We start from the raw sequence: 56,283 nt of genomic DNA on the forward strand, positions 1-56,283 counted from the left end.
CGCGTGGTCTTTTCGACTGCCGAGGTGTTCTGCTTCTACTGGGCGGTCTATTTCCTGCCTCTGGCCGATGTGATGACCTATTGGCTGGCCGCTCCGATCTATGTCGCCGCATTGTCGCCGTTCCTTCTGGGCGAGAAGGTCGGGCGGATCCGCTGGGCGGCCATTGCGCTTGGCTTCATCGGCGTGCTGATCGCGCTGGCTCCTTCGGGCGAGGTGAACCCGCTGGCGATCCTTTTCGCCATCATCGGCACATTGGCATTCGCCGTGATGATCATCACCGGGCGCAGCCTGCGCGGAACGCCTGACACAACGCTGGTTCTGTTCCAGATTCTGGGTGCGCTGCTGGCCGGGATCGTGCTTGCGCCCTTTGGTTGGGTGACGCCGACCCTGCCGGATTTCCTGCTGTTGGGAGCGCTGGGCGTGGTCGCCATGCTGGCCCATATCTGCGTCAACCGCGCCGTGAAACTGGCCGATGCGGCAACAGTCGCACCCTTGCAATACACGCTGCTGCCCTGGGCGATCTTTCTCGGCTGGTTGTGCTTCGATGACCTGCCCCGCCCGCTGACCCTGATCGGAGCGGCGATCATCATTGCCTCGGGCTTTGTCATCTACTGGCGGGAAAACCGCGTGAAATCCCTTGCCGGGATGGGAGAAATATCGTGAAGAAACTGCGGTCACGGGCCTGGTTCGACAATCCCGACAATATCGACATGACGGCGCTTTACCTCGAACGCCACATGAATCACGGCATCACCCGGGAAGAGCTGCAATCCGGCAAGCCGATCATCGGCATCGCGCAATCCGGCTCCGACCTGAACCCCTGCAACCGTCACCATATCATTCTGGCGCAGCGTATCCGCGAAGGTATCCGCGAGGCTGGCGGCATCGCCTTCGAATTCCCGGTTCATCCGATTCACGAGAATTCGAAACGCCCGACAGCAGGGCTGGACCGCAACCTTGCCTATCTGGGTCTGGTCGAGATTCTGTATGGCTATCCGCTGGATGGTGTCGTGCTGACCATCGGTTGCGACAAGACCACGCCCGCCATGCTGATGGCGGCGGCGACGGTGAATATCCCGGCCATCGCCTTCTCGGTCGGGCCGATGCTGAACGGCTGGTTCAAGGGCAAGCGCACCGGTTCGGGCACGATCCTGTGGAAAGCGCGCGAGATGCTGGCGGCGGGTGAAATCAAGAATGAGGAATTCATCGAACTGGTCGCCTCATCCGCGCCTTCGGTCGGCTATTGCAACACGATGGGCACCGCCACGACGATGAATTCGCTGGCCGAGGCGATCGGAATGCAGCTGCCCGGCTCTGCCGCCATTCCCGCGCCGCACAAGGACCGCGCGGCGATGGCCTGGCGCACGGGTAAGCGGATCGTGGACATGGCGCATGAGGATCTGAAGCCGTCGGACATCCTGACGCGCGAGAATTTCCTGAACGCCATCGTGGTCAATTCGGCCATCGGCGGATCAAGCAACGCCCCGATCCACATCAACGCGCTGGCCCGTCATATGGGGGTGGAATTGTCGATTGACGATTGGCAGACCCACGGCCATCACATCCCGCTGCTGGTCAATCTTCAGCCAGCCGGGGAATATCTGGGCGAGGATTACCACCGAGCGGGCGGCGTTCCTGCCGTCGTGAACGAATTGATGAAGAAGGGTCTGATTCACGAAGACGCGCCGACGGTCAACGGCCGGACGCTGGGCCAGAACTGCCGCGAGACGCCGATCCTTGATCATGACGTGATCCGGCCTTTCGATCTGCCGCTGCAATCCGAGGCGGGCTTCCTGATCCTGCGCGGCAATCTGTTCGACAATGCGGTGATGAAAACCTCCGTCATCTCGCAGGAATTCCGCGGCCGCTACCTGAGCAACCCCGATGATCCCGACGCGTTCGAGGGCCGCGCCGTGGTTTTCGACGGCCCCGAGGATTATCATACCCGCATAGACGATCCGGCCCTGGGGATCGACGAATACACCCTGCTGTTCATGCGCGGCGCCGGCCCTATCGGCTTTCCCGGCGCGGCTGAGGTCGTGAACATGCGCCCGCCCGATTACCTGATCAAGCGCGGCATCCACGCCCTGCCCTGTATCGGTGACGGGCGGCAATCGGGCACGTCGGGCTCTCCGTCGATCCTGAACGCCTCGCCCGAGGCGGCGGCGGGCGGCAATCTGGCGATCCTGCAGACCGGCGACCGGGTACGGATCGATCTGAAGGCGGGAACCGTGGATATGCTGGTATCCGACGATGAAATCGGGCGCCGTCGCGCCGGGTTGGAAGCCGCAGGAGGCTATCCTTACCCGGACCATCAGACGCCGTGGCAGGAAATTCAGCGTGGCATGGTCAGCCAGCTTGGCGATGGCGCGGTGCTGAAGCCTGCCGTCAAATATCAGCGCATTGCCCAGACCAGGGGCCTGCCACGCGACAATCACTAAGGCTTTCACGGCCCGGCTTCAAACGTCCGGTTTTCAGGCGGCAGAGCAGTGTTTGCGGTGGCGGGACCGCAGGGCTATCCGGGGGTCCTTGCAGATAGCGATCAAGTGATATCGCGGTCAGACGCCACGTTTGTTGCCCCAGATCAGGACATGCAGCTGTGGCAGGACATGTGCCGCAAACCACCGCTCTGCGATCACCCGATCGATCAGCCAGCCCATGCGACCAAGAATGCCTTCGGTGTCGATGCAGGCATCCATATCCTCTGGCCCCGGCGGGGTGTGATTGCCCGGTTGCAGATAGACCGGCAGATATGGAAACCGGGCGGCCACCTCGCGGGCATAGGCGAAATCCGCCTCATCGAAGATCACGAATTTAAGCGCGATGCGCGGCTTCGATGCGGCGGCCTTGACGCAATCCCCCAAAGCATCCCAATCGGTCGTCATTGCGCTAGAAGGCGGTTTCGGGCTTAGAACCAGCATATCCAGATCGGAAAACCAGTCCCGGCTGACCGAGCCTTGCGTCTCCAGCGCGAACCGATAACCCTTGGCCTGCCCCTGCCGGATCAGTGGCCCAAGGGGCTGGATGGCAGGGTTTCCGCCCGAAAGCGAGACCATCAGGGGGGCGTCCCCGGAAAGCGCGCGCACTCTGGCCAGAATCTCGGCAGTGGTCATTGGCCGCCAGTCCGCGCGAAAACGGGAATCGACGGCATGCAGGCTGTCGCACCAGGAACAGCGGTAATCGCAGCCGCCTGTGCGCACGAATACCGTGGGCTGGCCGATCAGCGCGCCTTCACCCTGAATGGTCGGCCCGAAGATCTCGCTTACGCGGATCGTTTCGGAAGCGGATGCGCTCATGGCCGGTACTCGGCCCAGGTCTTGGGCGTCTCGCTAACCCTGACCGCAACGGTTTCGGGCAGGCGCGACTTGCACCAGTCGTAGAAATGCCGGGCCAGACATTCGGCGGTGACCGCATCATGGCCAAGCACCTCGTTCAGGTGGCGATGATCGAAATTCTCGTCGAGATATCGCTTGAAAGGGGCCAACTCGTGATAATCGCGCACGAAACCGAAACTGTTCAGCTTTGCCGCGGCAAGCTCGACCACCACGATATAGTTATGGCCGTGCAGCCGCGCGCATTGATGATCGGGCGGCAATTGGCAAAGCTGGTGCGAGGCGGAAAAGTGGAATTCCTTGGAGATCCGGAACATCAGCGCACACCGCCCTTCACGGCGTGGCGCCAGAAATCGGCATCTTCATAGGCAGTGGGATCGGCAATGCCGGCAAGATCGAAAGCCTCGCGGCGCTCGACACAGGTGCCGCATCTGCCGCAATGGATATCACCGCCCTTGTAGCAGGACCAGGTTTGCCCGAAGGGCGTGCCGTGGCGGGCGCCGTCGGTCACGATGGCCGATTTCGGCGCATTGACGTAAGGCGCGAACAAGGTGACATCCGCATATCCCTCCAGCGCATGGCGCTGCATGGTCCGGAAGGCATCGATAAAGCCGGGGCGGCAATCGGGATAAATGAAATGATCGCCTCCATGCACAGCGGTCGCCACCGCATCCGCGCCCCGGGCGGCGGCAAGGCCGAAGGCGATGGCAAGCATGATGGCGTTGCGATTGGGCACCACGGTGATACGCATGGTTTCTTCCGCATAATGCCCGTCGGGTACAGCAACATCGTCCGTCAGAGCCGAACCGGACAGGCTGCGGCCAATGTCGCGAATATCGATGGTCTGGTGCGGCACCCTCAGGCGGACGGCACAGGCGGCGGCGAAGGCGATTTCCTTGCGATGTCTCTGACCATAATCGAACGACACGAGCCCAAGCAATTCATGCTCGGCCGCGACCCTGTGGGCAAGAGAAACGGAATCCAATCCGCCAGAGCAGATCACGATGGTTTTCATTCGGCTATCCTTGTTTTGACCGGGTAGGCTGCGACCGGTAGTCTGCGGGCAGCGATACACTGCGACGACAGGGTATGTGAAGGCGAAATTTGCAGCGATAGCTTCAAAAACAGAGCATCAGTTCTCACTGAATTGAGATACGCGACCCATTGCGCCGGCTCAAAGCGCCTCTCGTTTCAGCAGCGCCTCCAGCCAATCGGCAAAAACCTGAAGCCGGCGGGAAAGATGCTGGCGATGGGGATAGAGCAGCGTCATGGGCAGGGGCTCGGCGCGGTGGCCGGGCATCACCTCGATGAGCTCGCCCGCTTCGAGATGGCGTCTGACGTCATAGGCGGGAATCTGGATAAGACCGAGGCCCGCCAGACAAGAGGCGATATAGGCTTCCGCGCTGTTGACGGTGACACGGCCTCGCATCGGCATGGATCGCACCGCGCCATCCTCGCCCCATTCCCACGCCTCGACACGCCCGGTCGACGGCGAGGCGTAGTTGACCGCCAGATGATCATGCAGATCGTCCGGCGATTCGGGGATGCCATGACGTTCCAGATAGGCGGGGCTTGCGACATTGATCAGCGGCAGGTCGCCGATCGACCGCGCGATCAGGCCGGAATCGGTGAGCGGTCCAACCCGCAGGACACAATCGACGCTTTCCTCGACAAGGTTGACGGCACGGTCGGTGACACCGAAATCAATGTCGATCTCGGGATAAGCGTCAAGAAAGGCCGGCAATGCCGGTGTGATGAGCAGGCGCCCGATGCGGCCCGGAACGTCGATACGCAGCCTGCCCGAGGGCATTGCCGATTGCCGGAAGATGTTTTCGGTTTCTTCAACATCCGCGATCAGCCGCAAGCAGCGTTCATAGAAGGTCGAACCGTCCTGTGTCGGGGAAACGACCCTGGTGGTTCGGTGCAGAAGCCTCGCGCCGACACGGGCTTCCAGCTCTTGCACCGCCGCCGACACCGAAGAGCGTGGCATGCTTAGCCTGTCTGCCGCGCGGGTGAAGCTCGAACATTCGACGACCCGGGCAAAAATGCGGAAAAGATCAATACGGTCCAAGCGGGAACGGCCCCCATTGTCCAGAAATTGCGACAAGTGATGTCAGAATGATCACCTTTATAGGGAAATGATAGACGATATCCTGTGTCCTCGGAAGCGGCTGCATGGCGTGGCCGTATATTTTGAAAGGAAGCTGACGTCATGACCGACCACAGTATCAAGGGTAAGACCGTCATCATTGCCGGCGGCGCAAAGAATCTCGGCCAGCTGATCGCGCGCGACCTTGCCGGGCACGGCGCAAAGGCAATCGCGATCCACTATAACAGCGCCGCCACGAAGGCGGATGCCGATGCGACGATAGCGGCAATCAAAGCCGCCGGAGCCGAAGCGGTCGCCTTTCAGGCGGATCTTACGACCGCTGGCGCGATGGAAAAGCTGTTCGCCGATGTCGTGGCCGCTGTCGGCAGGCCGGATATCGCCATAAACACCGTCGGCAAGGTGTTGAAGAAACCCATGCTCGACATCTCGGAAGCCGAATATGACGAGATGAGCGCGGTCAATGCGAAATCTGCCTTCTTCTTCCTTAAAGAGGCCGGCAAACATGTCAACGACAACGGCAAAATCTGCACATTGGTGACCTCGCTGCTTGGGGCTTTCACACCCTTTTACGCTGCCTATGCAGGCACCAAGGCGCCGGTGGAACATTTCACCCGCGCGGCCTCCAAGGAGTTTGGCGAGCGCGGCATCTCGGTAACGGCGATCGGCCCCGGGCCAATGGACACGCCGTTCTTCTATCCTGCCGAGGGTGAGGACGCAGTCGCTTATCACAAGACGGCGGCCGCGCTGTCGCAATTCTCGAAAACCGGCTTGACCGATATCGAGGATATCGTCCCCTATATCCGCTTCATGGTGTCAGAAGGCTGGTGGATGACCGGCCAGACCATCCTCGTCAATGGCGGCTATACGACGAAATAGAGGATCGCCCTACCTCCCGCCGGGTTGCCGGTGCGGTTGCGACATCAATCGCCGCCGCGCCTGCCGCTTAGCGGGAGACATTCCCGGATTATCGCGCTATGGGCGTCAGGCCCGCGGTAAATTCTGCAAGCGCGGCCTCGCCCGGCGCGCATGCCTGTGCAAGTTCGTCACGCTCGACAGAACCAAGCGACGCCAATCGCGAAGGGCGGCGTTCCGGCAACCGCGCTGCCCGGTCGAGCCAGACGGAAGGGGCATCGCATCCCAGATGGGCGGCCAGTGCCCTGATCCACGGAACAGGGTCGCGGCACAGATCCTCGTATCGCAGGATCATCGGCTGCGCACCGCCAAGACCCGCCAGCCCGCGAATGGTGATTGCCGACCAGAAGGCCCCGGTCTGTGCCAGCGTCGGGCGGTGCGAGATGATGCGGCGCACCCCGGACGAACCAGCCAGGGCGGCGATCAGGGGCCACAGGGCGCCGCGACCGAAATGGCGGTCGGGGTGCAAGAGGTCGATACCCAGAAACCCCAGCCTGCGCCAGCACCAGATGGCAAGGCGCGCCGCCGGATAGTCGCGCATGGACAGCGCCGTCTCGGATCCGTTGCGGGTCAGCAGGACCAGCGCCGCGTCAGGAAACATGCCGCGCAGCGTCTTTGCGGCAACCAGTGAACCGCCCGAACGCTCGACCCAGATCTCGCGGCCTCCCAATTGCCGGGCAAGGTCATTGAACAGCGCCCGGTAATGGTCGGCAAGCGTCGCGCACGGCGCAGCGGCGATACGTGCCGCCAGCATATCGAACAGGGCATCGGGATCATCGCAAAGATGCGGAAGGGTGACAGCCAGGATCGGCGGGCAGTGCCAGGGATCATGCGCCGGGCCCTCCCTGCGCCCATACAGAAACTCGCCCGGGGCGGCATCCGGATTGGCCACCTGCGACATGGCGGCAGAGGGCGTGGCGAGATGCGACCAGAAACGCGCCCCGTTCAGAACGGCGGGGCGGAAGGCGTTGTGCCCGGCAGAGGCGAACAGTTCGGACACCGACAGGACCGCCGGATGCTCCCGCAGGATATTCGAGACCAGCGTCGAGCCGCAACGGGCCGAGCCGAGCATCAGCGCAGCCCGCATCGCAGGAGCCGCCTCGCCAGTCAGCGAGCTCATTCGGCGCCAGCTTGGATAGAGGCGATCATACGCTCGACCGCCGCATGGGCCAGATCCATCGGCTTCTGCCGGGTGATCAGATCCAGCCGCTCGATGGCGGCCAGCGCGACGATGCCATGCACGGACAGCAAAAGCTGTTCGGCCAGCAGGCGCGGGTCGCCCTTCGGTTCAAGCGCCGTGATCGGCTGGGCGATACGGTCGATCAGACCGTCGATCTGCGCCAGATACCAGTCGGGAAAGACGCCCGTTATCCGTGGTCCCTCGAAAAAGGCGCGCCAGACCGCGCGGCGGTCCAGCATGAAGCCGACATAGACCTCGGCCAGCGCAAGCAACCGGACCCGCGGCTCGCTGTCGCCGACGCCATCCACCAATCGCGCCAGATCGACCAGCGCCTGCCGGTTCACCTCTTGCAGCACCCCGCTCATGCCATCGAACAGGTTGTAGATGGTGCCGGGCGTCGTTTTGACCGATTTCGCCAGCGCACGCGCGGTCAGCGCAGCCGGACCGCCTTCCTCCAACAGCAGCTTGGCAGCCTTGATGACCTGAATTCGCAGGGTATCGTGATTGTATTGTCTGGGTCGGGCCATGGTGTTCCTGAACAGTGTTCAAAAATATTCTTGACAGATCGGGGTAGCTTTGTCAACGTTAGTGAACGTTGTTCAATAATGGTACCGAAAGATGTCATTCAGCAACCTTACAATCACCGGGACCGGCAGCTATCTGCCGCGCCGGGTCCTGCACTCGACCGAAATCGACAGCCAGATGGGCTGGCTCCCGGGCAGTTGCGAAAAGCGTTACGGCATCGCCGCCCGCCATGTCGCGGATGAAGGGGAAACCACCTCGTTCATGGCGGCGCAAGCGGCCCTGCAGGCAATGGAGATGGCGGGCTGCGCGCCCGGAGATCTGGACATGCTCCTTGGCGCCTGTGGCGTCATGGAACAGCCTATTCCCTCGACGGCGGCGCTGGTGCAGGACCGGCTGGGGCTGGGCCGTTCGGGGATCGCGGCCTTCGATGTGAACGCCACCTGCCTGAGCTTCCTGCAAGCGCTGGATCTGGCGGCAATGCAGATCACGCTTGGCCGGGCGCGGCGCGTGCTGGTATTTTCATCGGACATCGCCTCGGTCGGACTGGATTGGAACCATCCCGAAGCGGCGGCCATCTTCGGCGATGGCGCGGCGGCGGCGGTGATCGAGGCAGGGGGCGACGGCGCGGTGCTGGCCCATGATTTCCGCACCTATGCGCATGGCCGCGATGCCTGCGTGTTGGCGGCGGGAGGAACCCGGGTCAATCCAGCACGCGGCATCGGTCCGGGCGAGGACCGCTTTCATATGGATGGCAACAAGGCCTTCAGGATCGCCTCGCGCTATCTGCCCCGCTTCATGCAAAGATTGTTGCAGGCGGCCGGGGTCGAGCTTGACGCGGTCGGTTGCATCGTGCCGCATCAGGCCAGCGCGCAGGCCCTGCAGCATGCGGTCCGCAACCTGTGGCTTCGCCCCGAACGGGTCATCGACATCTTTGCCCGGATCGGTAACCAGATCGCCGCCTCGATCCCGACGGCTCTGGATCATGCGGTCCGCTCGGGGCGGCTGCAGCGGGGCGATACGGCCCTGCTGGTCGGGACCTCGGCAGGGATCTCGATCGGCGGCATGATGGTGCGGTTCTGATGCGGGCGCTGGTGACAGGGGCCAGCGGCTGCCTTGGCCGGGCATTGGTCGAGCAGTTGGAAACGCATGGCTGGAAGATCGCGACCACCGCCCGGCGACCCGCAGACCTGCCCGGCTTTCACGCCGCCGATCTGATCACGGCCGATCTGGCGCCGCTGGTTGACGGCAGCGACGTGGTCTTCCACTGCGCGGCGCTGAGTTCGGCATGGGGCAGCAGGGCGCAGTTTCATGCCGCCAATGTGCAGGCGACCGGGCGTCTGATCGCTGCCGCCGAACGGGCCGGGGTCAAACGCTTCGTATTCGCCTCTTCGCCCAGCATCTATGCCGACGGAAGCGACCGGCTGAACTTGCCCGAGGACGCGCCGCTGCCGCTGCGGCCGCTGTCCTTCTATGCCGAAAGCAAGCTCTTGGCCGAGCAGATGGTGCTGGCCCATCGCGGAAACATGCGCTGCACGGCGATCCGGCCACGCGCCATCTATGGCCGCCATGACCGGGCGCTGCTGCCGCGCGTGATCGACGCCCTGCGGCATGGCCGCGTGCCGATGATCCGTGGCGGCCGGGCGCTGATCGACCTGACTCATCGCCATGACGCGGCGCGGGCAATGATGCTGGCCGCCTCCGGTCCGCATGGCGGGGTCTGGAACATCACATCGGGGGAAACCTTCCAGTTCCGCGAACTGGTCACGATGATCGCCGAGCGTGGCGGGTTGCCCCTGCGCACCCTGCCGCTGCCGCATGGGCTGGCCCGCGGGCTTGCGGCCCTTTCGGAACGCGTTGCCCGGGCACGGAACGGACCCGAGCCGCGGCTGACCTTGCAGGCGGTCGCCTCGCTGGGCAGCAGTCTGACACTGGACATCTCGGCCGCCCGCCGGGATCTGGGATATCGACCACGAGTCGGTTTTGTGGAAGGAGCAGCAGAATGCTTCGCCTGAGGACGCTGCAGATCGGTGAATGCCACGCACCCGCCTGGGCGGCGGGCCTTCCCGGCCTGCGCGGCACGACCTTCCCCGCGCTTGCGACATTGATCGAGACGGACAGCGCCTGCGTTCTGGTGGATACCGGCTATGGCCCGGCCTTCTTCACCGCGACCCGGGGCTTTCCGGCGCGGTTCTATCGCTGGCTGACGCCGGTGCATCTGCCCCGGTCCCGGCATCTGCCGGACCAGTTGCCGCGATTGCCGGATCTGATCTTCCTGACTCATATGCATGCCGATCACAGCGCAGGGCTGATCGACCTGCCCAAGAATATTCCCGTCATCGCTTCCGCCGAGGCAATCGCGGATCTGCGGGCCCGTGGCGATCTGTCCAGTCTCGGCGCCGCCTGCCCGCCAAGGCTGCGCGACGCAATACTGACCCGCAACCCGCAACCGCTCGAGAGAGGGCCGCAGATTGCAACCGGGCTGGAGGAATTTCCGCTGGGTCACGACCTGCTTGGTGACAAGCGTCTGATCGCCATTCCCCTGCCCGGCCACGGCACCGGCCAGACCGGCATCTGGATTCCCGAGATCGCGCGCTTCCTGATCGCCGATGCCGCCTTCGGCCGCCGCTCACTGCGCGAGAACCGCCTGCCGCCCGGCGTCGTGCTGTCACGGCTGGGCGATGCGGCCCGCTATCGGCAGACCTTCGCCCGGCTGCGCGCGCTGCTGCAGCGCCGCCCGGATATCACCGTGGATCCCTCGCATTGCCCGGAGGTGGCCGGATGAGCCTGTCCGCTTTCCTGCGCAGCCGCTATGGCCGCGGCTTCGCCTCGCGTGCCGAGATCGAGGCACATCACGATGCGGCCTTTCGGCGGTTCCGGGCAAAGGTCATGCCCCGTTCTCCCTTCTACCGCGACATGACCGGGCTGCCGCTGGCGCAACTGCCGCGCATGAACAAGGCCCGGCTGATGGAGGAATTTTCGGCCATCAATACCTGCGGCATAGATCGCGATCAGGCCATTCAGATCGCCCTGAGCGCCGAAACCAGCCGGGATTTCAGCCCGCTGATCGGCGACATCTCGGTTGGTCTGTCCACCGGCACATCCGGCCAGCGGGGTCTGTTCCTCGCGACATCCGGCGAAAGGCGGCTATGGGCGGCAATCATGCTGGGCCGCTACTGGCCGCAATTGTGGCGGCGTCAACGCGTGGCCTTCTTCATGCGCGCCGACAATGCGCTGTATCGCAGCATGTCGAACCTTCTGGTCCGGTTCGAATTCTTCGATCTGCTCGCACCGTTCGACGAACACCTGCCACGTCTCGCTGCGCTCGATCCGACCGTCCTTGTCGCGCCCGCACAGGTTCTGGCGGTTCTTGCGCGCGAGCATATCGCCGGCCGGATCGCGCTGTCGCCGCGGCGGATCATCTCGGTCGCCGAAACGCTGTCGCCCGACGATGCCGCACTGATCCGCCATGCCTTCGGCATCGGCGCCGATCAGGTCTATCAGGCGACCGAAGGCGTGCTGGCCATGACCTGCTCCCGGGGTCAACTGCATCTGAACGAACGCTGGCTGCGCATCGACCGCGATGTGATCGATCCGGCGACCGGCGCATTCTGCCCGATCATCCACGACTTCACGCGCAAGAGCCTGCCGATCCTGAATTACCGGCTGGACGACGTTCTGATCCCCGATCCCACCCCTTGCGCCTGCGGCTGCGCCAGCCAGCACATCGCCCGGATCGAGGGCCGCGAAGATGATATCCTGTGGTGGGAGTCTGCGCAGGGTCCCCGCCTGATCACCTCCGAGGCAATCCGCACCACCATCGCCTGCTTGCCGCAGAAACTGCGTGACTACGGGATCGTTCAACGCGGCAAGGCGCTGCATATCTGGCTGGACGGCGCCGAGACGGGCGCCGAAAACGCGTTGCGCGAGCAATTATTGAATCTGGGGAGCCGTTTGAAGTGTCGCCCGCCGGAATTCGTCTTCCATACCGGCTCGCCACCCGAGATCGGCGCGAAAAGGCGCCGAATCAGGGTCGAGAAAGGCCCGCATATTGATGAGTTTCGGGCCTAGAACGAAATATCCGCCTTAAAAACCAAAACCCGCCGGTTTTGTTGCACAGATCGGCTGATGATTCACCTGTAATGATGGGGTCGTTGCGGAAAGGAAATTATCCCTTCCCGCAGCCGTTCCCCCTTACGCTGTCTTGCAGATCAGACGAACTGATCGCGGATAGGCAGCGCGCGGATGCGCTTGCCGGTCGCGGCAAAAATCGCGTTGGTGATCGCTGGAGCGACCGGAGGCAAACCGGGTTCCCCGACCCCACCCAGAGGCGAGTCATAATCAAGCGACGGGACCAGATGCGTGTGGATCTCAACCGGCGATGCGTCGATACGGGTCAGTTCGAAACCATCGAAATTCGACTGCTCGGGCACGCCGTCCTTGAACGAGATCTCGCCAAGTGTGGCAAGGCTCACTCCCTGAACAACAGCCCCTTCCAGCTGCGCGCGCACACGATCCGGCGAGATAATCGCCCCGCAATCGAACGCGATATCGACCCGCGGGAAGATCAGGCCCCCATCCTTGACCTCGACCTCGACGACAACGGCGGTATAGCTGACGAAACTGTGATGCGCCGCCAGCCCCAATCCCCTGCCTTCGGGCAGATCGCGGCCCCATCCGGCGGCTTCGGTCGCGGCTTCGATGACCTTGCGCAGCCGGGCCGTGTCATAGGGATAAAGTTCCGGGTCCTCGCCATATACCGATGTGTCGTTCATCGCGGCACGGCTGATCTCGCGGTCCGGTCCCAGCAGCTCCAGAAGATACTCCTTGTGATCCCGGCCCGCAGCCGCCGCAAGCTCCGCCGCGAAGCTCTGCACCGCGAAGGCATGCGGGATATTGTAGACCGATCTGAACCACCCGATGCGGGTATGGGCCGCGGCTTCCGGGTTCTCGACACGCAGATTCGGGATATCGAACGGGTTGTCCACCGCCCCCATCCCCAACTCGCCCGCCGACTGATGGACGACATCCGGCTCGAATGTCGAGCCGATACTCGGTGCCACCGTCCGATGAAGCCATGCCACAGTCTTGCCGTTTTCATCCAGCCCGCCCTCAAGGCGCTCTACCGAAACCGTGTGGAAGAAATCATGCTGGATGTCGTCTTCGCGCATGAAGGTCAGCTTCACCGGACGACCATCAAGCGCCTTCGAGATGATCGCCGCCTCGCTGGCATAGTCCGGCTTGGATTTGCGCCCGAAGCCGCCACCCAGCAGCATGGAATGGACGACCGCGTTTTCCGGCGCAAGCTCGAACCGCTTCATCAGGTCGGTACGCAGCGCCTCGGGGGCCTGAACGCTGGTCCAGACCTCGCATTTTCCATCGGCGAAACGGGCCGTCGCGGAAGGCGGCTCCATCGACGCATGGGCAAGATGGGGCAGATAATAGGATGCCGAAATCCGCTCTGCCGCATCGGCCAAAGCGGCATCCACATCGCCATCGTTCCGCATGACCTCGCCCGGTTGTTCCGAGGCGGCTTCAAGCGTTTTCCGGTACTCGGCGGAATCGTAGCTTTGATTGTCGCCGGCATCCCATTCGATTTCCAGAAGCAGACGCGCCTTGTTCGCAGCGAAAGTATTTTCCGCGACCACGGCAATGCCGCCAAGCGGCAGGAAGGCCGAAGGAATGTCGGGTGAATCGATCTCGAGAATCTCGATCACGCCCGGGACCTTGCGCGCTTCGGTATCATCATAGCTTTTGACCTTGCCGCCATAAACAGGCGGACGGGCGATCACGGCATAGACCAGCCCGTCAAGCTGCTTGTCGATCCCGTAGATCGGACTGCCGGTGGTGATGTCCAGATTATCGACATTATTGACGTCCTTGCCGATATGCTGGAAATCTTCGGGCGCCTTGAACACAAGATCTTCGGCCGCCGGAACATCGCGCTCCGCCGCCGCGCGCGCCAGTTCTCCGAAACCGAAACTGCGGTCGCTATTGGCATGCGTCACCTGATGCCCGCTTGCCCGCACCTCATCCGCCGGCACGTCCCAGCGTGACGCCGCCTCTTGTTCCAGCATCGTCCGGGCAGCGGCGCCGATCCGGCGCAATGCCTGGAAATGATGGCGCATGCTGCGCGAGCCATCGGTGTTCTGATTGCCATAAAGCGCCTGATTTCCCGGCGCCTGCTCTACCCTGATCCGCGTCAGGTCGGCCTCCAGCTCGTCGGCGATGACCGTGGCCCAGCCGGTGCGGACACCCTGCCCCATCTCGGCGCGGTTGCACAGCAGACGGACTGTGCCATCCTCTTCAATCGTCAGGAAGATCCGGGGATCGTCCTTGACACCGCCGGGCATTCCCGCCCCGCCATAAAGCTTTTCCTCTTCCGCCGACGCGCGCCGCGGCAATTGAACGGAAAGCGCGAATGTCCCGGCCGCAAGGCCAAGCAACACATTACGGCGACTGACATTCGTGACTTTCGCCCGCGTGAAATTCCGCCAGGTGACGTTGGTATTCATTGTCCCGCCCTTTCCGCTGCAAGTTTGATCGCCGCGCGAATCCGCGGATAGGTGCCACAACGGCAAATATTGCCACTCATGGAGGCGTTTATATCCTCGTCGCTGGGATCGGGCGTTTCGGACAGAAGCGAGGCGGCCTGCATGATCTGCCCCGGCTGACAATAGCCGCATTGCGCCACGTTCAACTCGCGCCACGCGACCTGAACGGGATGGTTTCCATCTTCCGACAAACCCTCGATCGTCGTGACTTCCACCCCATCGAGATCGCTGACCCATGTCTGACAAGAGCGCGTGGCGACGCCATCCAGATGCACGGTGCAAGCACCGCAAAGCCCAAGGCCGCAACCGAATTTGGTTCCGGGCATCCCTGCCAGATCGCGTAGATACCACAGTAAGGGTGTCTCGGGATCGCCGTCAAAGCTGTGTTTCGTCCCATTGACGCTGAATTCCACCATTCTTCCAACTCCTGATGCGGTGCCTGCCAAAGCCGGGACACAGGTAATCTGCGTCACCGGCGGTTTAGGTGGGTAACAGGCATGCCGGTTCCGTCCAACATGCCGCCGCTTCACCCGTCACGGGGATCAGCCTGCCTTCGCGAATCCGGAATGTCCAGTTCCCGAGTTCCCGTGCTGGCCTTCAGATAGCTTCGCACATCGCCTGCACGAAGCCTCGGCATCCCGTTGCGTAGGTTTCGGCGGCTGTATCGGTTGGACATACGAGAATTGCATCTTGTCGCCCCCCGATCACGGTGAAAGGCCAGCGCGGATCCAGATCATATGACAGGTGGTCACGGCATATCGATCTTGGGCGGCAGAGGAAATCGCGTCACGAAATCCTTGGCCAGCCTTAGGCTCCCGTCCAAGCGCAGATCGCCAGAAGCTTCCGCCTCACCGATCGGACGGCCGCCATAGACGACCGAGGCGATCGCCACAGGGGTTCCGCTGAATGTCAAATCGACATCCTCCGGCTCGTCCCGGCGAATGGCGATATCGTCGTCGGTAGCGCGCGCGATGAACCCCTCTTCCCCCAGCCGAAAACCGATCGCCGCTTCGATCCCGCCCGCATACATCGTCCGGAAGGATAGCATCAACGACGACGCCGACAGGGGCAGTGCCGGGTCATGTGCGGGCGATCTGGTCGCCCATCGGCCAAGCGCCTTAATCGCTTCTTCGCTTTCATAGCCCCAGGAGGTCAGTTCGTAGACCTGCACCGACGCAGGCGGCGGCAGTTTGCGCCGGAACACGATCCCGGCCTGCTCCAGCCCCGCGAGCCTCTGGGTCAGCACATTGGCGCTGATCCCGTTGAGACTGGCCCGAATATCGCCAAAGCGGCGCGGGCCGAACATGAGTTCACGCATCACCAGCAGCGCCCAACGTTCCCCGATCAGTTCCATCGCGAATGCAGCGCCACAGGCGTCGTCATACCAGCGTTTCATTGCCGATTCACTCTTATTGGTTATCTTTATTAACTTTAGTATTGCTTTTTTTAACCTATTGGGGAATCGTCGTCAAATATCGAATCTCGAAATTCAGGGAGGCACCGAAATGCCCAGAATGATCTTTGTAAACCTGCCCGTCGCCGATGTCGAAAAATCCGCCGCCTTCTATCAGGCAATCGGCGCCACCAGGGATGAACGCTTCTGCCAGGAGGCCACGACAGCGATGATGACCTTCTCGGATACGATTACATTCATGCTGCTGAGCCATGAGCGTTTTGCCGATTTCACATCGAAGCAGATCATCGACGCCAATACCCAGGTCGAAGCGCTGTTCTGCCTTAGCGAAAACAGCCGCGAGGCTGTCGATGCAACTTTGGCAAAGGCGCTCGCGGCGGGGGGCAAGGCCGATCCGACACCGCGTCAGGAGATGGGCGATTTCATGTATGGCCGCAGCTTCGAGGATCTCGACGGTCATATCTTCGAAGTGATGTGGATGGATGTCGACAAGGCGATGGCGACGTGGAGCGAAGGCGCGGCGGCGCAATGACGCCCTGATGCCACGCCCGCACATGTCAGCGAAACGGCATGGCAAAAGACACGAAAATTCACCAACAGACCGGCGTCGTCGGGCGCCAACAGGATCGCACGACGGCCGGTCAGGGAAGGAGACAGAATGATGGCCGGGACCGGAAATCTCGTATCCGCAACACAGCTTGCCCGATTGAACGAAACCAGCTTCCCCAATGAATCCTCCGAATATCGCAAGGCGCGAAATGCATTGCTTGCCGAAGAAATCGAGTTGCGCCGCCATATCTGGCGCGTCGGAGAGATGCGGCGCGCGCTTCCGCCGGGTGGTGAGGTCACTGCGGATTACCGCTTCGTCGGCACGGAGGGCGAGGTCGGCCTCGACGCGCTGTTCGGCAAGCATGACACGCTCGTCATCTACAGCATGATGTATGGCCCGGGGCGCAAGCAGGGCTGCCCGATGTGTACCGCGCAGCTCAGCTCATGGGATCCGGAAGTTCCGCATCTGGAACGGCGGATCGCGCTCGCGGTCGTCGCGCGATCTCCTTACGAACGGATCGCCGCCTATGGGCGCGAACGCGGCTGGAGACATCTCAGGCTCTATTCCGATCCAGGCGGCGATTTCACCGAGGATTTCGTCGGCGGCCGCGATTCCGACATGCCTGCCTACACGGTCTTTCAACGCCAGGACGGCAGGATCCGTCATTTCTACAGCGCCGAGGGCAATTCGAAAATGGCCGATCCCGGTCAGGATCCGCATAATGCGCCCGATATGAATCCGCTATGGATCCTGCTTGACACCACGCCCGAAGGCCGGGGCACAGACTGGTATCCGAAGCTGGCATATGACGACTGAACATCTGCGCCCGCGCAAGATCCGGGGATTGCTACGGGGTCTTTTGTGACGTCTTCATCAGGACCCACGGAATAACGACGCGATGCCCCGTCAGGCCCGGAACGCACCCCGGCTTCCCGGTCCCATCAGCGGTATTTCTCGATGAAGGCGTCGATGGGCAGGGCGCGTATATCGGACAGCGCGCTGGCCAGTTCCTGATGCGGCCAGTCCCACCAGGCGATCTGTTGCAGTGCCTCGGCCTGCATTTCTGTAAAACGGCGGCGGATCGGGCGGGCAGGCACGCCGCCGACGATGGTATAGGGGGCAACGTCCTTCGACACCACCGCGCCCGCGCCGATCACCGCGCCATTGCCGACGCTGACGCCCGCCAGCACCGTCGCCCCGTGGCCGATCCAGACGTCATGGCCGATGCTCACCCAATGGTCGCGGCGCCAGCGGAAAAATTCGTCCTCGTCCTCGCCCAGCCCGAACTGCGCCGCGCGATAGGTGAAATGATGCTGAGAGGCGCGCCATATCGGATGATTGCCCGGATTGATCCGCGCATCCTCGGCGATCGAGCAGAACTTGCCGATGGTGGACCAGATCACGTTACTGCCCGAGACAATATAGGAATAATCGCCAAGGCTGCTTTCGCGCATCGTCACATTGGCCTGCACCTCGGTCCAGCGGCCCAGTTGGCAATCCATCACCCGTGCAGTGGCATGGACATTCGGCGCCTCGTTCAGTTTCTTCATCTTTGCAGTTTTCCATTTGTGGATAATTCAACGGCCGATCCGGCCGTGCGGCATCGGGTGCCGCAAATTCGACGGAACGAAGCCGGGCGGGGTCTCATGCCGAAGAGGGCCGGATCAGCCGCCTGCGGATCCATCCGGACAGCCCGTCGATCAGATAGACCATGATGATAATCAGAATGATGATCGACCAGGTTTCGTCCCAGCGATAGGCGCCCATCCGGTCGGCCAGCAGAAAGCCGATCCCGCCTGCGCCCACGATCCCCAGAATAGTGCCCGACCGGACATTGGATTCGAAATTGTACAGCGTGATCGACATCAGGACCGGCATCACCTGCGGCAACAGACCGATGCGGATCCCCTGAAGTACCGACCCGCCCGAAGCCTGAACGCCTTCGACCGGCCGGGACGATGTGTTCTCGATCGCCTCGGCATAAAGCTTGGCCAGCACGCCGATCTCGCTGACCGCGATTGCCAGCACACCTGCCAGCGGACCAAGGCCGAAGGCGCGAATGAAGATCAGCGCAAGGATCAGCGTCTCGAAAGCGCGGATCACATCGAAGCCGCGCCGCAAACCGAAGCGCGGCCATCCCATGCGGTTGATCGTCCGGGCGCCCAGAAAGGACAAGGGAAAGGCCACCAGCGCCCCCAGAAACGTGCCCAGAAAGGCCATGGCCAGCGTTTCGCCCAATCCCTGCAGGATTTGCGAAAACTCGCTCCATTCGGTCCACAGATGCGGCGGAAACATGAAGGACAACACATTTCCCAGCCGCCCCAGCCCCTGCCAGATCCGCTGCGGCGAAAAGCCGAAATCATAGAGGCACCAGCAGAACAGGGCCGCAAAACCGATCCAGAACAGACGCTGGCGCAAGCGGTGCGGTCGGGGCGGTATGATCAGGGATGTGCCGGACATCAGGTACCCTCCAGTCCGATGACGCGATGGCGCAACCGTTCCGACCCCCAGTCGATCAGGCAGACGGTCGCAAGAATTATCAGAAACAGCGCCGACAGGTCGGTATATTCCTGCAGGCTGACGGCGGTGCGCAGCTCCTGCCCCAGACCGCCCGCGCCCACATAGCCGATGATCGAGGACGAGCGGACATTGATCTCGAAGCGCAGCAGCGTATAGCTGAGCGTGTTCGGCAGCACTTGCGGGACCACGCCATAGCGCATCTGCTCGAACCAGGTTCCGCCCGCGGCGCGCACGCCCTCGACGGGGCGCATGTCCACATTCTCGTTTGCCTCGGAATAGAGTTTGCCAAGCGCACCGGCGCAATGCAGCGCAATTGCCAGCACGCCCGCCATGGGTCCGACTCCGAAACAGAAGACGAAGATCAGTGCCCAGACCAGATCCGGCACGGTGCGGGCGATCTCGAGGAAGCGGCGGGTGATCCATGTCAGCAAGGGCGACGGCGACAGGTTCCAGGCCGCAGGAAAAGACAGCAGAAACCCGGCCGCGACGCCAAGCGAGGTCGCCATGAAGGCGATCAGCAGCGTTTCAAGCAGCAGGTCGGCCCAGATCGGCCAACGCCAGAACCACTGGACCAGATCCGCATCCAGACTCGACCAGTTCAGGTCAGGGATGGTCTTGGCGACGTAATCACCCAGATTTGGCAGCCCGGCGAGCAGGATCCAGCGTTCCTCGCGAGAACCATCCGGCATGGTGATCTGGGTCACGCGGAAGAAATTCGCCATATCCGTGGTAACCCACAAGGCCACTGCCAGGATCGCCGCGACCAGCCAGAAGAACAGGCGCATACGGCGGCGGCGATTGCGATAATCCGCCTCGAACGCGGCGATTGTGCAGGTTGCTGTCATGCGTCCCGACCGGGCAAAGCCCGCCTTTCATTGAATCGGTGATGGGGGCGGCGGCACCGCCTCCACCGGACCGGACATCCGGTCAGCTGCGGCGCCGGGATTTCAGCCATTCGCGCATGTCCACGATCCATTGATAGCGGTCGTGATCCACCTCGACAAAGCCCTTCGCAGTGGCGACATCCCCGCCGCTGATCGCCCGAAATGCCTCGGGCGCATCTTCGGGCGCGCGCAGATAGGCCTGCTTGATATCTTCGATCAGATCTTCGGGCAAATTGGTGCGCACGGTAACCGGGCCGTTGGTGATCTCGGGCGATTCCCAGATCCAGCAGATTTCGCCCTCTTCGATCATGCCCTTCGAGACCATGCGCTGCGGGACACCGTTGACCTCGTTGTTGATATTGGTCGCGGCGGCATCGAACTGACGGTTGACGACCCCCTGAACCCCGGCCTCATGGCTGCCCGAAAACGTTGTCGCACTGAAGAATGTGGACGGATCATAGCCTTGCTGCACCAGATTATAGCTTGGCACGGCATAGCCCGACGTCGAGTCCGGATCGGCAAAGGCCAGAACCTTGCCCTCCAGATCGTCAAGGCTGTCATAACCAGCATCGCAGCGCACCGCGATGATCGAATAATAACCGGTCGAACCGTCCTCTTCCTGCGAGGCGAGGATCGGGCGCACGCCGCCTTCGGTCTCGGTCCAGGCGGCGGCATAGGCGGATGAGCCCAGGCTGGCGAACTCGATCTGACCAGCGGCAAGCGCCTGCACGATGCCGTCATAACTGCCGGCGGTATAGATCTCGACCTCGACGCCGAATGTCTCGGCCAGATAGGCGCGCCAGGGCTCCCATCGCGCCATGCGGTCGGCTTCGTTTTCAGACGAGGTCACGCCGATGCGAAGGATACGGTAATCCTCGGTCCAGTCTTCGGCCATGACAGGCAGGGCCGCAGTCGTCAGCAGCAAGGTAACAACTAGGGTTTTCATGGGGTGCTCCGATAATTCAGGCCAGCTCCAGCCGGCGCAGGGATGTCGAGGTGACGGATTCGTCGATCTGACCCAGACCGTCGGTTCCATAAAGGTCGCGCACGACATCCGGCGTCAGCTGTCGGGCGGTTCCGTCGAACATGACCCGCCCCGCCCGCATCGCGACGATTCGATCGCAATAGGCCCGGGCGGTGTCCAGGGTATGCAGGTTGACCAATACGGTCAGCCCGTCTTCGCGATTGATCCGGCGCAGGGCATCCATGACGCGGGTGGCGTTGCCGGGATCCAGGCTGGCGATGGGCTCATCCGCCAGCATGACATGCGGGCGCTGGACCAATGCGCGGGCGATAGCGACCCGCTGTTGCTGACCGCCCGACAGATTGCCTGCCCGCTCCAGCGCCTTATGCGCCATCCCCAGCCGATCCAGTGCATGAAAGGCCAGTTCCCGCTCGGCTTCGCTGAAACGCATCGTCAGGGACGAGATCAACCCGTGATCGGCAATCCGTCCGACCAGCACATTGGTCAGCACATCCAGCCTGTCGACCAGATTGAACTGCTGGAAGATCATCGCGCAATCGCGCCGCCATTGCCGCAGCGCGCGCCCGCGCAGCCCGGTGATCTCGCGGCTGCCGAAGTGGATGCCGCCCTCGCTGCGCTCAACCAACCGGTTGATCAGCCGCAGCAGCGTGGATTTTCCGGCTCCCGACGGGCCGATGATGCCGACGAACTGGCCAGCTGGAATATCAAGCGAAACCCGGTCCACAGCCCGCGTATCGCCAAAGCGGCAACAAATGCCGTCAAGGGAAAGCATGTTCTGTTCCATGTGAACAGTTTCTCCCGGTTCTGCGACGATCAGATATCGTCCGAATGAATTTTTAACGACGATTTCGGCAGCGAAGGTCAGGATGCCGGTTCAAATTCGGCAGTAACGACCTGCGGCTGGTGGCGCAGGCTGCCATCGGAAAAGATGAACCGCCCTCCCCGCAGCGTCGCCCGCACATGACCGATGCCGTCGTCGCTGGCGACCACCAGATCGGCACGCTTGCCGATCTCGATACTGCCGCGATCGGGCAATCCCAATGCGCGTGCCGCATTGGCCGAAGACAGCCGCACCGCGCCAGCCAGCCCGTCGGGATCGGTTCCCGCCAGTTCCAGCACCGCCGGCAGCATGGCGGACGGGTGGTAATCCGACGCCAGAATGTCCAGCAGCCCGTGACTATGCGCCTCGCGCGCCGAGAGATTGCCCGAATAGCTTTGCCCGCGCAGCGCGTTCGGAGCCCCCATCGCCGTAGCCAGCCCGTGGGCACGGGCTTCGCGCGCGGCATCCTCGGTCACCGGAAACTCGCTGATCGACACGCCGAGACCGGCCATCATGGCCACCTTTTCGATCGTGTCGTCGTCATGGCTGGCCAACCCCACCCCATGCGCGCGACAGGTCGCGGAAATCGCCGCCAGCGTCGCCGCAAGTTCCTCGGCCGGGCGGGTCCGCTCGGCGATGCGCAGGGTAACGGCATCCGTGGCCTCGGCCTCGGACAGTCCTTTTTCCCGCATGGTCCGCTGGATCACCCGTTCCAGATCGCGATACTGGCCCTGCCCGGGGGTGTGATCGGTCAGCGAAATCAGCGAGACATGGCCTTCTGTGATCAGCGCCTCTATCACCTCGAGCGCCTTGGGAAAGGTAATCTCGAACCGCGCATGGACACGGTGATCCACAAGAAGATCGTCGCGCATTGCATTCAGCGCCCGGATCACCCCGCTGGTGTGGTCATAGCTGCGCAGATGCCCGTAAGTCGAAGAGGGGCTGAAGGACAGCGCCGCATAGGCCGTGGTGAATCCCGAGCCGGCCAGCTTGCGGTCCAGATCGCGCAAGCCCAGTTCCATCGGCATCCTGACGCTTGGGCGCGGTTCGATCTCGCGTTCGATCATGTCGCCATGCATGTCGATGAAGCCGGGCAGCAGCAGCAGACCGTCGCCCCAGATGGCAGCGCCGGGCACCGCGCGATCGGCCAGTTCGACGATCGTCCCGTTCTCGATCCGGACCGAGCCGGTGGGCAGCACCCGGTCCGGCAGCACCACCCGAAAATCACTTAGCCACATTACTGGTCTCCTTGTTGTCAAGATTCAGTTCGGCATCGATCAGCCCGGCAACATCGCCCGGATGGTGAAAGACGCCGATCATCGCCACGCCCTGCGCCTTCAGCGCCGCCAGACGCCGCACCAGTGCCGCCCGCGCGCCCGCATCCAGCGAGGCGGTCGGCTCATCCAGCAGCAACAACCGCTGCGGCAGGATCAGCGCGCGGGCAAGATTGACCTTTTGCTGCTCGCCCCCCGAAAAGGTCGAGGGATAGGCCGCCCATAGCTCGCGCTTGACGCCGAATTCGGCCAGTGCGGCCCGCGCGACCGCCAGCGCCTCGGCGGCGGGCCGCCCGGCAAGGCGCAGCGGTTCGGCAACCAGATCCTCAGCCGGGACACGCGGGCGGGCGTTCAGGAACTGGGTGACAAACCCGATCTCGCGCCGTCGCAGCAGCGCCACATCGACATCGGCAGCGCGGGCAAGATCGATCCGCCCTTCTGCGGTGTTCAGCCAGACATGACCCGCCTGCGGCAGATAGCTGCGGTAAAGCGTGCGCAGCAGCGTCGATTTCCCGGCGCCGTTATGGCCGGTCAGCAACAGGAACTGCCCCGGCATTATCCGGAAACCGATCCCCGAAAAGGCATCCAGCCGCTGCCCCAGATGATGCATGTCGAAATGCTTGGCCAGCCCCTCGACCTCGATCACGGGCAGATCCGGCGCAAGGCTTGCAGAGGCGGCGGGCATGGCGGTTTGGACGATCATTTTCAGCCTTTACAGTTTGGCGTGGACAAGGGCCTGGGTGTAGGGATGCTGGGGATCCTGAAAGATCTGGTCGGCCAGCCCTTCCTCGACCACCCGCCCCTTGCGCATGACCATGACGCGGTCGGCCATGGTGCGGATGACGCCCAGATCGTGACTGACCAGCACCATGGTGATCGCCCGGTCGCGCTGCAGCCGCTTCAGCGTATCCAGAACCAGCGCCTGAACCGAAACATCCAGCCCCGTGGTCGGCTCGTCCAGCAGCAGCAGTGCAGGTTCCAGCGCGATGGCCTTGGCCAGTTGCACCCTTTGCTGCATGCCGCCCGACAGTTCGACCGGGCGGGCATCCATCCGCTCCAATGGGAATTCCGAGGCATCCAGCGCCTCGCGCGCCCGCGACCTCAGCACCGAGAAACGACGCTCGCCCGCGATCAGCAGCCGTTCGGCGACATTGCCCGATGACGAATTCTCCATCAGCAGCCCCAGATGCGGGTTCTGATAGACGATGCCGATATGGCGCGCGCACAGCATCCGCCGCGCGTAACGGTCGAGATCGAACAGATTGCCGGCGGATCCCGGAATGGCCAGCCGGTAATCGCCGCTGTCCGGGCTGTCTTCCAGATTCATCATCCTGAGCAGCGTCGATTTGCCCGAGCCGCTTTCGCCGACGATGCCAAGAACCTCGCCGGGATAGACGGTAGCGGATACATCCTGCAACGCGACGACCGTGCCGAAACGACGATTGATTCCGGTCATGGACAAGATCGGCGCTGCGCTCATCAGGCGCGGCAGATCGCGGGTCGGGCCCTGGGCGGGGGCGTCCATAGGATACAGGGTCACGACATCGCTCCGTTCCGGTACCAGGTTGCGCCGATTTCGACTGCCTCGCCTTCGGCGCGGCGGATCGCCTTGATGCCGAAATGGCTGTCGGACAGTTCATGCCGCGAATCTCCGCCGGCCTGCGGAATTTCGTTCATGAAGAAGCCGGTGACGCCCGAGCGGTGGCAGACAAGACTGGCGTGATCCTCGACCCGAAAGGGAATGTCCGCAAAAGCCAGCGGCTCGACGCGGGTGAAAGGGGGAACGGCGAAGATACGCTTCTCGCGCCCTGCCGACAGGAGCGTCAGGTGACGCGCCATGTTCAGCTTGGGCAGATCCCAGCGTGGGATCGGCGACGGCGTCATGACATGCCGGTCATTGACCATCGCCGGATAAGATGCCCCCTGCATGATCCGCCCCGAGCGCACGATCTGTTCGTAAAGCACCAGCCACAGCCGCCCGTAATCGGCATCGGCATGCATCTGGCGGGCCACAGACATGTTCGGCTGAACCGGCCGCAATGGCTCGGGATTGGGTACCTGCAGGACAAGGATCTGATCCTCGCGCAGCCTCTCTTCGGGGATGCGGTGGCGCGATTGCAGGATCGTGGCTTCCTGCGTGTCCCAGGTGCCGCGAGCGCCCGTTACCTTCTCGACGAATTGCCGGATCGAGACGGCGTTCACGCTGTCATCCGCGCCCTGGTCGATCACCTTGACGACCGAGCCGGGGTTGACCAGCGTCAGTGTCACCTGCAACCCGCCGGTACCCCAGCCACGCGCCATCGGCACCTCGCGGCTGGCATAGGGTATCTGGCAACCGGGAACGGCGACGGCCTTCAGCATGGCGCGGCGCAACTCTCGTTTGGCAGAGGGATCCAGAAAGCCATAGCTCATTGCCTGCCATGGCCGGGTCAGTTCGCCGAGCGCCGTCATTCTGTGGTCTCCCTGATCGGTTCGACGGGGTCGGGCAGCGCGGCAGCTGCGCTTGCCCCTGCGGAATCCCCGGACCTGTCCGAACAACCGGCAGGCGGGCCGGTCTCTGTGGTGGCTGCCCCACCCGCCTTGGCGTCGCGCATCGCATCCAGCGAGGACTGGAACGTGACGTAATGTGGCAGCTTGAAATGGATGCAAAAGCCCGAAGCCTCGACAGGTTCGGTGTGATAGAGAAAGAATTCCTCTTCGGTCGGTGCGCCCTTGGCCGCGCCAGCCGCATTCAGATCCAGCGTCGCGGCCGAGATCACCTTGACCTCATTCCAGCCAAGCGTGGCGGCAAAGCCCAGCCGGATCCGGGTCCCACCATTCTTGGCAGCAACCTCGGCCTGCGAAATCTTCACCCGCCCGGCCGAAAAAACTGTTCCGCGCGGATGACGGACACGCAGTTCGGCCTCGGCCAACCGCAATTCGTTGACGGTGGGATGGGCATTGCCATAGCCCCGCATGGCGGAATAACCCAGCGCCAGCACGCCGCCGCTATCGGCGCGGGCAAGGCTTTGCAGGCGGTGCGCGCGCGGGGCCGGGAACAACAGGGGTTCCCTTGTCAGATCCGGGATCGCATCGGGGGCGACCTCTTCGCGCGGGGGATCGGCGACCAGACCCTGCGCCTTCTGCCATGCGGCAAGCGAGGGATGGTGCGGCGGCGCGGGGTGATCAGCCTTCTGAACCGGAGCGGGGGTCAGGGGCTGGTCCTCAAGCACCCCGGTGGCAAGGATGCGATGTGAATAATCCAGCGTCGGACCAAGGATTTGGCCGCCGGGAATGTCCTTGAAGGCGGCAGAAATGCGGCGAAGGGTGAAAAGCCGGTCCTGCGTCACCGGCTGGGCGATGGCCAGACGCGGCTGGGTGGTCCGCCATGCGCGCAGCAAAAGCACCGCCTCGTACAGATCGCCACCTGTCTGGGCCAGCGCCAATGCCGCCAGTTCGGGTTCGTAAAGCGACGCCTCGCCCATCACCCGATCCACCAGCCAGGGCAGGCTGCGGGCAATGGCGGTCACCCGGTCGCGGTCGACAGGCCCCAGATCTTCGCGGTAAAGCCGTTCCGCCTGAGCGATGGCGCGTTCACCTCCGCGGGTTGCGACATAGGCCATCAAAGCACCTCGATATGGGTCGAACGCGGCAGACCGATCACCTGCGCATTCTCGACAAGAAACAGATCGAATCCCATCGGATAGGGTCCGCACGCATCGCGCAGCGACCAAAGCGCCGGATTCACCAAGGGAGCGATACGGATCCCGGTCTCGATGCCCGGACCGGTCAGCCGCAGCGACGGGCCGCCCGTCAGCGTGGCAGCCAGCAGCAATGTCGCGCCGTCTTCGGGATGCAGGGCCGATCCCACCGATGCGCTGCCCGCCGCGGTCAACGGATCGCCCGAAAGGAACAGGTAATCCGCCAAAGCGGGCTCCTCCATCCGGCAACCGGTCCGCGCAAGGGCCGGGATCAGCGCCGGATCGTCGGTAAAGACCGCGCATTCCAGATCGACCAGCGCCAGTGCGGCTGAACGCAACCCCGGTTCGGGCAGGTTGTGGATCTGCCCCGGACGCGACAATGAGCCGATCAAAGCTTCGAAGGCTGCATTGTCGCGGATTTCCTCCTGATCGGGACGAGGGATGACGTTCATCAGAAAGTCTCCATCTCGACCCGGGTGGCCTCGACCGCACGCAGGGTATCGCGGTCCCTCGCAGCGATATCTGCCGCCTCTTCGCTCAGGAAATCCGCGATCCTGTCTGACTGTACGTTTTCCTGGGCGGCCGCATCCACTACCGCCATGGCCATGGCACGTTCCAGATCGCGGCCAATCACCATGCCATAGCCTTCTGTCCCAGACGGCAGGCGCAAATGCGCTTCGGCGACCAGAACCTCGCCCAGATGGAAATCCGTGCCCTGCACCGTGTCGCGCATCGGCAGCATGACAAGGCCGGTGCCGCTTTTCAGGATCTCGGGGGCGGGCAGCGACGGCAACAGCGTCTCGGCCAGCGCCTTCAGCCGCGCAACATCGGCCCGCGCGAGCGTCTCCAGCAGTTGCGCGTGATTTCCCAACTCGGGCGCGACCGGGGCATCTTCCTGAAACATCCTATCCTCTTCGGTTTTGCCGGTCATGACCTGTGATCCTGATCCCCAGCGGTTGGCAGGGGATCGGTATCCAGCGTGAACTGCACGCGTTCCGCCGACCAGATTCCCTGCGAATGACCGATAGGTCGGCCTTCCATATCCACATCGGTCTTTTGCATGACCATCACCGGTAGCGCCGGATGCTGAGCCAGCAACAATGCTTCGTCTTTCCGGGCACGGCGAGCGAAAACGCTGGTCGAGCGGCGGAGGTAATCGGCAATCCCGTAAGCGCGATAAATATCGGTGATCTTCTCGCCACGGCTCCGGCGCTGTCCGAAATCGGCAAACCGGTCTGCGGGATGCCATGAAAGGCCGATGCTGATCGGCACGTCATCGGCCAGTCCGCGCGTCAGCACCCGATGCACCGGCGCGCCTTCGGGCAATTCCAGCGCACGGGCTACGGCGGCAGGCGCAGAAACCTGCCCGACCTCGATCACGTCACCCCCCGGCGCGACGCCCTGCTCGCGCAGATTCTGGCGGAAACGTGTACGCCGGCCGATCTGATAGTTGATCAGCGGCGCCGCCTCGACAAAGGTGCCGCGCCCCTGTTCGACGCGCAGCTTGCCATCGACCACCAGCGCATCGATGGCCCGGCGTATCGAATGGCGGCCGATCCCGAAATGGCGGCAAAGCTCGGGCTCGGTTGGCAACCGTTCGCCCGGCGCGTATTCACCGCGCATGATATCTTCTGTCAATCGATCCCGGATCATTTGCCAATTGGTCTGCATGCGCCCGCCCCAGTCATTCGGATGAATGTTCCATATCGGTGCGGTATGACAGTCCGGTGAAGAAATGACCTGTAAAACGCCCCTGTCATGCGGTTTCACAGGAACGACACAAAACGATCATCCAGCCGGCACCGACCGGTCGAGGTCGCTATTCAAGGCAGATCAGCAGGCAGCGGTCGCAGCATCCGAAATCTTGATGAGAACCGCAGCGCGAAACTGATGCAGGGGAGCCAGAGCGTGTGGCGCTGAATCGGAAAGGCCGGTTACTTGCGTCCTGCGATGGCCGGGGGCGCCGCCCCGTCGCCGGCAGGTCTCTCGGACCAGTGGCGCGACCCCGCCGGCGACCCCCGAGGTATTTACCGCAAAGAAGAAGGGGAGGAGGAAAGGACGTGAATCCGGGCAGGTGCGAGATGCTCTGGCGGGGTTTTGCCGGGCAGCAGAGATCCGGCGGTTCGCTTCCAGAGGAATGCCCGGATGATTTTCGTCTCATCCGGCGCTATGCGCGATCAGTCGCACCGGACGAAATGATCCGCCGTTCAAACCCTGGCGCCGCGATTTCCAACAGAGGACAGCAACGCCGCGCCGGTGCGGATGCCATCGTGGAAACATTCGATCCTGAGGTTCTCGTTCGGGGCGTGATTGGCTTCATCCGCATTGGCATAGGGCAGCACGAAGGCGGGAATGCCGAGAATCCCGGTGAACACGTAATCCGGCAAGCTTCCGCCCACACAGGGGAAAAGCAGCGGCTCCACACCCCTTGCCGCAATCACCGCCTCGCGAAGCGCCCGGGCATAGTCCGAATCCATGGCCGTACGCGAAGGCAGCATACCGCCACGCGGCACGATTTCCACATCGGGCGCATGACGTGCGACATGGGCCGAGACCTTGTCCAGAACCTGTGCAGGCGTCATGGCGTCGACAAGGCGAATGTCGCATTTGGCGATCGCCTCGCAGGGCAGGACCGACTTCGAACCCTCGCCGCCATAACCGCCATGCAACCCGTTGATGGTCAGGGTCGGGTGAAACATCAGACGGTCATAGAAGGGGCGGCTCTTCGGTTCGTCGAGTTCCTTCAGACCCAGTTCCGCCATATATGCCGGAAGATCCAGCGGCAGTATCGCCGCCGCCTGCCGCTCTTGTTCGGTCGGCGGAATGATCGGGTCATGCAGCCCCTCGATGGTGATCAGTCCTTCCGGCGTCTTCATCGTCGCAAGCAGATGGACGAGTTTCCAGATCGCATTCGGCATGACGCCGCCGTAATTGCCCGAATGCGCGTCGCGGTCAGCGGTTCTGGCGATAAGGTCGAAAGACACCATGCCCCGCACCCCGAAGGTGATGATCGGCAAACCGGAATCATGGAGCGGCCCGTCCGCCGTCACCACCAGATCGGCCTTCAGGCGATCGGCATGCGCCCGCACGAATTCGGCAATATGCGGGCTGCCGACCTCCTCTTCGCCTTCAAGCAGGAAAATCAGATTGCAAGGCAGTTCACCATGAACCGCCAGATGTGCCTCGATCGCCAGAATCTGTGCCAGATGCTGACCCTTGTTGTCGCCCACGCCCCGCGCATAGACACGTCCGTCCCGGATCGTCGGCTCGAATGGCGGGCTGTGCCACAGCTCAAGGGGCTCGGGGGGCTGCACATCGTAATGTCCGTAAAGCAGCAAGGTCGGTTTCGCCGGATCGTCACCATGTCGGCCAAGCACCATCGGGTGGCCCCTGGTTTTCACGGCTTCGACCTCCATGCCCAGATCGGTCAGCATCCCGACCAGCATCCGGGCGACCTCGGCGATTCCCTTGTTCTGCGCACTGATGCTGGGGTGGCGAACATATTCCAGAAGCCGGGCCAGGTGCGTCTCGCGTTGCGCCTCGATATGATCGAAAACGGCCCCGAGGCCGGGAAAAGTCATGCTCATGTCGTACCCTCCTGCTTGCGGCTCAGAGGAACCGCACCCAAGCGGTCAATCTCCCCCGACCAGCCCGGAGGCGCAAGGCATACCGCCCGTTACGCTCTGCCGGCGTGATCAGTCGCGCGCCGCGCGGATGGCACGTGACCTCAGAAGCGGTGACGCAGCGTGACCGCGACGTTACGGCCCGGGTTGTAGTAATCTGCCGTGCCCGAGCCGACGACATGCTGTTCGTCCAGAAGATTACTGATATTGATCGCCAGATCGGTATCTTCCCGCACCTGATAGCTGAAGGCCGCATCAAGAATGGTGGCCGCTTCGCTTTTGCCGCTGTCATTGGTGGCGTTGAAGAAATACGATCCGATATAGCGCGCGCCCAGACCAAAGGTCATGTCGCCGCGCGATCCGCTGCCGGGCAGGGTGTAATTCACCCAAAGCGAGGCGATATGGTTCGGCGCCGTTGTGAATTCATTGCCCGAGATATCTCCACCGCTGCGTGTACTGCCGCGAACGACCTCGGTGTCCATATAGGAATAGGCACCGATGACGCTGATATTTTCATTGATCTCGGCCTTGGCTTCAAGATCGAGGCCGCGAACCCGTGCCTCGCCGATCACTTCGCGGGTGATCGAGCCATCGTCCTCGACCACGGCGATAGTGACATTATCCTTGGTCAGATCGTAGATCGCGGCCGAAAACAGCGCATTCATGCCCTGCGGCTGGTATTTGGCGCCAAGCTCGTATTGTTCGCCACGTTCGGGTTCGACGCCTATCGCGGGCGGAGCCACGGATTCGACGTAGCTGACATAGGTCGAGATCTCGGGCGTGATCTTATAGGTCAACGCGCCTCGTACAGAGGTTTCCGAGAAATCGTCGCTTTCACTGCTCCCGGAGAGAGAGTCGCTGCTTTTCAGGTCCAGCCAGTCATGACGAATACCGGCCGTCGCGATAAAGCGATCATTGAAGGACAGGTTCTGTTGCAGGAACAGCGACTGGGTTTGATAATCGGTCGTGGTCGACTGATAGGCGACAAGCTCGTCCGGTCCACCGCTATAGATCGGGTTCGCTATGTCGATTGGCGTTGTCAGGCCCGAATAGGACGTGCTGCTGGTGGTCGCATCGCGAAATTCGACCCCGACCAGCGTGCTGCTGTCAAAACTGGCGAAGCTTTTGTCATATTGCAGCATGGCATTGCCGATCAGCTCTTCGGCGCTTTCATCGGAACCGAAATACCAGCGCTGGACCTCGGTCCCGACGCGGTTGTCGCTATCCGACAGGTAAATATAACCGAAATTATCCGTCAGATCACTGTAACGCAGGTTGGCGCTAAGGCTCAGCCCGCCGCCGAAATCATGCTTCAGCATGCCGGTCACGCTGCTGCGTTCGACATCGTGATAATTGAAATCGGGTTCGCCGAAGAAATCGCTGCGGTCATATTCGCGGTCCAGCGGATAGCCGCCGCTGTTCGGAGTGCCTTCGCGGTCCAGATAATCGGCCACGATGGTCAGCGTCGTCGCACCCGAAGGCTCCCATGTCAGACCGCCCATCAGGAAGGTCTCGTCATCCTGCGAATAGTCGTATTCCAACTCGCTGTCCTGAACCTTACCCGTGATGCGATAGGCAAGGGTCTGCTGCGAATCCAGCGTGTCGCCGAAGTCAAAGCCATATTCCGCATGACCGTTCGAACCGCCGGCGGCGTAGATTTCCGAAAAACGCTCGAAACGCGGCTGCTTGGTCACGAAATTGACCGAACCGCCCGGATCCGAGGTCCCGAAAAGGGTCGAGTTGGCGCCCTTGATGACCTCGACCCGCTCATAGGCGAGGGGCTCCTCGCGCACGCCGCGCATCGATCCCAATGTCATGCCGTCGCGATAGGTCGTCGCCTGAAAGCCCCTGACCTGATAATAATCGTTGCGGTCGTCCGAGCCGTAGAAATCGGTATGCACACCCGAGCTGTATTGCAGCACCTCCTCGACGGTATCGGCATTGCGATCCTTGATCTCCTTGGTGGTAATGACCGAGACGGAGGCCGGCGTGTCAAGAATGCTGGTCGCGACCTTGCCGCCGACCCACAACTCACTGGCGACGACCGAATTTTCGTCGTCATCGGCCTCGCCCTCGGCATAGATCAGGATCGGTGACAGGCGATAGGGGGCGTCTTCGGTCCCGGCTCCCGTGTCCTGTGCCCATGTGGGCGCCGCGATCAGTGCGGTGCAGCCAAGAAGGGCCGCGATCAGGCAGCGACGTGACAGGCAGAGAAGCGTCTGAGAAGGGATAGCGACCGGCATAGCCTATTACCTTAGTTTTTTGCTTGGATTTATGACTGGCTTCTAAGCCAGCCGGGTGTGGGGAACAAGAAGATTTGGTCCGGGCGGACGATACCGCTAATGCGCGAGGATTTTCGGCAACAGAACACCGAGGGTTGTGCGCCTCAGGCCGCCCGGTGACGGCCGATGGGCAGCATCATCGGACGCCCCGAGACCGGATCCGGGATGACACGGCTTTTCAAGCCGAAAACCGCTTCCAGATTCGCCTCGGTCAGCACCTCTTCGGGGCTGCCTTGCGCGTGCAGCCGGCCCGCCGCCATCGCGATCAGCCGATCCGCATAGCGCGCGGCAAGGTTCAGATCGTGCAATACCATGACGATGGTCATGCCACGCGCGCGATTGAGATCGGTCAGCAGATCCAGAACGTCGATCTGATGGCTGACATCCAGAAAGGTCGTCGGTTCATCCAGCAACAGAAGATCCGTTTCCTGCGCCAGCGCCATGGCGATCCAGACCCGCTGGCGCTGCCCCCCTGACAATTCATCCACCACGCGGTCCGCAAGCTCGCCGGTATGGGTCGCGTCGAGTGCGGCGGCAATCGCAGCATCATCGGCCTTGCTCCAGCGCGATATCAGCCCGTGATGCGGATGGCGCCCGCGGCTGACCAGATCGGCGACGGTAATGCCCTCGGGCGCAATAGGGGATTGCGGCAAAAGCCCAAGGGTCCGGGCCAGTTCCCGTGTCGGGCGGTGATGAACCGACCTGCCGTCCAGCAGCACCTGACCGCGACTCGGCGCTATCAGCCGTGACATGCACCGAAGCAGGGTGGACTTGCCGCAGCCATTGGCGCCCACGATTGCGGTAATCCGTTCCGGCTGAACCGCCAGATCCAGATCGTTCAGGACGGTATTGTCGGCATATCCGGCCGAAAGTCTTTCGGCGACAAGGCTGTGAGACCGGGTCATAGCGAACCTCCGGCGCGGTTCACGCGCACGATAAGATAGATAAGATAAGGGGCGCCAAGGGCACCGGTGACCACGCCCACCGGATAGCGGGAGGGCAATGCAAATTGCCCGATATAATCGCCGATCAGCACCAGCGCCGCCCCGACCAGAGCCGCAGGCAGAAGAATCGAACCGTTCGGCCCGACCATGCGCGCGGCAAGCGGCCCCGACAGAAAGGCCACGAAGGCGATGGGTCCGGCGGCTGCCGTCGCAACGGCGATCATGCCCACGGCGGTGACGATCACCAGAATACGGGTCATCCCGACCCGTATGCCCAAAGCCGCGGCAGTATCATCCCCCATCCGCAAAGCATCGAGGTCGCGGCCACGGGACAGCAGCACGCCTCCGAACAGCATGAGCGAGACGAGCAGCGGCAAAGCCTGTGACAATTGCACGCTGTTGAGGCTGCCGGTCAGCCAGCGCATCGCCTCCTGCAAATCCCATGATGCCGCTCGTGACAGGATATAGGCTATGAAACTGTCGATCATGGCCGAGACACCGATACCCACCAGAATCAGCCGCGTTCCCGCGACGCCGTTCTTGAAGGAAAGGCCGTAAACCAGAATGGCAACAGCAAGCCCGGCCAGCACCGCGAAGACCGACACCGCCGCCCCGTCCAGCGACAGCACCACGATGCCGAAGACGGCGGCGGCACTCGCGCCGGAACTGACACCGATGATGTCGGGACTGGCAAGCGGATTGCGCAACATGATCTGGAAAGCCACGCCGCCCAGACCAAAGCTCATGCCCACGAGGATCGACATGACCGCGCGCGGCAGGCGCAATTGTCCGATCGTGAAACTGGCGCCCTGCACTTCCTGGCCCAGCAGCACCCGCAGAACGTCGCCCGGCGGCGTGAATGACTGACCCAGCATCAGCGTCACTGCGAAGCCGCAGGCCAGCAGCAGCACCAGCGTCAGGATGATGTTCCGGCGGCGGCGCGCGCGCAAAAGGCGGCCGGCGGCGACGGAATGGGAAAGCACAGAGACGCTCACAGCTCGCGCACCCTCTGGCGGCGGACGATCCAGATGAAGAACGGAGCGCCGACGAAGGCCGTGACAATGCCCACGTCAAGCTCGTTCGGGCGCGCGATGATACGGCCGATCACATCGGCCAGGATCAGAAGCGACGCACCGCCAATGGCCGAGAATGGCAGCAGCCAGCGGTGATCAATCCCGGCCAGAAGGCGGCAGAGATGCGGCACCACAAGCCCGACAAAGCCGATCGGACCGCAGACCGCCGTGGTCGCGCCGCACAGAAGAATGGCGCCAAGCGCGGCCATGGCCCGGGCGATCGCCACACGCTCTCCCAGTCCCGCCGCCAGTTCATCGCCAAGCGCCAGCGAATTCAGCTTGCGGGCCGATAGCAGGCTGAGAACGAAGCCCAGAACCAGAAAAGGCAGGACAAGCCGGATATCGGCGAATGTCGATCCACCGACGCCGCCGATTGTCCAGGACCGCACATTGCCTGCAATGTCATTGCGCGGCAGCACCACGGCAATGGTAAAACTGGAAAACGCGACCGAGGTCGCGGCGCCGGCCAATGCCAGCTTCAGAGGCGTCGCGCCCCCCCTTCCCAGCGAGCCGATGACATAAACAAAGACCGCCGTCACCCCCGCGCCAAGGATCGCCGCCCACATAGAGGCAGAGGCGCTGACCAGTCCGAACCAGGCCATGCCGATGACAACCGCCAGCGAGGCGCCCATATTCACGCCAAGGATGCCGGGATCGGCAAGCGGGTTGCGCGTCACCCCCTGCATGATCGCGCCGGCCAGCCCAAGCGCCGCCCCGGCGATCGCCGCCATGATCGTGCGCGGAATGCGGACGGCCACGGCGGCCTGACCTATTGTCTCGGCCCGTCCCTGCAACCCGCCGATGATCTCGGTCCAGCCGACATCGCGCGTTCCGACAGCCACCGATATTGCGCAAAGCCCCAAAAGCAGCAGTGCCGTCGCGGCCAGCACAAGGGCGCGCGTCGAATTGGACCGGCCAAGCCGCCATTGCGCCGCCTGTCCCATTCGCTGCCCGCTCATTCCGCCTTGCGTGCCGCGTCGCCCAGCAGGTCGAGATAATCATCAAGCACCCACGAAATCGAAAGCGGTGTCGGATTGGCGGCGGTTCCGATCGGATTCATGCCCAGCATCACGACAGATCCGCGCGAAATCGCCGGCATATGCGAGGTCAGGGGATCGGCCTGCAACGGCGCCAGCAGCTCTTCCCCGCCATAGGTGACGAAGATGTCCACATCGCTGAAGCGGTCGATCTCTTCGGCGCTTACCTGACCCGAGAACTGGCCCGGATTGGTCGCCCCGATCACGCTTTCGGGCGAATGCATGCCCAGATCCTCGAAGAACTTCACGCGCGTGTCGTTGCCTGAATAGAAGCTGACAGTGCTGAGATTGCCCGGATCGAGATGGGTGATGAACATCGCCGTCTTATCATTGATCTCGGGATGTTTCGCGACGCTTTCTTCTATTTCAGCCTCGATATCGGCGATCAGCCGATCACCCTCGGCCGCCATGCCAAGCCCTGCGCTGTTCAGCCGGATCATGTCACGCCAATCGGTGGACCACGGCCCGTCCGGATAGGCGACGACCGGAGCGATCATGCTGAGAGTGTCGTAATCCGACTGGCTAAGCCCGGAATAGGCGGCCAGGATCACGTCAGGCTCTGTCGCCGCGACGGCCTCGAAATCGATGCCATCGCCTTCGTTGAACAGAACCGGAATATCGGCATCCAATTCTTCCAGGCGTTCGCTGACCCAGGGCAGCAGCCCGTCGCCATCGTCATCGCCGAAAGTGGCGGCGGCAAACCCCACAGGCACGACCCCCAGAGCCAGCGGCACCTCGTGATTGGCCCAGGCGACGGTCGCCACGCGCTGGGGCTTTTCCTCGATGACCGTGCTGCCCAGGGCATGTTTGATGGTTATGGGATAGCTGTCCGCACCGTCCTGAGCCGTGGCAAATCCTGGTGCGATGACCATGACCACCACAGCCCCGAGGGTTGCAAGAGAGATTGATCTGATCATCGGAAAAGGCCGCATAGCTGACTGTTTATCTCAACTTTCATATTCCAAAGGGAGCGTCAAGTGACGTGCCGTCCGAGTACCAAGGAAATCCGCTCGCTTTACCCATGGGGATGCCTTCTTGTAATCAGGAATAGCGGCGTGAAGCTGGTCCGGGTTCGCATTCACCGCCAGACGCGGCGCCTGCCAGCGGGCAAGAGGCGGATATATGTTCGAAACCCTGCCAGCGTGGCCGACCAACCCACGAATCCCGACAAAGCATCCCGTCCCATATTTACCAGAACCGCATGAGCAGGTTGCAGCCACCCAGCTTTGGTCGTAACCTCGCATGAAGCAACCGGCTTTCGAGGTTCCGTATGCGTGCCGTGGTTTCGTTCGTCCTTTTCGCTGTCGGACTTATCCTCGTCCTTGGCGGGCTGTATCTGGTTACACTGGGTGGCAGCCTGTTCTATTCCGGAGCCGGAATCGCCCTGATCGCCACATCGGTGCTGATATGGATGCGCGATCCGCGGGCACGGATCGTCTATGCCCTGTTCCTTATCGTCCTTGCCGCCTGGTCACTGTGGGAAGCCGGTCCCGATTGGTGGGCGCTTGCCGCGCGCATGGGCATGTTCCTTGTCCTCGCATTGCTTCTCCTCCTTCCCCTGCATCTGCGCGGGCGGCGTTTCGGTCCGGCATGGATCGTGCTGTTCGTCGTTACGGGCGTCACCGGGCTTGGGCTGCTTGGGACGACCCTTCTGCCCGATCCGCATGATATCGCAGGACAGCTTCCGGCCGAGAACGCCAATCCGGACGCCGCAACGGGCGGTGACGATCCCGAAGCCTGGACGGCCTATGGCCGCAACAATTACGGGCAGCGCTTCTCGCCGCTGGAACAGGTCACGGCAAGTAATGTCGACCAGTTGCAACCTGCATGGACCTATCGCACAGGCGATGTCAAAGGGCAGGATGACGTTGGTGAATTCACCTATCAGGCAACGCCAATCAAGATCGGCAATACCCTTTATCTCTGCACCCCGCATAACTGGGCCGTCGCCCTCGACGCGGATACCGGAGCAGAGAAATGGGTCTATAAGCCCGATATCAAAACCGATCTGAACCGCCAGCACCAGACCTGCCGCGGGCTCAGCTACTGGCCCGGCGAGAATGATGCCTCTGCGCCGCAGCAGAGCACCTGCTCGCAAAGGCTGTTCCTGCCGACATCGGACGCGCGGCTGCTGGCGCTCGATCCTGAAACCGGAGAGCTCTGCGCGGATTTCGCAGAGAATGGCGCGCTGGATCTGATGCACAACATGCCGTTCCAGCAATCGGGTTATTACTATTCGACCTCGCCTCCGGTGGTGGCGGGCAATACCATCGTCATCGGCGGTGCGGTAAACGACAATTACGACATCGATTCACCTTCCGGCGTGATCCGGGCATATGATGTCCGCGATGGAAAGCTGCTCTGGAATTGGGATTCGGGTAACCCGACCGAAACCGCCCCGCTGGATCCAGACGATCCCGATCAGAAATATTCCACCTCCTCTCCCAACAGCTGGTCGATTGCCAGCGCGGATCCCGAGCTTGGACTGGTTTACCTGCCGATGGGCAACCGCACGCCGGATCAACTTGGCAAGTACCGCAACGAGGCCGAGGAAACCTATGCCACCTCGGTCACCGCACTTGATCTGGAAACCGGTCAGCCGCGCTGGGTGCATCAATTCGTGCATCACGATCTCTGGGACATGGATACGCCAGCTCAACCCAGCCTCGTTGATCTTGATTTGCCTGATGGACGCGTGCCCGCGCTCGTCGTGCCGACGAAACAGGGCGATGTCTATGTCCTGAACCGGGAAACCGGCGAGGCGGTTCTGCCGGTGACCGAACGGCCCGCCCCTCAGGGTGCCATTCCGGACGACTTCACCGCGGCGACGCAACCTGCCTCTGCCCTGTCCTTTGAACCCGAACCGCTTACCGAGGCAAGGATGTGGGGCGCGACGGCCATCGACCAGATGCTTTGCCGGATCGCCTTCCGGAAATTGCGCTACGAGGGACGCTATACGCCGCCATCCTTGCAGGGCAGCATCGTCTATCCCGGTAATTTCGGGGCTTTCAACTGGGGCGGCATTGCCGTCGATCCGCGAAGACAGGTGATGTTCGGCATGCCGCTGCAACTGGCTTTCGTCTCGAAACTGATCCCCAGGGACAGCCTGGGCGCGGATACCCGGACGAATGTCGGCGAACAGGGCGTCAATTCCAATGAGGGCGCGGATTATGCCGTGCAGATGGGTCCCTTCCTGTCACCGCTTGGCATTCCCTGTCAGCAGCCGCCCTGGGGCTTCGTCGCCGGGGCCGATCTGCGCAGCGGTGAAATCCTGTGGCGGCATCGTAACGGCACGACCCGCGACATGACCCCTGTTCCCCTGGGATTGAAACTGGGGATGCCCGGCATCGGCGGGCCGGTGATCACCGGTTCGGGTGTGGTGTTCATGGCGGCGACGGTCGACAATTATCTGCGCGCCTACGATCTGACGACCGGAGCCGAGATCTGGCGCTCGCGGCTGCCCGCAGGAGGGCAGGCAACACCGATGACCTATCTTGATAGCGAGGGACGGCAGATGGTCGTGCAGGTGGCTGGCGGACACGGCTCGATCGGAACAAAACTCGGCGATTACGTCATGGCATGGCGCCTTACGCAATAGCGGTGCGATTCATCTCAGATTGGTCTTTTCCGGCAGAAGCAGCCACCCCGCTGCGGGAAATGACCCGGACATGACCGGGCTGAACACTTGCCGGCGCGCCGTTGCGCAATCTCTTCGCCGCCGGCACCATCCCGATCGGAATCGCGACCGCCGGCGCATCGGTCAGGAACCGTTTTCGCAACCCACCAGCTCCCCATGCCCGCAATGCGCCTTGAGCCGCTCGGCCGCCGTCTCGTCCCATCCCTCGGGCTCGGTCACGGCGGACCAGGCGTCGATATAGTCGCGGACATGGTAGTTATGACCATAGCCGGGCGGAGTCGAGGTACTGCGCAGCAGGTCAACCGTCAACTGAAGCTGCGTCACAATGGGCGTAAAGGACAATTCCGGCGATACATCCGGCGCCTTTGCTTCGCGCATCCACACAGGTTCGCGCCACAATGCGGTGGGGCTGTAGAAAACAATCGGATCGCTGGCATATTGCATGAACAGCACCCGCATTCGCCCCCAGTCCCTGCCCGAGCGCAACGGCGTTGCATATTGGCTGGAATAGCGGATGACCCGCCCGTCATCGACAGTCGGCAGCACAAACGGACTGCCCGCCTCTCGCGCCGCATTCGCCTGATTCCATAGCGTCGAGGGAAAAGGCGGCCCGGCCCAAAGCGCACCATCGATCGGCTCGTTCATCATCTGAAAGACGTTGAAAGCATGCATCGACGACCAGGATCCCAGGGAAATACCGTGCATGTAAAGCCTTGGCCGCCGGTTATCCGGCATTGCCGCCCAATGTTCATAGACAAGCCGCATCAGTGCCTCGGCCTGATCGAGACCGGAATCGGTTTCGAAGATGAGCGCAAGCGGGCTTTGCAGATAGGAATATTGCACCGCCACCGTCGCGACATCGCCGTCATGCATATATTCCAGCGCGTCATAGCTGGCCGGATCCATCCAGCCGGTGCCGGTCGGGCTGGACACCACAAGCACCTTGCGTTCAAACGCCCCGACGCGCTGCATTTCCTGCAAGGCAAGCCCGGCCCGGACCTGCGGATCGCTGTCCTGCGCCAGACCGACATAGATACGCAAAGGCTCTTTCGCGGGGCGGCCGTTGAACGCGGCGATTGCCTGCGCCGAAGGCCCGTTCAGCACGAAATTCCGGCCCGGCCTGCCCATCAGTTCCCAGGATATCGGCGATTCGGAAGATCCCGGTTTCCACGGCTCCGCCGGCGGGGGCGTTTCGGGATGGGTCAGATATTGCGCGGCGGCATAAGACCTGTCAGCCATGCGCAGCCCGGCATTCACCATTCCGTCGCGGGTCACGATCAGCACAAGGATCGCACATAGCAGCAAGCCCAGCACATTCGCGCTGCGCACCGGAATATGCCGGGCCAGCCGCCTGCGCAGCAGATTGAACAATCCCTGAATCAACAGGCCGATCACATACAGCACCAGAAACACCGCAAGCGCGACGACCGCTGTCTGCAGCGTATTGGCGACTTCGAGTTCGGGAAGCCCCATGCGTTCGCGGAGGCCGTTCTGCCAGCCACGCGCATGTGCGATACAAAAGAACAGCGTGGCCAGCACCGGCAGCGCGACCAGCATATGCGCGGCGACCGCCCATCTTCCGCGCAGTACCGGAATTTCAAGCGACCGCCACAGCGCCAGCACGAATTGCGTCAGCATATGGCCCATCGCCATCGACGCCCCGGCCAGCACTCCCTGAAAGAACGTGCCGCGCGGAATCAGCGATGGCGTGAGCGAGGCCGCAGCCAGCAACAGCCCCACAAGCAGGGGCAAGACAGGAACGATCCGCGCCAGACCCCACCCGTTCATCCGCACCATCCCCGACTACCGATTTCGTCCATCAGCTGCATAATGCCCCTCTTTCCGAAAGAGAATGATGATTTCCGGGCGCCTTGTCGACGCGCCATCAGGGCACCCCTGACGGAATTTTCTCGCCTAGTCTGCCGTGGCGGCAAAGCGGGCGCAACATGATGGCGACCGCGCAGAATATTCATGCTTTGTGGTCGCGAAGACGGTAGCGCACAACCGGTCGGGCGCGGAAAGTGAGATGCGCCGCAAGGAATACCCATGCGTCGGACACCGGATTGCCCACCAAGGTCACCTCTTACAGAGAGATGACCCTGGCGGGCAGCGGACCGGCAAGACTACCCCGGGAAATGTCCGCTATTCCTTTCCTCTCAAAAGTTCCAGCGAGATGGCCGCCGCCATTGCCTCATTCCCTTCAGCGCCCGGATGCAGCCGGTCTCCGCTGTCATAAGAAGGGTTCAACTGAGATGGATCATCCGGATCGCGCAGCACGGCGTCGAAATCGACGAGCGCATCGACCAGATCGGTCTTCCGCAGCCAGTCGTTGAATTCACGGCGAAGGGCATCTTTCCCGTCACTCCAATAGGTGGCTGCAAGCGGCGTGTCGGGCAGCGCGCCGCGAAATGGCGGGACCGTTCCCACGATCAGGCGCACGCCCTGCGCCTTGCTCTTCGCGGCAACAGCGGCAATGCCCGCCTGAAGACGGTCAAGCGTCATGGGGGTTTCGTCGGGCGCAAAGGGCGAACCGGGCCAGGCGATATCGTTGGTGCCGATCAGAAGCACTACGGCGTCGATTCCCGGCACGGCGAAAGCATCGCGGTCGATCCGTGCCAGAACGCTTTCTCCCATCCCGTCCGAAAGCAGCCGGCCACCGGATATACCGGCATTGATCACCGCGACGCCTTCCGAAGCAAGCCGCCGGGCCAGAAAATCCGGCCAGCGCACATCCTCGTTCATCGCCGCGCCATTGCCATCGGTGATGGAATCTCCCATCGCGGCCACGACCATGCCGGCCGGATGATCGGTCAGCACATTGGCAAGGGTCAAACGGGCGGTGATCTCTTCTTCAATGCGATCCCCGTCCAGCACGAAACCCGTTTCGCGCGCATCCCAATGGAAATCCTGCGCAACCGCGCCCTCGCCATAATGCAGAGTGACCGCAAGGCGCTGGCCCGCATCGACCGGCAGCGCCACCGGGTCAGAGACGATCCGCGCTCCCGGCGGTATGATCACCTTGGGCTTGCCGCCGAAGAGAACGGGCAGTTCCCGCCCCTCCAGCGCCGCAGCTTCGCCGCCATGCGCCACCATGGCCGCATCGACCGGCAAGGGTTTGGTGCCGTAACTGTTCGACAGGGTGATGCGCAGGCTGTCTCCGCCCCAGGCAAGGGTCAGGGGCTGGCGAATGGTCTGCCCGGCAATGCTTTCGGGCAGGCCCGTAGGAAAGTCGAATTCGGTATTCCAGACCGCTTCCGGGCTCGCGGCCCAGGCCGGAACCCATTCCTGCGGTTGGGCCGATACGGTTCCGGCGGTCAGGGTGAGTAGCATCGCGGTAATCGTTGTTGCGATCGGTTTCATGATCTTTCCCCGAATTTGAAGGTTGCAAGGGTCAGCAGCACGGCCAGGACAGGCATAACGGCGCCAAGCGGGAACAGGCTTCCAAGCCCCCATCCCGCCGCAATCGCGCTGCCGCCAATGGCCGCACCAACGGCATTGGCAAGATTGAAGGCCGAGATATTCAGGGTCGACGCCAGTTCCGCGCTTGCACCTTCGGACCGGCTCAGCATGAAGGACTGAAGCGGCGCGAGGGTCGAAAAGGCCGCCACGCCGAACAGGAAAAGCGAGATCATCGCGGCAAACGGATTCCCCATGCCAAAGCGCATGGCCAGTATCACCGCCGCCAGCCCTGCCAGAGTTCCCAGCAAGGCCGGACGCAACCCGCGATCCGCGAGGCGGCCGCCAAGGATGTTGCCCACCACGATGCCCGCGCCGAACAGCAGCAGGTATCGCGACACATGCGCCGAAGAAACCCCGCTGATCCCGGTCAGGATCGGGACGATATAGGTAAAGACCAGAAACACTCCGGCATAGCCAAGCGTCGTGGTGGCAAGCGCCAATAGTGGCGCACCGCGCAGAAGCCGTGCAAGGCTGTGCCAATTGGCCGGGGTTTCACTGCGGGTAGCGGCGGGCAGCGACAATGCGCTGGCGACAAGGGCCAGCAGGCCGATGCCGCTCACGCTCCAGAAAGTCGCGCGCCAGCCGAGTGCCTGACCCAATTCGGTACCGAAGGGCAGACCCAGCACCGTCGCGAGGGTCAGACCGGTAAAGACCAGCGCAATGGCCGATGCCTTGCGTTCGGGCGGAACCAGACTCTGCGCGACGACCGTCCCGACACCAAAAAAGGTGCCATGCGCAAAGCCGCTGATGATGCGCCCCAGCATCAGCAGCCCATAGCTTGGGGCCACGGCGCACAGGATATTGGCAAGGATAAAGATCGCCATCAGTGCAAGGATCACGTTGCGATGCGGCAGGCGCGCCGTGGCAAGGGTCAGCAGCGGGCCGCCAAAGGTGACGCCAAGCGCATAGCCGCTGATCAGCAGGCCCGCCGACGGCACGCTGACCGAAAGCGACTGTGCCACCTCGACCAGCAATCCCATGATCACGAATTCGGTCAGGCCAATCCCGAAAGCACCGATGCCGAGCGCGGCAAGGGCCCAGCGTGCATTGCGGCCGGTCTCGATCTGTCCGGCGGCGAGGGCTGTCGTCATGATGCATATCTCCACTTGTTCGGGTGGAAGATCGGCACAGTCGACTTGAGAAACCAGACGCTGAAAACTACAAGCAATTGTGCCTGTTGTTCACAGATGGATAAGGCGAATGCGCGACACCAACCGGCTTGCGGAAATCGAGACCCTGTTAAGCGTCATCGCAGAGGGCAGTTTCTCTGCCGCCGCAAGAATGCGTGGAATGACGCCATCGGCCGTCTCCAAGATGATGGCCCGGCTCGAACAACGGCTGGGCGTCACCCTGCTGAAGCGCTCGACCCGAAAGGTTCAGGTGACCGAGGAAGGCGCACGTTTCGCGCGGCAAGGCCAGGCGATCCTGGAGGCGCTGGATGCGGCGGAGCATGAGGCGAGCTGTGGTCGGATTGCGGGCAGCGTGCGGATCGCCACCAGCGCTGCCTATGCCAACAATATTCTGGCGCCGATCCTTGGCGGCTTATTGCGCACCTATCCCGAGATTCGCATCGATCTGGTGATTGGCGACAATGTCAGCGATCTTTACGGTCAACCGATCGATCTGGCGGTACGGGCCGGACCGCTTGACAGCTCGAACCTCATGGCTCGCCATCTGGGGCAGAGCGAGATTGTCGAGGTCATGGCCCCACCCCGGAACGATGATCTGCCATCATCGCTTCGGATCGGCTTTTCCTATGCCCGCCGCGACATCACATGGCGGCAGGGATCACCGCGCCTGCAGGTCAATGACGGCGCCACCATCGCGGCCCTCGTTGCCGCCGGCGCCGGTGTCGCACGTGTCGGCCGCTTTACCGTCGCCCGTGAACTGGCGGCAGGGACCGTTGCGCTTTGCGATCCGCATGCAGAACCGGTTTTCGAGGATTTTCATCTGCTCTATGTCGGGCGTGCCAAGACGCTTCCGCGCCGGGTCCAGTCAGTGCTGGACTATCTCGCCAAACATGGCCGGGTCGATTAGGTCAGCTTTAAACGAAGCGGACTCCCTCTATCCGCTATCGATCGTCATATAAAGGGAGCGGCCAAGCTGCCTTGCAGCGACGCGGCACAGCCCTCGAACATCACCGGCGCGGAATCCGTCATTGCGTTGCGCCTTCAATCCTATATATTGACATAAGCAACATATAAATTGATTTGGCATCATGAATATGATCCAGGATGAAAATCCCAGCGATTCCGATATTGCCTCCGTCCGGCAGTTCAATCGCTTTCACACAAGGCTGGTCGGCGCATTGAACGATCGCCTGCTGGCCTCTGACTACTCGCTGCCGCAGGTGCGCATCCTCTATGAAATCGCGAATGCGCGGCCCGATGCACCGCCGTCGGCCCGCGAGCTTGGCAGGATTCTGCGGATGGATACCGGCTATCTCAGCCGCATCGTGTCCGGGCTGGAAGGTGAAGGGCTCGTCATGCGAACGCCATCTTCCGACAACGCGAAGCGGCTGGCACTGACGCTGACCGATCGGGGCCGCGCGGTATTCAACGGATTGAATGCGGCATCGGCGGAAGAGGTCGCGGCACTTCTTGCCCCGCTTTCAAAATCGGAGCGCGGTCAGCTTGTGGGCGCAATGCACCGCATCCGCCGGTTGCTGGGGGACGGCCCGGACGACAGGACCTTCATCCTCCGTGACCCTCGGCCCGGCGATCTTGGGTGGATCACGCATAGGCAAGGCATGCTCTACGCCCGCGAATACGGCTGGGACTGGACATTCGAGGCCCTGGTCGCCGAGATCGTCGGGCAATTCGTGAAAGAATTCATTCCCGATCGGGAACGGTGCTGGATCGCGGAAATGGAGGGCGTCGTCGTCGGATCGGTCTTCGTCGTCCGTCAGGATGACGAAACCGCCAAATTGCGCTTGCTTTATGTCGATCCGGCGGCGCGGGGCCGTGGGCTTGGGCGACGGCTGGTCGAGGAATGCATCCGCTTCGCCCAGGGAAAGGGCTACAGGCGCATGGTCCTGTGGACCAACGATATCCTGATCTCTGCCCGTCGCATCTATGAGGCGGCGGGGTTCACGCTGATCGAGGAAGAACCGCATCACAGTTTCGGAAAGGATCTGGTCGGGCAGGTCTGGGAGCGTAATCTGTGAGGCTGGCCCTTCTGGCAGCGGCGGCGACAGGCGTGCAGGTCGGCTCCGCTCTCGTTGCCAGCGAAGCGGTCGTGGCCGAAGTCGGCGCGGGGCGCCTTGGCTTTCTGCGATACGGCCTTGCACTGATCTTCCTTCTGCCCTTCGCGCTGCGATCTATCGGGCCTTCGGTCGGGAAATACGATCTTCTGCCCATCGCCCTGATCGGGATCGGCCAGTTCGGCGTTCTGATCGCGCTGCTGAATGTTGCCGTCCTCTACTCCAGCTCTGCCCGCGTTTCGCTGGTCTTCGCGACGCTGCCCGTGGTGACGCTGGCGATCGGCTGGGCCAGGTCGGGTTCGGGCGTGACACCGCGTATCTTTGCCGCAATCATCTGTTCGGTGATCGGCGTGGCCGTGCTTCTGGCTGGCGATGCCTTGTCAGGCCGATTGGCGGCGTCCGACCTGATCGGATTGGGATGCGCCGCCCTCGCCACTCTGACGGCGGCGCTGTGTTCGAACCTCTACGGCCCTTATCTTCGCCGCTATGGCGTCGTGAAAGTCAGCGTGATCGCGATGGCTGCATCCCTTGCGCCTCTTGGGCTGCTGGGGATGATCGAGGCGCATGGAACGGCTGTCGCGGACTGGCCGGCCGCAACCTTCTTCCTGATCGGCTTCATCGGCCTGTCCAGTGGTATTGGCTACCTGATGTGGCTCTACGCGCTCGCCAACGCCCCGGCGGGGATCGTCACCGCGTTCCTGGCCCTCAGCCCCATCACGGCGGTTGCCTTCTCGGTGATCTGGCTGGATATGCGGGCCAGCGGTGCGCTTGCCTTGGCCCTTGTCCTTATCATCGGCGGATTGGCCTTCACCGGTATCCGCTCTCAACCGAAACCGGAAAACAGGATACTTCCCGAATGAAGGATACATTGATCGCCGGGCTTTCCCATGAAACCGAAATCACCGTCACGCAGGAGATGCTGGTGCCGAATGTCTCGGCCGAGTTGGGCGCCTTCGCCGACATGCCGCCGGTATTCGCCACGGCCATGATGGTCGGTTTCATCGAGGCGACCTGCATCGAATGTCTGCGCGGCCATCTTGGCGATGGCCAGCACACGGTTGGAATCCATATCGATGTCAGTCATTTGGCGGCGACTCCAAAGGACATGAAGGTCCGTGCCGCGGTCGAACTGGAGAAGATCGACGGCAAGAAACTCACCTTCCGGGTAGAGGCATTCGATGAAGCGGGCCTGATCGGACAGGGAAGCCATCAGCGGGCGGTCATCGACGTCGAGCGGTTCGTCCAGAAGGTGAGTGAAAAAGCGGCACGATAGATCCCGTAGCTGCCATCGACGATGTGCGTGGCATCCTGTCGTCGGGGATCCGAAACGGCCAATTTCCGCGCCCGCGCGATATTGCGATGGAGCCCGGGCATCATGCCGCCAGAGCCTTCGATAATTTACCCCCCATTCGTCCTTGCCGCCCCGCCCGGAGCAAGCTCCGCGATCTGCGGGGCTGCCCGGCGGGATTTTCGGCCTGTCCCTTGAAGGGTGTCTGTTCTACGCGGGTTCGGTGACGTTCTGCGCCAGCCTTGCATCCACCACGGCGACAATCTCGTCGATATCGGCAAAGGGCATGCCCACGGCCTCGCCCAGTTTCTGGACGATCTTGTCGACCCGCTCGATCTGCGTCGCCCCGTCATAAACGGCACGCGCAGCCGAAGAGGGTTTCAGCAGACCTTCGGCTGCCTTGGCATATTTCTCAAACGGCACCTGATCCGCCGGATCCGCGCCCAGCTTGCGGGCGATCGCATCCACATGACTGTAAATGGCCCGCGACTTCTTCAGATCGGAATGCACGGCTTCGCGAATGGCCCGTGCGTCGCCGGGCGTGATGCAACGATAGTTGCCGGTCAGCAGCATCGACCATTTCGCCAGCGGTACGAAAAGCGAATCGAAGACTTTCAGCTTGACCGGCACATCCTTGCCATCAAGCGTCACAGCGGCGATGTCGTCTTCCATCTGGCGTAACATCCGGTTGTGACCGTCATCCGCGAAAGCGGCCGCCTTGAAATTCGTTGGCAGGCCGACATGCAATATGTTCGCCTCCTCCTCAGGTGGCCGGAATGCCTGCGGATCGGGGCTGCAAAGGCTCATCAGCCCCGGCTCGAAGCCATCCCAGACCCGCGGCGCGGAATAGGCATCCTCCAGCATGGCATGGTCAATGCCGCTGATTCTGCGAAGGAAAGGCAGGGGCGGCATGTTCATGATCGACAGGCAGGGGCGTCCCGATTGCGCGATATCGGCCATGAGCGGCCGTACGCCGGGGGCTCCGTATTGCGGCTCTTGCATGGCCAGCGCGACCAGATCATATGCCGCCGGAGTCGCCTGTTCCGGCGTGACCGCGCCGACCCGGCCGGGCAGATCCACTGACCGGATCGCGCGATGCGCGTCCTCGCCTCGTAGCTGGATACGGACTTCCGTGCCATTCTTGTTGATAAGACTCGCTGTGGCGGGACGACACACCAGATCCACCTCGTGACCCGCCATTGCCAGTTTCGTACCCAGCAGCGATCCATAGGAAGCTCCTAGTATCAATATCTTATACGCCATTCCAGCTCTCGCTCTTTTCTGTTTTCATTTCCAGGAAGGACGGCATCCGCAATTTTTCCGCATCCACAAGCTTTCGGCTACGGTATACCTTCGGGTACAAAAATTACGAATCCTGCCCTTTTTCCGTCAGATTGTTATCAAGAAATGAAGGGAGGTGGTCAAGCTGATCATAAGTTGTATGAGGCGGATCGCATTTATACGAGAAGCACGTATCGGCAATGTCGCAACAGATCGGTTCGGGTCGATCCTGTTCGCACCGTCGGCTTTTTTGTTTCCCATATGGTGAATTGTTTGCTATAGTTCACCATATGGAAAACTATAATTTCACTTTGGACACTGCATTTCATGCGCTTGCGGATCCGACCAGAAGGGCGGTGATCAATCGCCTGGTAGAGGGGGACGCACCAGTCAAGAAACTCGCAGAGCCTTTCGACATGGGGCTCCCCGCCTTCCTGAAACATCTCCGTGTGCTTGAAGAAAGCGGGCTGATCACGACCCGGAAATGCGGTCGCGTGCGAACCTGCCGGTTGCAGCCCAAACGACTGTCGGACGCAGAGGCGTGGCTTTCCGAGCAGCGCGAGCTTTGGCAGGCGGGTGCCGACCGGCTTGCCGCCTATGTGGAAAATCAGATGAGAGAGGATGATGACGAATGACACCCCAAGACAATGAGCTATCGATTTCACGGCTCATCAACGCCGCGCCGGGCAAGGTCTGGAAGGCATGGAGTACGCCCGAGCATCTTGCGAAATGGTGGATTCCCGATCCGATCGAATGCAAGGTGATCAAGCTGGACCTGCGCCCGGGAGGCGGTTTCGAGACCCGGATGCGCGAAGGAAATGGTGACTTCAAGCCACATGTCGAAGCCTGTTTCCTTGATATTGTCCCCGAGCGGCGGCTGGTATGGACGACGGTTCTTGCCGAGGCATGGCGGCCGATTGAGCCTTGGCTGGCTTTGACCGCGACCATCACATTATCTGCCGAAGCGGATGGCACCCGCTATTCGGCGCATGTGATGCACAAAAGCGCATCCGATAAACGCAAACATGAAGAAATGGGATTTCAGGAAGGATGGGGGACCACAATCGACCAGTTGGCAGCCTTCGTGGAGCGGCAGGGCTGAAGCGTCGTTTCCCGCCGCAGAATGGCAGATCGGTTACCAGCCGGCCTTGTGGCACTATGGCGGGCTGATCCGATCACCCTGACTGGCAGCCGGTCACGGATGGCCCTGACCGGCCATCGCCCGCGATCCTCGCCTGACCGGTGACCTCAGGAGGCGCTTTCCTTGCCCGTCAGCGCCTGATGCAGGCGCCGGACCTCGCGGTTGAGGGCGATCATCTCTTCCGCCGCCATACCGGCCCGGTTGAAAAGGGCTTCGCCAAGGCAGCGGCTTTCGGTCTTCAGTTCAAGGCCGCGCGCTGTCAGGGCGACCAGAACCCCCCGCTCATCATCCTGACGCCGCGTCCGGGTGACAAGCCCGGCAGTCTCCAGCCGTTTCACCAGCGGCGTGATCGTGCTCGGCTCCAGATCCAGCCGGGTTGCGATCGCACTGATGCTGCGCCCGTCTTTCTCCCACAGAACGTTCAGAACCAGATATTGCGGATAGGTGATCCCCAACTGGTCCAGCAGCGGCTTGTAAAGGCGGTTGATCGCCATGGATGTCGCATAAAGCGAGAAGCACAGCTGATCTTCAAGGGTCAGGTCATGGGTCATGACTATGCTTATCACGGAATTTGTTATCGCGACAATAAAAAAGCTGGACATGACATCCCGCTATCTCTATGAAAACAAATTATTGCAATAATAATTATTGTAATATAAAAAAACGGAGATAATCATGTCAGTCCAGGTTCTCTACCGAACCCAAGCCACTGCAACCGGGGGCCGTGAAGGCCAGGCCCGCAGCGAAGACGGCCGCCTGGAGGTCGCCCTGTCGACGCCGAAGGAACTGGGCGGCGCGGGCGGTGCCGGCACCAATCCCGAACAGCTCTTCGCGGCCGGTTATGCCGCATGCTTTCTTGGCGCGCTCAAACTTGTCGCCCAGCAGCAGAAATTGAAGATCCCGGCCGATGCCGCGATCACCGCCACTGTGGGCATCGGGCCGCGCAGTGAAGGCGGTTTCGGCATCACGGCCGATCTTTCGATCAGCCTGCCGGGCATCGCGCGCGAGGATGCGCAGAAGCTGGCCGAGGCGGCGCATCAGACCTGCCCCTATTCGAATGCCACCCGGAACAATATCGCGGTCGGCCTGACGATCATCTGAGGCCGGTTCCGCAAGCGCAGCCAGTCCTCATCAGAGCCGTAACGCTTGGCGACAGGCAAACGCCTGCGCCGGGCGCTCACGACGGCCCCCACCAGACACTCATGGATATTAGCAAAGGAAGCAAAGATGTTCGGAATCACACCCCTGGGCTGGCTACACACGCTTGGAAGCCTGCCGGCCATCCCCCTTGCAATCTACATGCTTGCGCGTCACGGACGGATTGTGCCCCAATCCAACGCGGGCAAGCTTTATTTCATCTTCATGCTGATCGGGGGACTGACCGTTTTCCTGGTTGCAAAGCAGCCTGTGAGCAACGGCATTGCGACCGTGACACTGATCCTGCTTTTCGCCGGCTACGGCGTTGGCCGAATTGCGGGATTGGGACGCGCCGCCCGGTATTTCGAAACCATCCTTCTGACCGTCACGGTCTTTCTGCTGCTGGTGCCCTCGGTATCCGAGACGCTGAGACGGGTTCCGGATGGCAATCCGATTGCGGCTGATCCGGGTTCTCCGATCCTGCTGGGCGCGCTTGGCACGCTGTTCGTCATGTTGATTTTGGGGCTGGTGGGGCAGATCATATATCTGCGCAAGACTACCACACAGGCGGACCCTGTTTCGGGCTGACCTGTGTGGCTGCTGCCGGTTCAGATTGCCTGACCGCCCGAAACCTCGATCCTCTGTGCGGTGACCCAGCGGTTATCGTCGGACAGCAGGCTTGCCACCATCGGGCCGATATCGTCGGGCAGGCCCACCCGGCCAAGCGCCGTCAGCCCGGCGAATTTCGCGTTGAGATCCGGGTTGTCGCGCACGATGCCGCCGCCGAAATCGGTCTCGATGGCGCCGGGAGCCACCGCGTTCACCGCGATGCCGCGCGGCCCGAATTCCTGCGCCATATAGCGGGTCAGCGTCTCGACCGCGCCCTTCGCCGCCGCATAGGCCGCGAAACCAGGAGAGGAAAACCGCGTCAGCCCGGTCGAGAAATTGACGATCCGGCCGCCATCGGCAATCAAGGGCAACAGCGCCTGCGCAAGGAAGAACACCCCCTTCACATGCACATCGAACAGGCCGTCGAACTGCGCTTCGGTCGTTTCGCCGATCGGAACGAATTCGCCGTGACCGGCATTGTTGACCAGATGATCGAAGCTGTCGCGCCCCCAGATTTTGCGAAGACTGTCGCGCAGAGTGTCGGCAAAGGCAGGAAACGACGCCATTTCGGAGACGTCGAGTTGCAGTGCCACCGCCTTCCGGCCCAGCGCCTCTATTTCCGCGACGACCTCCCCGGCCTGCGCCGCGTTGCCGCGATATGCCACGATGACATCACCGCCATGGCGGGCGATGGAAAGGGCGGTGTTGCGGCCCAGGCCGCGGTTGGCGCCGGTTATCAATGCGATCTTGCTCATGTCTTTTTCCTCATGTTGAGCGGATGAAGGGAAGATGGGGCAGAAAGACGTGGCAGAGTTGCCCATTCCTCGCGCAATCTTGCCTGTTTCCGTGAAATCAGCGGATATCTCTTGCATATATGGGCGATTTCCTTGCCTGATACTGCAATCAGGTTACCCGGACCCAACTGATGCGCAGCCTTCTCGATCTTGTCCGCCGTCATGCTGACGGCTATGCCGACCGCTCCGGTTTCGCGCCGACGCCCTTCCCCGGGCTTGGCGTGGTGCGCATGCTGCATCCCGGCGAGTTGCAGGTAACGGTGCAAAAGCCGCTGATCGCGATCTGCCTTCAGGGCCGCAAGCGTGTGATGATGGGCACGGCCCGCTTCGACTATGGCGCTGGCGAGGCACTCTTGATCACTGCGGATGTGCCAACCACCAGCCAGATCGTTGATGCCAGCCCCGCCGTGCCCTATTACGCCCTCGCGCTAGAGCTGGACCCGGCGATTCTGCGCGCTCTGTCCGTCGAGGCTGATCTGCACCCTGTCAATGCCGCCCCGATCCGGATCGAGCCGGCCGACCCGGATGTGACCGATGCCGCATTGCGGCTGATGCGTCTGCTGGACCGGCCCGCCGCCTTGCCGGTGCTGGGCGAGGCGCTGCTGCGTGAAATGCATTACTGGCTCCTGACCGGCCGCCATGGCGCGGCGATCCGGGGGCTTGGGGCGGTAGACAGCCATGCCCATCGCATCGCCCGGGCAGTGGCCCTGATCCGGCAGGACTATGCTCGCGCGCTCCGGATCGGGGATCTGGCGGCAGCGGCGGGGATGAGCGAATCCTCATTTCACCAGCATTTCCGCACGATCACCACCTTGTCGCCGCTGCAATTCCAGAAGCAGCTACGGCTGATCGAGGCCCGGCGCCTGATGCTGACGGATGGCGCGGGCATCGCCCATGCCGCTCATGCGGTAGGCTATGAAAGCGTGCCGCAATTCACCCGCGACTATGGCCGCCTGTTCGGCCTGCCACCGGGCCGCGACATGCGCGATGCGCGGCTGAGCGCCTGAAGAGCGGGCTGCACGGATTATGCATCAGAATTCTGTGCGGTTACCAAGATGTTCCAGTAAAAGCAACGAAATGCTCTTCGCCAAAATAATGACCAGAAAGTTTCGAAACACCCTTGTTTCCCTGCCTGCCGATCCATATACGGATCGGCGGAGACGTGGCCGAGTGGTCGAAGGCGCTCCCCTGCTAAGGGAGTAGGCCCGGAAGGGTCTCGAGGGTTCGAATCCCTTCGTCTCCGCCATCAATCACGCGACTGAATACCACTGCCCCGCCTGCGGATTTCGGACCGTCGGGTGCCGGAAATCCCGGTCTGTGTCACCACGACGGGGCGGTGACGTCATGTCCAGGATGTCCGCATCCTTCGGCTATGGACTGCACGGCAGAAATCTGGCCTGTTGGTTTCGGGGGAATTCATCTGCAGCGGGCGGCCCGGTTCATGCATCAACTGACCTTGCGCCAGATCGAAGTCATCCGCGCCGTGATGCTGACCGGGACGATCAGCGGGGCTGCGCGGATGCTGAACGTATCCGCGCCCGGGATCAGCCGATTGGTCAAGCATACCGAAGAAGCCCTGGGGCTGCGCCTTTTCGAGCGGCGCGGCGGTGTCTACCTGCCGGCGGTCGAGGCCGGCTCGATTTTCGATCAGATTGGCAGGGTGTTCGGCAATGTCGAAAATCTGAACCGTGCCGTCGCTTCATTGCAGCGGGGCGAGGCGGTGGATCTGTCCTTCGCCTCGGCGCCGTCGGTTGCGCAGTTCATTGCCGCGCGGGCGGCGCGGTCGATCCGGCAACGCTATCCTGATCTGTTCATCGATCTGAATATCCTGAAGATCGAGGAAACCATCGACTATCTGATGCTGGAACGCGGCGAATTCGTGTTGATGAGCACCTCGGTGGAGAATGCCGGAATCAGCAATGAAATCGCCGCCCGGGGCCGTCTGGCCGCCATTGTTCCCGAGGATCACCCCTTGGCGGCTTCCGTGCGGGTGTCGATCCATGATCTGGCAAAATACCCGATGATCGGCGTCGATCCCGAGGATCCCTATGGCAGGGTCTGCGCGACTCCGTTGCGGGATGCCGGATTGCCGGTGCGCTATTCGATGCGCGGCCGTTTCGCCCAGACTGTCGTCAGTCTTGTGCGCCACGGGCTTGGCGTGGCGGTAATCGACGAATTCTCCGTGGCAGAGCTTTACATGCCCGGTGTCGTGCGGCTGTCGCTGATCGAGGAAACGCCGATTACCATCTATATCGTGACCAAGGCAGGGCGCGTGCTTTCCGGCTTTGCCGAATACGCGATTCAGCAATTGCGGCGGGAACTGTCCCGCGCCACGGAGTCCCGTCCCTGGGAGCAGCGCAAGGCAAGGTGAGTCGGATATATTAACATCATGTTAATGATCGTGCCGAATTTGTATTTGCCGTAACTGAATTATCGCCAGATGATACGTTTCAGGAGAACCGGGATTCGCCCGGAACAAGGGAGGAGCATCATGAATAGAACCCTTATCAGGCTGATTGCCGTCGCCGCATTGGGCATCGCGACAGGTTCAGCATCATTCGCACAGGATTATCCCGGCAAGGAAATCCAGGGCATCATCCAATGGGGCGCAGGCGGTTCCACCGATACGGTGATGCGCACCGTCACGCCGCATGCCGAAAAGATTCTGGACGGCAAGGTGGTCATGAAGAACATGACCGGCGGGGTCGGCGCAATTGCGACGAAATTCGTCTATGCGCAACAGCCGGACGGCTACACCCTGCTGATGGGCGCCGAAAATCCATTACTTTACAAGGTGATGGGACTGGGCGACATCGACTATTCTGAGTTCACGCCAATCAATATCCTGGCGCGGGGCGTTCCGATTCTGGTGGCCAATAACGACGCGCCTTTCGACAGTTTCGCCGAAATGATCGAATATGTTCAGGCGCATCCGAACGAAGTTAAATTCGGCTCGACCGGCCCCGGAGGCGTGCCGTCGGTGGTCACGTCGATGATCGCCTCGAAAACCGAACTGCCGGTCACGCAGGTTCCCTATGACGGCGATGGCCCTGCCCTGACGGCGCTGCAAAGCGGCGCGGTCGATGTCATGCCCGCCGTGCTGGGCGCCGCGATCGAGGCAATCCACGGCGGCAGGATCAAGGCGATCACGATGATCGACAACACGCCAAGCGATGTTCTGCCGGATGTGCCCGCGTTGGGCGAGACGAATCCCGAATATGCCGATTACTTCCCCTGGGGACCCTTCTTCGGTGTATTCGTCAAAAACGGAACCCCCGATGAGATCGTCGCCAAGCTGACCGAGGCATATGCCGAGGCCGCGGAAAGCGAGGAATTCGTCAAGCTGATGGCCGACCGGGGTTATATCATCGAAAGCCTGTCGGGGCAGGAAGCGCAGGATTTCCTGTCGACATGGCAATCGCTTACGACCTGGCTGCTTCATGACGCGGGCGAGACCAAGGCTTCCCCCGAAGAATTCGACATCCCCCGACTGTGACGGTAATCCGCCCCGGCCTGTACCGGGGCGGCCCATTCTGATCGGAGGAAGGGTCAGACATGCATAACAATCGTATTCGCAGCGCCGGAGAGCTTGCCTTCAACGCCGCAATGTTCGTCTGCAGCATCGTGCTTCTGTGGTCGTCATATCAAATCTCGGGGTTTGAATCCCTCAGTTCGCCGGGGGCGCTTCCCATGGTCGTGGCCCTGGTCATGATGATCAGTTCGGGGCTGATCCTGCTGAATTGCTGGCGCCGGGCCGAGCGTGACCGAACCCGCTTCATGCAGGATATTCTGCCGCCGGCGGTGATCGTGATGATGCTGTTCATCACCGGCTATGCGCTGCTGCTGACGTCTTTGGGCTTCCTGCCGACCTCGCTGATCTTCCTGATCCTGTCTGTCCTTTACCTGCGGCGCGGCGGGCTGATCTTTGCGGTTGGCGTATCGCTGCTGGCGCTGGTTCTGGTCTATATCGTCTTCAGGCTTGTCTTCTCGGTGCTGATGCCCGCAGGCATCGTGCCCGAGGCCGAGATCCTTGCCGCCA

Annotated in this window: 56 protein-coding genes and 1 tRNA gene (2 of these 57 running past the window's edge); 23 read left to right on the plus strand and 34 right to left on the minus strand. The window is 62.1% G+C overall.

Annotated features, from left to right (window positions below; all coding sequences use genetic code 11):
* Together D3P04_RS09120 and D3P04_RS09125 are read left to right on the plus strand one after the other, a co-directional pair.
* Positions 1-663 carry the 3' portion of a DMT family transporter gene (locus D3P04_RS09120; RefSeq protein ID WP_119748056.1) on the plus strand. It extends 246 nt beyond the left edge of the window, so the window shows 663 of its 909 coding nt (coding positions 247-909); its start codon lies off the left edge, out of view; its stop codon occupies positions 661-663.
* Complete coding sequence (locus D3P04_RS09125) at positions 660-2,441, plus strand: IlvD/Edd family dehydratase (protein ID WP_182912793.1); 1,782 nt, start codon at positions 660-662, stop codon at positions 2,439-2,441. The genes D3P04_RS09120 and D3P04_RS09125 overlap by 4 nt, the downstream gene beginning before the upstream one ends.
* A gap of 117 nt (positions 2,442-2,558) precedes the next feature.
* On the opposite strand, the gene queE is transcribed toward D3P04_RS09125, so the two are convergent.
* The 4 genes from queE to D3P04_RS09145 all read right to left on the minus strand — a co-directional run bounded on the left by queE (position 2,559) and on the right by D3P04_RS09145 (position 5,439).
* Entirely contained in the window at positions 2,559-3,296 is a 738-nt protein-coding gene (queE, locus tag D3P04_RS09130) for a 7-carboxy-7-deazaguanine synthase QueE (RefSeq protein ID WP_119748060.1), read from the minus strand.
* Positions 3,293-3,649: a 6-pyruvoyl trahydropterin synthase family protein gene (locus D3P04_RS09135; protein ID WP_119748062.1), complete on the minus strand. Its 357-nt coding sequence runs from the start codon at positions 3,647-3,649 to the stop codon at positions 3,293-3,295. The genes queE and D3P04_RS09135 overlap by 4 nt, the downstream gene beginning before the upstream one ends.
* A complete protein-coding gene (gene queC, locus D3P04_RS09140) occupies positions 3,649-4,347 on the minus strand; it encodes a 7-cyano-7-deazaguanine synthase QueC (RefSeq protein WP_119748064.1) in 699 nt (232 codons plus the stop codon). The genes D3P04_RS09135 and queC overlap by 1 nt, the downstream gene beginning before the upstream one ends.
* Positions 4,348-4,506: 159 nt before the next feature.
* The gene (locus D3P04_RS09145; RefSeq protein WP_333473095.1) at positions 4,507-5,439 is read right to left on the minus strand and encodes a LysR family transcriptional regulator; all 933 of its coding nucleotides are present in this window, start codon (positions 5,437-5,439) and stop codon (positions 4,507-4,509) included.
* Between the two features lie 105 nt (positions 5,440-5,544).
* On the opposite strand from D3P04_RS09145, the gene D3P04_RS09150 reads away from it, so the two are divergent.
* The gene (locus tag D3P04_RS09150) at positions 5,545-6,318 is read left to right on the plus strand and encodes an SDR family oxidoreductase (RefSeq protein WP_119748066.1); all 774 of its coding nucleotides are present in this window, start codon (positions 5,545-5,547) and stop codon (positions 6,316-6,318) included.
* A gap of 88 nt (positions 6,319-6,406) precedes the next feature.
* Here the strand turns inward: D3P04_RS09150 and D3P04_RS09155 are convergent, their stop codons facing one another.
* Together D3P04_RS09155 and D3P04_RS09160 are read right to left on the minus strand one after the other, a co-directional pair.
* Entirely contained in the window at positions 6,407-7,474 is a 1,068-nt protein-coding gene (locus tag D3P04_RS09155) for a sulfotransferase (RefSeq protein ID WP_232844942.1), read from the minus strand.
* Positions 7,471-8,061 carry a TetR/AcrR family transcriptional regulator gene (locus tag D3P04_RS09160; RefSeq protein ID WP_119748068.1) on the minus strand — a complete coding sequence of 197 codons (591 nt, stop codon included), beginning with the start codon at positions 8,059-8,061 and terminating at the stop codon, positions 7,471-7,473. Before D3P04_RS09160 ends, D3P04_RS09155 begins: the two co-directional genes overlap by 4 nt.
* 91 nt (positions 8,062-8,152) lie before the next feature.
* Here D3P04_RS09160 and D3P04_RS09165 point away from each other — a divergent pair, with 91 nt between their 5' ends.
* Genes D3P04_RS09165 through D3P04_RS09180 form a run of 4 tightly spaced genes read left to right on the plus strand, consistent with a single transcriptional unit; the run spans position 8,153 to position 12,127 of the window.
* Positions 8,153-9,139, plus strand: a complete 987-nt coding sequence (locus D3P04_RS09165) for a 3-oxoacyl-[acyl-carrier-protein] synthase III C-terminal domain-containing protein (protein WP_119748070.1) — start codon at positions 8,153-8,155, stop codon at positions 9,137-9,139.
* On the plus strand, positions 9,139-10,071 hold the full coding sequence (locus D3P04_RS09170) for an NAD-dependent epimerase/dehydratase family protein (protein WP_119748072.1): 933 nt from the start codon (positions 9,139-9,141) through the stop codon (positions 10,069-10,071). The genes D3P04_RS09165 and D3P04_RS09170 overlap by 1 nt, the downstream gene beginning before the upstream one ends.
* A complete protein-coding gene (locus D3P04_RS09175) occupies positions 10,059-10,841 on the plus strand; it encodes an MBL fold metallo-hydrolase (protein ID WP_119748074.1) in 783 nt (260 codons plus the stop codon). The genes D3P04_RS09170 and D3P04_RS09175 overlap by 13 nt, the downstream gene beginning before the upstream one ends.
* Positions 10,838-12,127 (plus strand): F390 synthetase-related protein, encoded by a 1,290-nt coding sequence (locus D3P04_RS09180; RefSeq protein ID WP_119748076.1) that lies wholly within the window; start codon positions 10,838-10,840, stop codon positions 12,125-12,127. The genes D3P04_RS09175 and D3P04_RS09180 overlap by 4 nt, the downstream gene beginning before the upstream one ends.
* A gap of 140 nt (positions 12,128-12,267) precedes the next feature.
* Here D3P04_RS09180 and D3P04_RS09185 read toward each other — a convergent pair whose 3' ends face one another.
* From D3P04_RS09185 to D3P04_RS09195, 3 genes are all read right to left on the minus strand, one after another.
* Positions 12,268-14,571, minus strand: coding sequence for a xanthine dehydrogenase family protein molybdopterin-binding subunit (locus D3P04_RS09185; protein WP_119748078.1), 2,304 nt, complete (start codon positions 14,569-14,571; stop codon positions 12,268-12,270).
* A complete protein-coding gene (locus D3P04_RS09190; RefSeq protein ID WP_119748080.1) occupies positions 14,568-15,026 on the minus strand; it encodes a (2Fe-2S)-binding protein in 459 nt (152 codons plus the stop codon). Before D3P04_RS09190 ends, D3P04_RS09185 begins: the two co-directional genes overlap by 4 nt.
* 332 nt (positions 15,027-15,358) lie before the next feature.
* Positions 15,359-16,006, minus strand: coding sequence for a winged helix-turn-helix transcriptional regulator (locus D3P04_RS09195; protein ID WP_232844943.1), 648 nt, complete (start codon positions 16,004-16,006; stop codon positions 15,359-15,361).
* 109 nt (positions 16,007-16,115) lie between these two features.
* On the opposite strand from D3P04_RS09195, the gene D3P04_RS09200 reads away from it, so the two are divergent.
* Both D3P04_RS09200 and D3P04_RS09205 read left to right on the plus strand, forming a co-directional pair.
* The gene (locus D3P04_RS09200) at positions 16,116-16,556 is read left to right on the plus strand and encodes a VOC family protein (protein ID WP_119748082.1); all 441 of its coding nucleotides are present in this window, start codon (positions 16,116-16,118) and stop codon (positions 16,554-16,556) included.
* A gap of 126 nt (positions 16,557-16,682) precedes the next feature.
* Complete coding sequence (locus tag D3P04_RS09205; protein ID WP_220475294.1) at positions 16,683-17,390, plus strand: DUF899 family protein; 708 nt, start codon at positions 16,683-16,685, stop codon at positions 17,388-17,390.
* Positions 17,391-17,515: 125 nt separating this feature from the next.
* Here the strand turns inward: D3P04_RS09205 and D3P04_RS09210 are convergent, their stop codons facing one another.
* From D3P04_RS09210 to D3P04_RS09300, 19 genes are all read right to left on the minus strand, one after another.
* The gene (locus D3P04_RS09210; protein ID WP_119748084.1) at positions 17,516-18,124 is read right to left on the minus strand and encodes a DapH/DapD/GlmU-related protein; all 609 of its coding nucleotides are present in this window, start codon (positions 18,122-18,124) and stop codon (positions 17,516-17,518) included.
* A 94-nt stretch (positions 18,125-18,218) separates the two neighbouring features.
* The gene (gene phnE, locus D3P04_RS09215; RefSeq protein ID WP_119748086.1) at positions 18,219-19,034 is read right to left on the minus strand and encodes a phosphonate ABC transporter, permease protein PhnE; all 816 of its coding nucleotides are present in this window, start codon (positions 19,032-19,034) and stop codon (positions 18,219-18,221) included.
* On the minus strand, positions 19,034-19,939 hold the full coding sequence (gene phnE / locus D3P04_RS09220; protein ID WP_119748087.1) for a phosphonate ABC transporter, permease protein PhnE: 906 nt from the start codon (positions 19,937-19,939) through the stop codon (positions 19,034-19,036). The genes phnE (D3P04_RS09215) and phnE (D3P04_RS09220) overlap by 1 nt, the downstream gene beginning before the upstream one ends.
* An 82-nt stretch (positions 19,940-20,021) precedes the next feature.
* Complete coding sequence (gene phnD, locus D3P04_RS09225; RefSeq protein WP_119748089.1) at positions 20,022-20,924, minus strand: phosphonate ABC transporter substrate-binding protein; 903 nt, start codon at positions 20,922-20,924, stop codon at positions 20,022-20,024.
* 16 nt (positions 20,925-20,940) lie between these two features.
* On the minus strand, positions 20,941-21,747 hold the full coding sequence (gene phnC, locus D3P04_RS09230; RefSeq protein WP_119748091.1) for a phosphonate ABC transporter ATP-binding protein: 807 nt from the start codon (positions 21,745-21,747) through the stop codon (positions 20,941-20,943).
* A gap of 77 nt (positions 21,748-21,824) precedes the next feature.
* Positions 21,825-23,021, minus strand: coding sequence for an alpha-D-ribose 1-methylphosphonate 5-triphosphate diphosphatase (locus D3P04_RS09235; RefSeq protein WP_119748093.1), 1,197 nt, complete (start codon positions 23,019-23,021; stop codon positions 21,825-21,827).
* Positions 23,008-23,760: a phosphonate C-P lyase system protein PhnL gene (locus D3P04_RS09240; protein WP_119748095.1), complete on the minus strand. Its 753-nt coding sequence runs from the start codon at positions 23,758-23,760 to the stop codon at positions 23,008-23,010. Before D3P04_RS09240 ends, D3P04_RS09235 begins: the two co-directional genes overlap by 14 nt.
* Before the next feature lie 9 nt (positions 23,761-23,769).
* Entirely contained in the window at positions 23,770-24,597 is an 828-nt protein-coding gene (locus D3P04_RS09245) for an ATP-binding cassette domain-containing protein (protein ID WP_232844944.1), read from the minus strand.
* Entirely contained in the window at positions 24,594-25,508 is a 915-nt protein-coding gene (locus D3P04_RS09250) for an alpha-D-ribose 1-methylphosphonate 5-phosphate C-P-lyase PhnJ (protein WP_119748099.1), read from the minus strand. The genes D3P04_RS09245 and D3P04_RS09250 overlap by 4 nt, the downstream gene beginning before the upstream one ends.
* Positions 25,505-26,659: a carbon-phosphorus lyase complex subunit PhnI gene (locus tag D3P04_RS09255; protein ID WP_119748101.1), complete on the minus strand. Its 1,155-nt coding sequence runs from the start codon at positions 26,657-26,659 to the stop codon at positions 25,505-25,507. The genes D3P04_RS09250 and D3P04_RS09255 overlap by 4 nt, the downstream gene beginning before the upstream one ends.
* Positions 26,659-27,189, minus strand: a complete 531-nt coding sequence (gene phnH / locus D3P04_RS09260) for a phosphonate C-P lyase system protein PhnH (protein ID WP_119748103.1) — start codon at positions 27,187-27,189, stop codon at positions 26,659-26,661. Before phnH ends, D3P04_RS09255 begins: the two co-directional genes overlap by 1 nt.
* Complete coding sequence (phnG, locus tag D3P04_RS09265; RefSeq protein ID WP_232844945.1) at positions 27,189-27,668, minus strand: phosphonate C-P lyase system protein PhnG; 480 nt, start codon at positions 27,666-27,668, stop codon at positions 27,189-27,191. Before phnG ends, phnH begins: the two co-directional genes overlap by 1 nt.
* The gene (gene phnF, locus D3P04_RS09270; RefSeq protein WP_119748105.1) at positions 27,665-28,408 is read right to left on the minus strand and encodes a phosphonate metabolism transcriptional regulator PhnF; all 744 of its coding nucleotides are present in this window, start codon (positions 28,406-28,408) and stop codon (positions 27,665-27,667) included. Before phnF ends, phnG begins: the two co-directional genes overlap by 4 nt.
* 536 nt (positions 28,409-28,944) lie before the next feature.
* Positions 28,945-30,324 (minus strand): M20/M25/M40 family metallo-hydrolase, encoded by a 1,380-nt coding sequence (locus D3P04_RS09275; RefSeq protein ID WP_119748107.1) that lies wholly within the window; start codon positions 30,322-30,324, stop codon positions 28,945-28,947.
* Between the two features lie 140 nt (positions 30,325-30,464).
* The gene (locus tag D3P04_RS09280; RefSeq protein WP_119748109.1) at positions 30,465-32,603 is read right to left on the minus strand and encodes a TonB-dependent siderophore receptor; all 2,139 of its coding nucleotides are present in this window, start codon (positions 32,601-32,603) and stop codon (positions 30,465-30,467) included.
* Between the two features lie 143 nt (positions 32,604-32,746).
* Positions 32,747-33,547 (minus strand): ABC transporter ATP-binding protein, encoded by an 801-nt coding sequence (locus D3P04_RS09285; protein ID WP_119748111.1) that lies wholly within the window; start codon positions 33,545-33,547, stop codon positions 32,747-32,749.
* Complete coding sequence (locus tag D3P04_RS09290) at positions 33,544-34,581, minus strand: FecCD family ABC transporter permease (protein WP_119748113.1); 1,038 nt, start codon at positions 34,579-34,581, stop codon at positions 33,544-33,546. Before D3P04_RS09290 ends, D3P04_RS09285 begins: the two co-directional genes overlap by 4 nt.
* On the minus strand, positions 34,578-35,618 hold the full coding sequence (locus D3P04_RS09295; protein WP_119748115.1) for a FecCD family ABC transporter permease: 1,041 nt from the start codon (positions 35,616-35,618) through the stop codon (positions 34,578-34,580). The genes D3P04_RS09290 and D3P04_RS09295 overlap by 4 nt, the downstream gene beginning before the upstream one ends.
* Positions 35,615-36,610, minus strand: a complete 996-nt coding sequence (locus tag D3P04_RS09300) for an iron-siderophore ABC transporter substrate-binding protein (protein WP_408634366.1) — start codon at positions 36,608-36,610, stop codon at positions 35,615-35,617. Before D3P04_RS09300 ends, D3P04_RS09295 begins: the two co-directional genes overlap by 4 nt.
* A 356-nt stretch (positions 36,611-36,966) precedes the next feature.
* Here D3P04_RS09300 and D3P04_RS09305 point away from each other — a divergent pair, with 356 nt between their 5' ends.
* On the plus strand, positions 36,967-39,294 hold the full coding sequence (locus D3P04_RS09305) for a membrane-bound PQQ-dependent dehydrogenase, glucose/quinate/shikimate family (RefSeq protein ID WP_119748117.1): 2,328 nt from the start codon (positions 36,967-36,969) through the stop codon (positions 39,292-39,294).
* Between the two features lie 162 nt (positions 39,295-39,456).
* Here the strand turns inward: D3P04_RS09305 and D3P04_RS09315 are convergent, their stop codons facing one another.
* The 3 genes from D3P04_RS09315 to D3P04_RS09325 all read right to left on the minus strand — a co-directional run bounded on the left by D3P04_RS09315 (position 39,457) and on the right by D3P04_RS09325 (position 43,883).
* Complete coding sequence (locus D3P04_RS09315) at positions 39,457-41,121, minus strand: alpha/beta hydrolase (protein ID WP_232844947.1); 1,665 nt, start codon at positions 41,119-41,121, stop codon at positions 39,457-39,459.
* A gap of 354 nt (positions 41,122-41,475) precedes the next feature.
* On the minus strand, positions 41,476-42,693 hold the full coding sequence (locus D3P04_RS09320; RefSeq protein ID WP_182912794.1) for an SGNH/GDSL hydrolase family protein: 1,218 nt from the start codon (positions 42,691-42,693) through the stop codon (positions 41,476-41,478).
* Positions 42,690-43,883 (minus strand): MFS transporter, encoded by a 1,194-nt coding sequence (locus tag D3P04_RS09325; RefSeq protein WP_119748122.1) that lies wholly within the window; start codon positions 43,881-43,883, stop codon positions 42,690-42,692. The genes D3P04_RS09320 and D3P04_RS09325 overlap by 4 nt, the downstream gene beginning before the upstream one ends.
* A 109-nt stretch (positions 43,884-43,992) precedes the next feature.
* Here D3P04_RS09325 and D3P04_RS09330 point away from each other — a divergent pair, with 109 nt between their 5' ends.
* The 4 genes from D3P04_RS09330 to D3P04_RS09345 all read left to right on the plus strand — a co-directional run bounded on the left by D3P04_RS09330 (position 43,993) and on the right by D3P04_RS09345 (position 47,267).
* Positions 43,993-44,829, plus strand: a complete 837-nt coding sequence (locus tag D3P04_RS09330; RefSeq protein ID WP_119748124.1) for a LysR family transcriptional regulator — start codon at positions 43,993-43,995, stop codon at positions 44,827-44,829.
* Positions 44,830-45,010: 181 nt separating this feature from the next.
* Complete coding sequence (locus D3P04_RS09335; RefSeq protein ID WP_220475295.1) at positions 45,011-45,958, plus strand: bifunctional helix-turn-helix transcriptional regulator/GNAT family N-acetyltransferase; 948 nt, start codon at positions 45,011-45,013, stop codon at positions 45,956-45,958.
* Positions 45,955-46,854: a DMT family transporter gene (locus tag D3P04_RS09340; protein ID WP_119748126.1), complete on the plus strand. Its 900-nt coding sequence runs from the start codon at positions 45,955-45,957 to the stop codon at positions 46,852-46,854. Before D3P04_RS09335 ends, D3P04_RS09340 begins: the two co-directional genes overlap by 4 nt.
* On the plus strand, positions 46,851-47,267 hold the full coding sequence (locus tag D3P04_RS09345) for a thioesterase family protein (RefSeq protein WP_119748127.1): 417 nt from the start codon (positions 46,851-46,853) through the stop codon (positions 47,265-47,267). The genes D3P04_RS09340 and D3P04_RS09345 overlap by 4 nt, the downstream gene beginning before the upstream one ends.
* A 225-nt stretch (positions 47,268-47,492) precedes the next feature.
* On the opposite strand, the gene D3P04_RS09350 is transcribed toward D3P04_RS09345, so the two are convergent.
* Entirely contained in the window at positions 47,493-48,545 is a 1,053-nt protein-coding gene (locus tag D3P04_RS09350) for a ketopantoate reductase family protein (RefSeq protein WP_119748129.1), read from the minus strand.
* Positions 48,546-48,853: 308 nt separating this feature from the next.
* Here D3P04_RS09350 and D3P04_RS09355 point away from each other — a divergent pair, with 308 nt between their 5' ends.
* Together D3P04_RS09355 and D3P04_RS09360 are read left to right on the plus strand one after the other, a co-directional pair.
* On the plus strand, positions 48,854-49,198 hold the full coding sequence (locus D3P04_RS09355) for an ArsR/SmtB family transcription factor (protein WP_119748131.1): 345 nt from the start codon (positions 48,854-48,856) through the stop codon (positions 49,196-49,198).
* Complete coding sequence (locus D3P04_RS09360) at positions 49,195-49,665, plus strand: SRPBCC family protein (protein WP_119748133.1); 471 nt, start codon at positions 49,195-49,197, stop codon at positions 49,663-49,665. The genes D3P04_RS09355 and D3P04_RS09360 overlap by 4 nt, the downstream gene beginning before the upstream one ends.
* 146 nt (positions 49,666-49,811) lie before the next feature.
* On the opposite strand, the gene D3P04_RS09365 is transcribed toward D3P04_RS09360, so the two are convergent.
* Complete coding sequence (locus tag D3P04_RS09365) at positions 49,812-50,255, minus strand: MarR family winged helix-turn-helix transcriptional regulator (protein WP_119748135.1); 444 nt, start codon at positions 50,253-50,255, stop codon at positions 49,812-49,814.
* 124 nt (positions 50,256-50,379) lie between these two features.
* Between D3P04_RS09365 and D3P04_RS09370 the strand changes: the two genes are divergently transcribed.
* Together D3P04_RS09370 and D3P04_RS09375 are read left to right on the plus strand one after the other, a co-directional pair.
* The gene (locus D3P04_RS09370) at positions 50,380-50,805 is read left to right on the plus strand and encodes an organic hydroperoxide resistance protein (protein WP_119748137.1); all 426 of its coding nucleotides are present in this window, start codon (positions 50,380-50,382) and stop codon (positions 50,803-50,805) included.
* A 126-nt stretch (positions 50,806-50,931) separates the two neighbouring features.
* Complete coding sequence (locus D3P04_RS09375; protein ID WP_119748138.1) at positions 50,932-51,429, plus strand: hypothetical protein; 498 nt, start codon at positions 50,932-50,934, stop codon at positions 51,427-51,429.
* Between the two features lie 20 nt (positions 51,430-51,449).
* Here the strand turns inward: D3P04_RS09375 and D3P04_RS09380 are convergent, their stop codons facing one another.
* Positions 51,450-52,205 carry an SDR family NAD(P)-dependent oxidoreductase gene (locus tag D3P04_RS09380; RefSeq protein ID WP_119748140.1) on the minus strand — a complete coding sequence of 252 codons (756 nt, stop codon included), beginning with the start codon at positions 52,203-52,205 and terminating at the stop codon, positions 51,450-51,452.
* A 170-nt stretch (positions 52,206-52,375) separates the two neighbouring features.
* On the opposite strand from D3P04_RS09380, the gene D3P04_RS09385 reads away from it, so the two are divergent.
* The 5 genes from D3P04_RS09385 to D3P04_RS09405 all read left to right on the plus strand — a co-directional run.
* Positions 52,376-53,251: an AraC family transcriptional regulator gene (locus D3P04_RS09385; RefSeq protein ID WP_119748142.1), complete on the plus strand. Its 876-nt coding sequence runs from the start codon at positions 52,376-52,378 to the stop codon at positions 53,249-53,251.
* Between the two features lie 149 nt (positions 53,252-53,400).
* Positions 53,401-53,490 (plus strand) — tRNA-Ser (locus D3P04_RS09390).
* A gap of 195 nt (positions 53,491-53,685) precedes the next feature.
* Positions 53,686-54,615: a LysR substrate-binding domain-containing protein gene (locus D3P04_RS09395; protein ID WP_119748235.1), complete on the plus strand. Its 930-nt coding sequence runs from the start codon at positions 53,686-53,688 to the stop codon at positions 54,613-54,615.
* Positions 54,616-54,735: 120 nt separating this feature from the next.
* On the plus strand, positions 54,736-55,740 hold the full coding sequence (locus D3P04_RS09400) for a Bug family tripartite tricarboxylate transporter substrate binding protein (protein ID WP_119748144.1): 1,005 nt from the start codon (positions 54,736-54,738) through the stop codon (positions 55,738-55,740).
* A gap of 59 nt (positions 55,741-55,799) precedes the next feature.
* Positions 55,800-56,283: the 5' portion of a tripartite tricarboxylate transporter TctB family protein gene (locus D3P04_RS09405; protein ID WP_119748146.1), read on the plus strand. It continues 29 nt past the right edge of the window; 484 of the gene's 513 nt are visible here — the first part of the coding sequence; its start codon is at positions 55,800-55,802; its stop codon lies beyond the right edge, outside the window.

The organism is Paracoccus onubensis (assembly GCF_003591515.1).
Taxonomy (GTDB): domain Bacteria; phylum Pseudomonadota; class Alphaproteobacteria; order Rhodobacterales; family Rhodobacteraceae; genus Paracoccus; species Paracoccus onubensis.

Coding starts and splice junctions, on each gene's coding strand:
- queE (WP_119748060.1), bottom strand. CDS start 3,296: ATGAGCGCATCCGCTTCCGAAACGATCCGCGTAAGCGAGATCTTCGGG.
- D3P04_RS09135 (WP_119748062.1), bottom strand. CDS start 3,649: ATGTTCCGGATCTCCAAGGAATTCCACTTTTCCGCCTCGCACCAGCTT.
- queC (WP_119748064.1), bottom strand. CDS start 4,347: ATGAAAACCATCGTGATCTGCTCTGGCGGATTGGATTCCGTTTCTCTT.
- D3P04_RS09150 (WP_119748066.1), top strand. CDS start 5,545: ATGACCGACCACAGTATCAAGGGTAAGACCGTCATCATTGCCGGCGGC.
- D3P04_RS09155 (WP_232844942.1), bottom strand. CDS start 7,474: ATGAGCTCGCTGACTGGCGAGGCGGCTCCTGCGATGCGGGCTGCGCTG.
- D3P04_RS09160 (WP_119748068.1), bottom strand. CDS start 8,061: ATGGCCCGACCCAGACAATACAATCACGATACCCTGCGAATTCAGGTC.
- D3P04_RS09165 (WP_119748070.1), top strand. CDS start 8,153: ATGTCATTCAGCAACCTTACAATCACCGGGACCGGCAGCTATCTGCCG.
- D3P04_RS09170 (WP_119748072.1), top strand. CDS start 9,139: ATGCGGGCGCTGGTGACAGGGGCCAGCGGCTGCCTTGGCCGGGCATTG.
- D3P04_RS09175 (WP_119748074.1), top strand. CDS start 10,059: ATGCTTCGCCTGAGGACGCTGCAGATCGGTGAATGCCACGCACCCGCC.
- D3P04_RS09180 (WP_119748076.1), top strand. CDS start 10,838: ATGAGCCTGTCCGCTTTCCTGCGCAGCCGCTATGGCCGCGGCTTCGCC.
- D3P04_RS09185 (WP_119748078.1), bottom strand. CDS start 14,571: ATGAATACCAACGTCACCTGGCGGAATTTCACGCGGGCGAAAGTCACG.
- D3P04_RS09190 (WP_119748080.1), bottom strand. CDS start 15,026: ATGGTGGAATTCAGCGTCAATGGGACGAAACACAGCTTTGACGGCGAT.
- D3P04_RS09195 (WP_232844943.1), bottom strand. CDS start 16,006: ATGAAACGCTGGTATGACGACGCCTGTGGCGCTGCATTCGCGATGGAA.
- D3P04_RS09200 (WP_119748082.1), top strand. CDS start 16,116: ATGCCCAGAATGATCTTTGTAAACCTGCCCGTCGCCGATGTCGAAAAA.
- D3P04_RS09205 (WP_220475294.1), top strand. CDS start 16,683: ATGATGGCCGGGACCGGAAATCTCGTATCCGCAACACAGCTTGCCCGA.
- D3P04_RS09210 (WP_119748084.1), bottom strand. CDS start 18,124: ATGAAGAAACTGAACGAGGCGCCGAATGTCCATGCCACTGCACGGGTG.
- phnE (WP_119748086.1), bottom strand. CDS start 19,034: ATGTCCGGCACATCCCTGATCATACCGCCCCGACCGCACCGCTTGCGC.
- phnE (WP_119748087.1), bottom strand. CDS start 19,939: ATGACAGCAACCTGCACAATCGCCGCGTTCGAGGCGGATTATCGCAAT.
- phnD (WP_119748089.1), bottom strand. CDS start 20,924: ATGAAAACCCTAGTTGTTACCTTGCTGCTGACGACTGCGGCCCTGCCT.
- phnC (WP_119748091.1), bottom strand. CDS start 21,747: ATGGAACAGAACATGCTTTCCCTTGACGGCATTTGTTGCCGCTTTGGC.
- D3P04_RS09235 (WP_119748093.1), bottom strand. CDS start 23,021: ATGTGGCTAAGTGATTTTCGGGTGGTGCTGCCGGACCGGGTGCTGCCC.
- D3P04_RS09240 (WP_119748095.1), bottom strand. CDS start 23,760: ATGATCGTCCAAACCGCCATGCCCGCCGCCTCTGCAAGCCTTGCGCCG.
- D3P04_RS09250 (WP_119748099.1), bottom strand. CDS start 25,508: ATGACGGCGCTCGGCGAACTGACCCGGCCATGGCAGGCAATGAGCTAT.
- D3P04_RS09255 (WP_119748101.1), bottom strand. CDS start 26,659: ATGGCCTATGTCGCAACCCGCGGAGGTGAACGCGCCATCGCTCAGGCG.
- phnH (WP_119748103.1), bottom strand. CDS start 27,189: ATGAACGTCATCCCTCGTCCCGATCAGGAGGAAATCCGCGACAATGCA.
- phnG (WP_232844945.1), bottom strand. CDS start 27,668: ATGACCGGCAAAACCGAAGAGGATAGGATGTTTCAGGAAGATGCCCCG.
- phnF (WP_119748105.1), bottom strand. CDS start 28,408: ATGCAGACCAATTGGCAAATGATCCGGGATCGATTGACAGAAGATATC.
- D3P04_RS09275 (WP_119748107.1), bottom strand. CDS start 30,324: ATGAGCATGACTTTTCCCGGCCTCGGGGCCGTTTTCGATCATATCGAG.
- D3P04_RS09280 (WP_119748109.1), bottom strand. CDS start 32,603: ATGCCGGTCGCTATCCCTTCTCAGACGCTTCTCTGCCTGTCACGTCGC.
- D3P04_RS09285 (WP_119748111.1), bottom strand. CDS start 33,547: ATGACCCGGTCTCACAGCCTTGTCGCCGAAAGACTTTCGGCCGGATAT.
- D3P04_RS09295 (WP_119748115.1), bottom strand. CDS start 35,618: ATGAGCGGGCAGCGAATGGGACAGGCGGCGCAATGGCGGCTTGGCCGG.
- D3P04_RS09305 (WP_119748117.1), top strand. CDS start 36,967: ATGCGTGCCGTGGTTTCGTTCGTCCTTTTCGCTGTCGGACTTATCCTC.
- D3P04_RS09315 (WP_232844947.1), bottom strand. CDS start 41,121: ATGAACGGGTGGGGTCTGGCGCGGATCGTTCCTGTCTTGCCCCTGCTT.
- D3P04_RS09320 (WP_182912794.1), bottom strand. CDS start 42,693: ATGAAACCGATCGCAACAACGATTACCGCGATGCTACTCACCCTGACC.
- D3P04_RS09325 (WP_119748122.1), bottom strand. CDS start 43,883: ATGACGACAGCCCTCGCCGCCGGACAGATCGAGACCGGCCGCAATGCA.
- D3P04_RS09330 (WP_119748124.1), top strand. CDS start 43,993: ATGCGCGACACCAACCGGCTTGCGGAAATCGAGACCCTGTTAAGCGTC.
- D3P04_RS09335 (WP_220475295.1), top strand. CDS start 45,011: ATGAATATGATCCAGGATGAAAATCCCAGCGATTCCGATATTGCCTCC.
- D3P04_RS09345 (WP_119748127.1), top strand. CDS start 46,851: ATGAAGGATACATTGATCGCCGGGCTTTCCCATGAAACCGAAATCACC.
- D3P04_RS09350 (WP_119748129.1), bottom strand. CDS start 48,545: ATGGCGTATAAGATATTGATACTAGGAGCTTCCTATGGATCGCTGCTG.
- D3P04_RS09355 (WP_119748131.1), top strand. CDS start 48,854: ATGGAAAACTATAATTTCACTTTGGACACTGCATTTCATGCGCTTGCG.
- D3P04_RS09360 (WP_119748133.1), top strand. CDS start 49,195: ATGACACCCCAAGACAATGAGCTATCGATTTCACGGCTCATCAACGCC.
- D3P04_RS09365 (WP_119748135.1), bottom strand. CDS start 50,255: ATGACCCATGACCTGACCCTTGAAGATCAGCTGTGCTTCTCGCTTTAT.
- D3P04_RS09370 (WP_119748137.1), top strand. CDS start 50,380: ATGTCAGTCCAGGTTCTCTACCGAACCCAAGCCACTGCAACCGGGGGC.
- D3P04_RS09375 (WP_119748138.1), top strand. CDS start 50,932: ATGTTCGGAATCACACCCCTGGGCTGGCTACACACGCTTGGAAGCCTG.
- D3P04_RS09380 (WP_119748140.1), bottom strand. CDS start 52,205: ATGAGCAAGATCGCATTGATAACCGGCGCCAACCGCGGCCTGGGCCGC.
- D3P04_RS09385 (WP_119748142.1), top strand. CDS start 52,376: ATGCGCAGCCTTCTCGATCTTGTCCGCCGTCATGCTGACGGCTATGCC.
- D3P04_RS09395 (WP_119748235.1), top strand. CDS start 53,686: ATGCATCAACTGACCTTGCGCCAGATCGAAGTCATCCGCGCCGTGATG.
- D3P04_RS09400 (WP_119748144.1), top strand. CDS start 54,736: ATGAATAGAACCCTTATCAGGCTGATTGCCGTCGCCGCATTGGGCATC.